Here is a 57671-nt window from a genome sequence, read left to right as displayed (position 1 = left end):
GCTGGTCGTGCTCAAGTCAACCGGCTCGGAGTTCCACGGATTCCCGCGCGACCGCTACACCACCCTGGCCGAGACGTCTGATCGGATCCTCGCCACCGAGGTCACGGCGCGCTGGCGTTACCTGGACGCCGAGGGCATGTCCGGTGTCGACTTCGCCCGCCTGGCCACCGGGATACCGCGCGCACTCGTCGAGACCTTCGCGGCCGAGCACAGCCTCGCACTGCAACAGACTCTGCACCAGATGGGCGGGGCGGCCCTCACCGCTTTCCCGGAAGTCGCCGAGATTCGCATGTCGATGCCGAACAAGCATCATTTCCTGGTCGACCTCGAACCGTTCGGCCTGGACAACCCGAACACCGTCTACCTGGCCGCGGACCGTCCCTACGGCCGGATCGAGGGCACGGTGCGACGGGACGACGTCCCGGAGGCGCCGGCCGCCTGGTACGGCACGCCCGGCTTCTGCTGAGCGTCGGCCCCGCGCCGGCCTGTTCCCGCGCCGGGCCGGGCCAACGGTTTCAGGCCGGGGTGATGATCACCCGGTCCCCGGGCGCCAGCCACAGACCGCGCGCCGCGTCGCCGTCCCGGCGGGCCACCGCGACCAGACCACCCGAATCCAGGTAGAGCACCAGCTCGCCGGGCGCGACGGCCCGTGGCCAGCGCGGCCGCCGCCGGCGCGAAGACGTCCCGGCCGTGGAAGGTCGCCGGGATGTCCGCGGGCACGGTCAGGTCCACCGCCGCCAGCAGCCCGCCCAGGGCCTTCGCCTGACGCAGCTCATGCCGCCCGAGCGTGCCAGAAAGCGGTGCGGCCGGCGCCCAGTGCCGGCGGCTGGCGGCTGGTGCCGGATGGCCGGTGGCGGGTCGGGGCCGGGCCGCTCCGGCGGGGTGTCAGATCTCGCCGGCGGCTCGCAGGTCGGTGATCTCGGCCGCGTCGAGGCCGAGCTCGCCGAGGATGCGGTCGGTGTGTTCGCCCAGGGCGGGCACCGGGTCGAGGCGGGCGTCCTCCCCGGGGAACTCGACCACCGGCCTGGTCTGGCGCACCGGGCCGACCGGGGAGCCGACCTCGATCCAGCGTCCACGGGCGGCGAGCTGGGGGTGGGCGAGCAGGCCCGCGACGGTGTTCACCCGGGCGTACGCCACCCCGGCCGCGGCCAGGCCCGCCTCCAGCCGGGCCGTGCCCAGCGTGGCGACGGCGGCGGCGACCACGGCGTCGGTGCGCTGCCGGTTGCGCACGCGGGCCTGGTTCGTCGCGAACGCGGGGTCGTCCGCCAGGTCGGGCCGGCCCAGCGGGCCCCGGGCGAGCCTCGCCCACTCCCCGTCGTTCTGGACGCCGATGAGCACGTCGTCGCCGTCAGCCGTCCGGAACGCCTCGTAGGGCGCGATCGACTGGTGGCCGATCCCGGACCGGGCCAGCTCGACCCCGGTGTGCTCGACCGTCTGGACCGGGAAGCCCATCCACTCGGTGAGGGCGTCGAGCATGGCGATCTCCAGGGCCGCGCCGGCGCCCGACCGCCCCCGGCGCAGCAGCGCGGAGAGCACGGCCTGGATCACGTAGCTGCCCGCGGCGACGTCACCGGCGGCGAATCCGGCCTTGGCGGGGTGGTCCGGGCTCCCGGTGACGGCGATCAGGCCGGCCTCGGCCTGGACGAGCATGTCGTAGGCCTTCCGCCCGCGGTAGGGGCCGGTCGGGCCGTAGCCGGACAGGTCCACCGCGACGAGTTCGGGACGGCGGGCGACGAGGGTGGCCGCGTCGAGGCCCAGACGCGCCGCCGCTCCCGGCCCGAGGTTCTGCGCGACCACGTCGGCCCGGCCGACGAGGCGGTCGAGCACGGCCCGGGCCCGGGGGGCCTTCAGGTCGAGGGTCAGCGACTCCTTGGAGCGGTTCAGCCAGGAGAAGTGGGCCGACATCCCACCGCGCACCGCGCGGTCGTAGTCACGCGCGAAGTCCCCCCGCCCCGGACGCTCGACCTTGATCACCCGTGCGCCCAGCTCGGCCAGGTGCCGGGTCGCGAACGGCAGCGCCACGGCATGCTCCAGGCTGACGACGGTCACACCTTCAAGCGGAAGCACACCGGCCAGGCTAGTGGCCCGGCCGGCCCTCACCATCGGCGATCCGACCGTCAACGACCCTGCCGTCGACCACCCGGTCGTCGACGACCTCGCCGTCCACGATGCCTGCGTCAACGACGTCACCGTCCGGGACGGCGACGTCCGGAACATCGCCATCCTGGACAGCGCCGTCCTGGACGTCGCCGTCCAGCACGTCGGCGTCGACGATCCGGTGGCCGCCCGGCGCCAGGGTGCGGGGCTCGTCGCCGGTCGTGGTCTTCGGGACGAAGCCGGCCTGCCGGCGGTCCGAGTGCGCCGGGCCGCCGTTGGCGACGACGACCGCGATCCACGGGAGGATGACGGCGAGGCCCACCGCGACGATCCGCAGCCATCCGGTGAACACGACGACGGCCAGCACGAAGCAGACCACCCGGACCAGCATCGTCAGGATGTAGCGCTGCTCCCGGCGCCGGATCTCCTCCGGCCGGGCCTCCTCCGCCGAGGTGATCAGCACGGGCTCGGCCCGCCGCCACCTCACGCCGATCGCCCGCTCACAGTTCCCGCCGCCTGCCCACAGTCAGTTCCCACTGCCCGCTCAACGCCCATCACCGAGGATCCGGAGCGGACGGTCGTCCCCTCCTGGCGACATCCTGCCCACCTGGGCGCGGGCGAGACAACGATCCCCGTCGCGAGATCCGACACCTGGAAGAGTTCCCACCGCACCAATCTGTGTCCGAATGTTTACGCGGTGGACGGATGGTGGTCCTCGCCTGGGCGTTGGTCGCTGCCACCGTGCTCGTGTGCGAGTCGCCGTGGTCAGTGAGTCGTTTCTACCCCAGGTCGACGGCGTGACGAACTCGGTGTGCCGGGTGCTGGAGCATCTGCGCGACACCGGTCACGAGGCGCTCGTCGTCGCCCCGGCGCCGGCTCCGGCCGCCCGCCGCACCGCGCCGCGCAGCTACGCGGGAGCGCCGGTGCTGTGGAGCCCGTCCGCGCCGATGCCCGGCTACCCCGAGTTCCGTTTCGCGACGCCGTGGCCGGGGCTGGCCGCCGCGCTGCGCGAGTTCCGCCCGGACATCGTCCACCTCGCCGCCCCGGCCGGCCTGGGCGCCCAGGCCGCCTACGCGGCGCGCCGGCTGGGCGTGCCGAGCATCGCCGTCTACCAGACCGACATCGCGGCCTTCGCGACCCGCTACGGGCTCTCGGCGGCCGAGCGCACGATCTGGCGCTGGCTGGCCGGCGTGCACCGCCTGGCCACCCGCACGCTGGCCCCGTCCTGGGACGCGGTGGACACCCTGCTCGCCGAGGGCGTGCAACGGGTCGCCCGCTGGAGTCGGGGCGTCGACCTCGAACGGTTCCACCCCGACCACCGCGACGAGCGGCTGCGGGCCGTCCTGGCCCCGCACGGCGAGGTTCTCGTCGGGTATGTGGGACGGCTCGCCCGGGAGAAGCGCGTCGAGCTGCTCGCCGGCATCGCCGACCTGCCCGGGGCGCGGCTCGTCATCGTCGGCGACGGGCCCTGCCGGCCGGCGCTGACCAGGGCGCTGCCGGGCGCGGCGTTCCTGGGTTTCCACACCGGCGCCGATCTGTCGGCCGCCGTCGCGAGCCTGGACGTCTTCGTCCACACCGGCACGCACGAGACGTTCTGCCAGGCGGCGCAGGAGGCGAAGGCGAGCGGGGTCGCGGTCGTGGGGCCGGCGGCCGGGGGGCTGCTCGACGTCATCGAGCACGAGCGGACCGGCCTGCACTACACCCCCGGCGACCCGCACGCGCTGCGCCGCGAGGTCACCCGGCTGGTCGAGGACGGCGAGCTGCGGGCCCGGCTGGCCAGCGCGGCACGCGCCTCGGTGGCCGGCTGCGACTGGCACGCCATCGGCGACGAGCTGCTCGGGCACTACCGGGACGTGCTCGGCACCGCGCGGCCGGTGGCCGGGCGGCGCCACCGCCTGCCCGCCCGGCTCACCCGGGCCCACCGCGGGTCCTACGGCCCGCGGAGCGCCGGGACCGCCTGGGCGGCCGGGACCGCCGGGCCGGCGCTGACCGCGACGACCGCGACTGTGACCGCGACGACCGACGGGTGGCCAGGATGAGGATCGTGCAGGCGGCGAGTTTCGTCGCGCCGGCGTCGGGCGGCATCCGGACGACGCTGCGGCACCTCGCCGCGGGGTACGCGGGGGCCGGCCACGAGGTGGTGCAGATCGTCCCGGGCGCCGCCGACGGGGAGGAGCGCACCGCGCACGCGCGGATCATCACCCTGCGGGCACCGCTGCTGCCCGGCACCGGCTACCGGGTGCTGGCCGAGCCGTGGCGGGTGGCCGCGGTGATGGAGCGCGAGCACGCCGACCGGATCGAGATCCACGACCGGGCCACGCTGCGCCCGCTGGGCCGGTGGGCCCGCCGTCAGGGCGTCCGCTCGCTCGTGGTCAGCCACGAGCGGCTCGACCGCCTGCTGGGCCTGTGGACGCCCGCTCCGCTGCGCGGGGTGCTGCCGGTCCGGGCCGCGGCGGACCGGTCGAACCGGGCGCTCGCCGCGGGCTTCGACACGGTGGTCGCGACGACGGGGTGGGCGGCCACCGAGTTCGTCCGGATCGGCGCGCGGAACCTGCGCCAGGTTCCGCTCGGCGTCGAACTGGACCGTTTCCAGCCGGCCAACCACGACCGCACCCTGCGCCGCGCGTTCGCCCGGGACCGGGAGATCCTGATCGTCGCCGCCACCCGGCTCTCCCCCGAGAAGCGGGTCGACATCGCGCTCGCCGCGGTTGCCGAGCTGGTGCGCCGCCGGGTGCCGGTGCGTCTGGTCATCGCCGGTGACGGGGCCAGCCGCACCCGCCTGGAACGCCTCGCCGCGGGCCTGCCGGTGGCGTTCCTCGGGTTCGTCGCCGACCCGCGGCGGCTCGCCGGCCTGCTCGCGACCGCCGACCTGGCCTTCGCCCCGGGCCCGATCGAGACGTTCGGCCTGGCCGCCCTGGAGGCGATGGCCAGCGGGACGGCGCCGGTCGTCCACCACGCCAGCGCGCTCGCGGAGCTCGTCGCCGACCCGGCCGGTGACGGGGCCGCCGGGACGAGTGCCGCGGGCACCGGGTTCACGTTCGCCGACGCGGCCCTCGACCTGCTGTCGATCGATGCCGACCGGCGGCGGGACGCCGCGCGGGCCCGCGCCGAGCTGTTCCCGTGGAGCGCCACCATCGACGGCTTCCTGCGCTGCCACGACCTGCCCGCCGCGGCCCCCGCGACCGCCGTCCCGGCCCCCGTCCCCGCCACGCCGACGGCTGCCACCGCCACCACCGGCGCCGGGGCGGCCGGGGGAGCTCCGGCGGCCGGTCCGGTCTCCGGCCCTCTCGCGGCCTGACACCGCGGCACCACCGTGACCACCGCCGTGACCGCCGCCACGACCATCGTCGTGGGCGACGACCCGCGTGCCGGGTCGCCCCCCCTGGTCCGGGCGGACGGCGTCCTCGGTTTCGTGGCGCTCGGCGACAGTCTCACCGCCGGCCTGGGCGACGGGGTCAGCATGGGCCGCGACCGCCGGCCGGGGGCACTGGCCGGCCGCGGCTTCGCGGCGCTGCTCGCGGCGGCACTGGCCCCGCCGGGACACGTCCACTACGAGAACCTGGCGCGCACGGGCGCGACCGCCCGGGACGTCCGCGTCCGCCAGCTCCCCGTGGCCCTGGCGCTGCGGCCCGCCCTGGCCTGCGTGGTCGCCGGCATGAACGACGTCTTCAAGCCGGCCTTCGACCCGCTGCGGCTGCGCCAGGACCTGGTGTGGAGCATCGGCCGGCTGCGCGCCGAGGGCATTGTCGTCCTGACCGCGCGGCTGCCCGATCCGGGTGGTCTGCTGCCGCTGCCCGGCCCGATCGAGCGGCTGCTCGCCGAGCGGGTCGGACAGCTCAACGCGGCGGTCGACGCCGCCGCCGCGCGCGACGGCGGAGTGCTCGTCGTCGACCTCGGCCGGCACCCGGCCGTCCGGCGGCGCTGCGCCTTCGACGTCGACCTGGTGCACCCCGGCCCGCACGGGCATCGCCTGATCGCACGGGCCTTCGCCGAGCGGCTGCGGGAGACCGGGATGGCCGTCGGTGACCTGCCGGACCCCCGGCACGTGCCCCCGCCGCCGGGAACCGCGGACCATCTGCGCTGGGTCGCCACGACCGGAATTCCCTGGCTGCTGAGCCGCGCGTACCCCCCGTGGCGGGATTTGCGGCCACGAAACCACGGTTTCCGGCGACTCGGTACCGCGTCCGGCCGGTGAATTCCCTACGGTAGGCATGTGCTTGCCGACCTGCCCGCTTCCCCGCGCTCCGGCGTCCTCGCCGGCTGGGGCAACGCCTGGCTGGCCGGACTCGTCGGCCTCGACGACGTCATCACCCAGGTGCACGAGGCGCTGGGCGGCAGTGCGCCGCACACCGTCGGTGACGAGCCCCTGGTGCTCGGCCTCGGAGCGTTGCGCCGCGCCGGAGCCGAACGGATGCGCCTGGTCCTCCCGGTGCCCGGTGACGTGAGCGGCCTGCCGGGTCCGCCCGACGTGAACAGGGACGCGCTCACCGCCGGCGAGGCGCTGGTGGTGATCGGGCCCGCGCCCCCGCTCGTCCTCGTCCCGACCGTGATCGTGCACGGCCCGGCCGTCGAGGGCGGCCTGGAGTCCGTGCACTGGCGGGTGCTGCGGGCCGGCCGGGTTCCGCCGCCACCCGCCGGGCTGCGCACCGCCGACCACGAGCTGTCGGTCGCGATCAGGCAGACCACGGCGGCGCTGGTGGACCTCGACATCGCCAGCGCCCGACCGGAGGTGCTGGCCCTGCTGCGCGACCGCGGCGAGCCCGAGCCCGGCCCCGGGCTGGGGCCGGGCTACCCCCCGAACGCGCACGCCCTGCTGGCCCGCGCCGAGCGGCTCGCCGAGCTGCTGGAGCTCGCCGCCCGCGACGACGGCGCCGCGGTCACCGCGACCGAGGTGAGCCGCCGTTCGGCGGCGCTGCGCGGACTGTCCGCCGCCGTCCGGCGGGCCTACGAGGCCGCCTACGACGCCTTCGACCCGGCCTACGCCAGCCACTGATCATCCGCGCGCGGGTCACCCGACGCGCAGGCCGCCGGGCCGCATGAGCCGGCCCAGCGCCGGGAGGCTGGCCGCCGTCGTGCCGAGAACAACGCCGAACGCCGTCGCGCAGACCACCGCGATGTTCGTCCAGGGCACGGTCGGCGCCGCGCCGGCCACCCGGAGCAGGGCGGCCCCCAGGCCCAGGCCGGTCCCGACCGCACCGAACAACGCGACGATCGCGAGGTCCATGGCGGTCCGGATCGACTCGTACCCCGGATCATCGCCAGACAGCGCCCCGGACGGCGACCGCAACGGGGTGACGCCCGCGATCGCGTTGCCCACGTTGTCCGCGGCGTCCGGGTCAGCCAGGTCGATCCGGACGATGCCGGTCACCGTCGACGCGGGCCGGAGGTCGCCCGCCAGGGCCCCCGGGGTGACGAGCAGGCTGTCCGCGGTCCCGAGAAGCGCCCCGGAACGGACGGGTCGCCACCCTCATGGTGGCGGGAACGGTCCAGCGTGGATCTCCGGGGGCGGCGATGGTCACAATCACCCCGGGCCCGGGAATCAGCGGACCGCGCCCGTGCGGGCCATGAGATCCGGCTCGGTGAGCTGGTCGACACCGACGACGGACCTCGTCGTGGCGGGCGCCGCGAAGACGTCCCCGTCCGCGCAGTCCGTGACGACGAGCAGCTCTTTCAGCGTCGGGCAGTCACCGACGATCAGCGATGTGAACGCCCCCAGTCAAACGCCTGATCCCCACCGACCGACTGCCCCCAGGACACGCTGGACGTCGAGTACGCATGGACGGAGCGGACCCCGTGGGCGGCGGACAACACCCGCGTGAGCCCGTCCGCGGTCGCGGCGGTGGCGGGTACCTCGACCGCCAGCGGATCACGGTCGCGGGCCGGGTCGACGCCGGCCAGGTACTCCCGATCCGCGGCCGAGAAGAGCATCAGCAGCGCGACCACGCCGGCGATGGTGGACGACACCGCGGCCACGGTCCGCACCGTGACGCCGCCACCGAGCTGGAGCCGGCGAACGGCGAACGGCGAACGTCCAGCCGAGCGGTCCGCCGGGCAGCCGTCGAACCACCTTCTCCACCAGCCACGGCGTCAGGGCCGCGACACCCAGCAGCGTCAGCACGGCGCCCGCGACGAGCTGGACGTCGTCGCGCGATCCACCGGACCAGCCGAGCCCCTCCGGAAGCGTGCGCAGCGAAGCGACCCCGGCGGCGAGGACCGGGAGGCGCCACCACAACCTCCGGCGGCCGGCACCGACCCGCCGCGCCACGCCCGGCGGCTCGGCGACGGCCCGGCGCAGCGCCGGGCAGCGCGCCGGGCCGCCGGCTTCGAGCTCGGCGTCGAGCTCGACGCCCGTGTAGAAGTACAGCTCGCGCGGACCCTGGAGACCCGCCTCGCTGATCGTCCCCACCTGGCGGTAGGGCAGCCGGGGCGCGAACCGCGGCCCGTCCCGGCCGGCGAGGAACCCGGCCAGCGCGGGTGAGACGATCATCTCCCCCGGCTGCGGGAGAGCGGTGCCCCCGGGTGGCAGCGGCGGGCGTGTCCCGTCGGGTCCAGCAGGACTCCCTGCACCGTTCTGCCTCGGCACCAGGTCCCGAAGGTCTGCTCGATCATGGTTGTGTCGGCCGCGGCGAGGCTGCCATCCGACCCGGGCAGCTCACGGGCGATCCGTGGGCCGGCGACCGCTCCCACGACACCGTCGTCAACCGCCAGGCGGACCGTTGATGCCGGGCGACAACCCGCCGGACGCCCGCCGGACGCCCAGCGAACGGCCGCAGGCCGCCCGCCGAACGACCGCGGGACTCAGCGGGCGGCCAGCTCGCCGTTTGGTTTCTTCCTCGCCGTTTCGGGGGTCGATGTCCGTGGATTCTTGTCCGAAAGGGCGAGAAGGAAAGCAAAGGACGAGCAGGCCGCCTGCCACGACAGGAATTTTGTCCGGTAGATGGCGGTCTGGGGCTGGCCTGACGATCGACGACCGAGGCGGCCCTCCGTGGTGGGGACCGCCGTCATCCCTCGAAGGCCCGGCAGCCCGACGGTCTGGAGGCCCGGCAGCCCGACGGGCCGGTAGCCCGGCAGGCCGCCGGCGCCGGCTCAGTTCAGGCGCGGGCAGAAGTGGCCGGACGGGCCGTCGGGCCGGCCGCAGAGCACGCACGGGGGGCGACCGGCGGCCACGATGCTGCGGGCCCGTTCGATGAAGGCCTTGGTCTGCTCGATCGAGAGGCCGACGCGCAGCGAGTCGACGTCGCTCTCGCTCTCGGAGACCCGCGGCTCGCCCGAGGAGAGGCCGGCGGCCTCGACGAACACCCGCTGGCCGTCCCAGGACACCGTCAGCTGGCCGAGGTGGAAGTCCTCCTCGAACGGGGCGTCCAGGGGGGCGAGGTCGACCTCGACGTCGGTGGCGGCCGGCAGGGTGATCCCCTGGGTCTGGCCCACCTGGCCGAGCAGGGCCGTCAGGCCTTCGGCGAGCGCCGTCACCTCGGTCTTCTCCAGACCCACCGTGACGAGTTGACCACGAGCCGCCGCCTGGAGGAAGAACACACGGTCACCGGGCTGCCCGACGGTTCCGACCACGAACCGCTCCGGCGGGTCGAACACAAATCGCTGCATGTCTCGGATCGCTCCGTCTTATTCGCCTGCGGGGTGAGAGTCGGACCGCGACGTACCTGCCCGCTCATCCACCAGTATCGTCGCTTCGTTGCGCGGTTCACCATCCCGGCGGCGCTCCGCGTTCACGGGCCGGCCCGGCGGTGACGCCGGCACGCCGGAACGTGCCGGGCCGTGCGCGCACAGATCCGCCGGGACACCGGCGGCGGCCGGGCGCCGAGCGCCCGGATCACAGCAGTGCAGCGGGCAGACGTCGTGCGACGGCCCCTCGCCGCTCAGCGCGGGCCGCTCCCACTCGGGGGAACGCCGCTCGGCGACCAGATCGGCCACCATGGCGACGAAGCGTGGATCCGTGCCGACGGTACCCGCCCGGGCGACCGCCAGGCCGCGTTCCGAGGCGGTGCGCACCGCCTCGACGTCGAGATCGTAGACGACCTCCATGTGGTCGCTGACGAAACCGACCGGCACGATCACCGCGGCGCGCGCGCCGTCGTCCGCGAGCGCCGCCAGGGCGTCGTTGACGTCCGGTTCGAGCCAGGGCACGCTCGGCGGGCCGCTGCGGCTGCAGTAGGCGACCTGCCACTCGTGCCGGGTGCCGGCGCGCGCGGCGACGCGCTCCGCGATCACGCCGGCGACCGCGCGGAGCTGACGCTCGTAGGCGCCGCCGTCCGGCCCGCTCGCCGCCGCCTGGGAGCGGGGCAGCGCGTGGGCGGTGAACACCAGCCGGGCCTCGTCGCGCACCGCTGCCGGCAGCGACGCGAGCGCCCGCGCGCAGTGGTCGACCATCGGCTCGACGAATCCCGGGTGGTCGAAGAACAGTCGCAGCTTCACCAGGTCGGGGGCGCCCGGACCCACCTGTTCCAGGGCCGCCGCCAGGTCCTCCCGGTACTGCCGGCACCCCGAGTAGGAGGCGAACGCGGACGTCACGAAGCACGCCGCGCGGCGCACGCCGTCGGCCCGCATGCGCGCGACGGCGTCGGCGAGGTACGGCTGCCAGTTCCGGTTGCCCCAGTACACGGGCATCGGGGCCAGCCGTTCCCGCAGCGCGGCGAGCAGCGCCCGGTTCTGGTCGTTGATCGGGCTGCGACCACCGAAGCGGTCGTAGTGCGCCGCGACCTCGGCGAGGCGCGCCTCGGGCACGCGGCGGCCCCGGGTCACGTTGCGCAGGAACGGCAGGACGTCCTGCGGCCCCTCCGGACCGCCGAAGGAGACGAGCAGCAGCGCGTCCACATCGATTCCGCGGCTGTGGGCCGCGGCGTCCGTATGCACGGTCTCGTCCCCTTCCATACGTTCCGGGGCGTGGCGCCCTTCCCCGGCCGCGGAGTCCGTGGCCGTGGAGTCCGTGGCGTCAGCGCGGCACCCGGGCGCGGATCCCGTCCAGATAGGTCGGGAAGTAGCGGGAGATCGTCGAGAGGTCGAACGACCGCAGGATCTCGCCCGCCGGCTCACGGGTGAGCAGGAAGGCGAACGACTCGCGGACCAGGGCCGCCAGCGCCGCGTCGTCGTCGGGATCCAGCTCCAGCGCGCTCACGACCTCGTCGTCCACCCGGACGAGGTAGGAGAACGTCAGGCCGTGCGCCCCGGGGGCGGTCTCCTCGGCCACCTCGACCTCGTAGCCACGGCCTCCGCGCGGCTCAACCCTGATCATGCTCACGGCGCCACCTCCACCCGGCCCTCGCGGCGCCCCGGCGCGCCGCGCTGGGAGACGGGCGCCGGGGCGGCGACCCGTCCGCTCCCACCGTGGCCCATCGGCACCCGCCCCGTCGACCCGTGGGCCGCCCGGGCGCGTCGCCACCGCGGACGCGGGCGCGCGGGGCGGACGGGGGCGGCGGGTGCGATGGGTGGCACCACCGGTCATTGTCATCTCACGGCTGCAACGCCGCACGCCGAGCGCCTCATTCCACGGATCGCCGGGTCGGGGCCCTGGCCCCCACCCGACGGGCCGGGCCCGCGGGTAGCCCGTCGCGGCCCGGATCGGCCCTCAGTGGCCCATGCCGGCGCCGCCGTCGACCGGGATGACCGCGCCGTTGACGTAGGCGGCGCCCGGCGATGCGAGGAAGACCACGGCCGCGGCGACCTCCGCGGGGTCGCCCATCCGTCCGGCGGGGGTGGCAGCGACGAGGAACTCACGCTGGGCGTCGGTGAGGGCGTCCGTCATGTCGGTGCGGATCGGCCCCGGGGCGATCACGTTCGAGGTGATCCCCCGGCCGCCGAGCTCACGTGCCAGCGACCGGGCGAAACCGACCAGGCCCGCCTTGGACGCGGCGTAGTTCGACTGCCCCGGACCGCCGGAGAGCCCCACCACCGACGAGATGAAGATCAGCCGACCGTTGCGGCGCCGGATCATCGAGCGCGACGCGCGCTTCGCCACCCGGTACGCCCCGAGCAGGTTGGTGTCGACGACGTCGCGGAACGAGTCCTCCGACATCATGAGCATCAGCGTGTCGCGCACGATGCCGGCGTTGGACACGACGATCTCGACCGGGCCGAGCGCGGCCTCGACCTCGCCGAACGCCTTGTCGACGCTGTCCGCGCTGGTGACGTCCATCCGCACCCCGAGCATCCCGTCGGGCGCCTCGCCACCGCGGCTGGCCACGGCCACCCGGTCGCCCGACGCCGCGAGGGCCGCCGCGCACGCGGCGCCGATCCCACGGTTGCCACCGGTCACCAGTGCGACTCGACCTTCGTTCTCGACCATGGCCGGGATCGTAGCGGCCCGCCGGGTGGCACGAGCCCAGGCCACCCGGGACACTCCCCGCCCCGCGCCGCCGGCCCGTCGGGGACGATGGACGGGTGCGCGTAGCGATCCGGGTGCGTCCCGCCGCCGACCGGACGGCCGTGGGGCCGGCGACGTCCGACCCGACCCACGGCCGGCTGCTGGTCGTGCGCGTACGGGAGCCGGCCGTCGAGGGCCGGGCGAACGAGGCGGCGCTGCGCGCCCTCGCGCAGGCCCTGGGTGTCCGCCGGTCCGACGTGACCCTGATCCGCTCGATCGGGAGGGTCAAGTTCATCGAGGTGGACGCTCCGGATGACGTGATCATGCGGCGAGTCGAGGAACTGGCACAACATTCCGACCCGGCCGCACGTCTGGACTCCAGGTAGGTCGTCGAGGCGATGGGACGGAGGCGGGGGTTGCGCAGGACGGACATCCGGGCCGGGGAGTACACGCACGGCCACGCCCACGGTCACGGCCGCCGGGACGACCTGACGATCGATCCCGCCAGGCCACCCGAGGCGTCGCCGGACGACGGCGCGCCGGGCCACGACCGTCCCGCCGACGGCGACGAGCGTGCCCCCGGCCGCGCCGACACCGGCCGCGACACAACCGCCGGCGGGTCGGGTCCCGGCGACACGGGCGACACGGGCGACACGGGCGGCCACGGTGGTGGGGGCGAGGCGGGGGGTGCCGGCGTGGAACGGGTCGGCGGCGATTCGCAGGTCGCGGGACGGCCCGCCGAGATTGTTCCCGGGCCGCCCGGTGGCGTGCTCGACCTCGGGGCGCTGGCCGCCGTGGAGACCCGGCTGCGCGAGCTCGCGGCGGCGGGGGTCGACCACGCCGTCGCGACCGGCGCCCGTGGCCCGCGCGGGGCGGCCGCCGACCTGGCCATGAGCGAGGCCGCGTCCACGATCGCCGCGGCGCTGTGGTTCGACACGCTGCGGGCCGAGGACCGGGTCTCCGCCACCCCGCACGCCGGCCCGCTGCTGGGAGCCGTCCACCAGGTCCTGCGGTCCGCGCTCGACGACGACCGGCCGCGGGACCTCGACCGGGTGGACGGCGCCGTCGCGGCGGGGCCGGCCACCCGGCGGCCGCCGCGCGCGACCGGGGCCGGCAACGTCGGACCGAACGGGACCATCTGGTCGGCGCTGGCCAGCCGATTCGCGGGCGAGCGGTTCGACCGCGCCCCGACCGGCCGCCAGATCTGCCTGATCGACTTCGCGGAGCTGCGGGACTCCGCGGTCTGGGAGGCCGTGACCGACGAGCGGGTCTCCCACCTGGGCGAACTGTTCTGGGTGGTCCTGGTGACCGGCGGCGCGCCGGCCGACTCCGGCGCGCCGGGGACTCCGACGGCTCCCGGCCCGGGCGGTCCGCCCGGCGGCATCGGCGGCCCGGCCCGGGCGGCGCGGATGTTCGAGGCCGCCGGCTGGCAGGTGCTGACCCTCCGCTACGGCCGCCGGCTCGCCGCCCTGTTCCGGGCCCCGGGTGGCGCCGCGCTGCGGGCCCGGCTGGACGCGATGTCACCCGCCGAGTACCTCGCCCTGCTCCGGCTGGACGGGACCGAGCTCCGGCGCCGGCTCGCCGGCCCGGGCGCTTCCGGGGCCGGGGTCGACCGGCTGCTCGACGGGCTGAGCGACGAGCAGCTCCACGACGCGCTGCGCGATCTGGGCGGCCACGACCTCGCACTGATCATCGACGCGTTCGACGAGGTCGAGGCCGGGCGCCCGACCGTCCTGTTCGCCTACACCGGCCCGCTGCCCACCCCCGCCCGGCCGGGCTCGCCGGAGCCGCCGGAGCCGCCGGAGCCGCACGAGCCGCCGGCCGCCGCGCCGGCGTTACCGCCCTCGACCGCGGTGGTCGGCGCGACGACGCTGGTGCCGGCGGTGCCCGGGCGGCCGACCGGGGCCCTGTCCGTGGCGTCGCCGGCGGGCCGGCTCTCCCGGCACGTGGCGGCCTATCTGGACCGCGCCCCGCAGTCGCTCGGCGCGGTCCCGGCGGTGCCGGTCGACGCCGGGCGCCCGCCGACCGGCTGGCGGTCGACGCAGGAGATCTTCGGCGCCACCCTGCGGGACCTGCCCGTACTCGCCCCGGAGGCCGCGGCGGCCGTCGTGACGATCTCGACCCGCGAGGCCGACCGGGTGCTCACCGGGTGGATCGAGGCGGCCCGCGGCGGTGCCCGCTCACCCGAGCTGGCGGCTTCACCAGAAGCAGCGGCTCCGCCAGGAGCCGCCGGTCCGGCCGGTCCGGCGGAACAGGCAGGGCGGCCTGGGCCGGCGGGACAGCCGGAGCCGGAGCCGGAACCCGGTGGCGGGCGGCACGTGGCCGGCGGCCTGTCCGCCGGCGCGTTCGCTGGGGTGCTGGCCTCGCTCGGCGTCGCCTGGAGCCGGCTGGGTCTTCCGTTGCTGCCGATCGGGGTCAGCGACGAGATGTCGGTCACCCGGGTGCTGCCCGGCTGGGCCGCCGGCGGGGCGGCCGACGGACGCTCCCTGCTGGCCGTGGCGGACACCAGAGTCGACCCGGCCCGGCCGGGCGGGTGGCGCCACGGCGCGATCGGCGTCCCGGGCATCGCCTGCTGGGAGCCCGCCTTCACGCAGGACCTGATCTGGTGCGTGCTCGAGGCGCTGCGCCGGCTCGGGCGCGCCGACGGCGCGTCGAGCGTGATCCGGCTGAGCGCGCGGCCCGTCGACCAGCGGCTGGCCGGCCTGCCCGGCGACGCCGCCGGCTGGTGGCGGCGGCGCGCGGCGGTGCTGGCCGGCGGGTACCGGCTGCGCCCGGGCGAGCCGTCCGCGCCGCTCACCCTGGTCGGGATGGGCGCCGTCATGCCGGAGGTGCTGCGGGCCGCCGACGAGCTGAGTGCCGGGCTGCGCCGGGAGATCGGCGTGGTCTGCGTGACCTCCCCGGACCTGCTCTTCGACGCGCTGCAGGCCCGGCGCGGAGTCGCCGACGGCGACGACACCGTCCTCGGGGAGCTGTTCCCGCCCAACCGCCGCGGCCCGCTGCTGACCGTGGTGGACGGGGACCCGCGGGCGCTGGGCTTCCTCGCCGGTGTGCACGGCGGGCACGTGACGACGCTCGGCTCGGCCACACCGGTCCCGACCGGGCAGGACCCGAACGCGGCGGCCGATCCCCGTTCCCCCGGTGGTCCGGCCGCCGCGAACGCCGGTGCCCCGGTGGACACCGCGACCATCGTCGGAGCCGCGCTCGACCTGATCGACGAGGCCGCGGCGTACTGAGCCGGGGCGGGACCGAGCCGGGGCGGGTCAGCCGTCGGTGGAGACACCCGGATCGACTGGCTCGACCCGGCCAGCCCGTCCCGACAGCATCCGGAACCCCTTGGGAACGCTCGGCGTTGAGGGTGGGACGTCCGAAGATCCGGCGCCGGGATCGGTGCCGGGGAACGGGGTCGCGCACCACCGAACCCACCGACCCCACCCACCGAAAGCCGAGGGGATGCCGCATGCCGAGCCGCACCGCGACGTTGAGCACCGCCGTGCGAACCGACGGGGTCGACCCGATCACGGAAGGGACCGGTGGCTGGGCCGATCCACTCGACCAGGCGTTCAACAGGCAGGTAGCCGGCCTGGTGCGGTTGGGGTACCCCGCGCTGGCGGGCATGTCCCCCGCCGAGTTCGAGGCGCTCTGCGAGCCGCTGCGGGCGGTCGCCCACACCGCCGGGCCCGCCCCGTTCCGACCCGCGACCCGGTCGTGGATGCCCTTCGTCCTGGTCGTGTCGGGGGAGCTCGTCCGGGCGGAGGAGATCGTGCCACTGCTCACGCTCGCCGGGCGCCCCGACACCGGGACCGTCGACCGCAACCACGGCGAGGACGGCCTCGCGCCCTACCGGCCGCTGCCGGAGCTGAACGTGCCGCACACGGGTGTGTACCTGCTCACCGACGTCGAACGCGGGGAGGAGTTCCGCGGCATCCGTCCCGCGGACGCGCTGCCCCCCATCCTCGAGCGCGGGCGCTCGCCGCTGACGATCCACGAGGGGATCGCGGTGGTCACCCACTTCCCCGAGGCACTGGAGAAGAACAACTGCTTCATGCTGTCCGGATCACGCCGGGGCGACCGCCGCGTGCCGGCGATGTGGATCTCGGGCCGGGCGCCGAAGCTGGGCTGGTGCTGGGAGGGCAACCCGCACACCTGGCTGGGCACCGCCTCCGCCGCCGCCCGCCACACCGCCCCCTGAGACGACGCTGCCCCCTGACGCGCCCGACCCCCGCACCCCCGCTCGCCCTTTCCTGGCCTCCTCGCCCTTTCCGGAGCCCAGACCCCGAAATCCACCCCGGAAACGGCGAGACCCCCGAGAAAGGGCGGGCGGGTCAGGCGCCGACCGCGTGGAAGCCGCCGTCCACGTGCACGATCTCGCCTGTCGTCGCGGGGAACCAGTCCGAGAGGAGGGCGACGCACGCGCGGGCCGCGGGGGTGGTGTCCGCGATGTCCCAGCCGAGCGGTGCCCGGGTGCCCCAGACCTCCTCGAACTTGCTGAAGCCGGGGATGCTCTTGGCCGCCATCGTGCGCAGCGGGCCGGCCGCGACCAGGTTCACCCGCACCCCGTTCGGGCCGAGGTCCCGGGCCAGGTAGCGGGCGGCGGAGGCGAGCCCGGCCTTGGCGACCCCCATCCAGTCGTAGGACGGCCAGGCGACCGAGGCGTCGAAGTCCAGGCCGACGATGCTGGCCCGCTCGCCGAACAGCGGCATGGTCGCGCGGGTCAGGGACGCGAGCGACCAGGTGGAGACCTGGAGCGCGGTGCCGACCTCCGACCAGGCCGCCTCCACGAACGGCTTGCCGCCGAGCACCGACTCCGGCGCGAACCCGATCGCGTGCATCACCCCGTCGAGGCCGTCGACATGCTCGAGGACCTTCCCGGAGAGCTCGGCGAGATGCTCCTCGTCGGTCACGTCGAGCTCGACGACCGGCGGCTCGGTGGGCAGGCGGCGCGCGATCCGACGGGTGAGGGACAGACCGCGGCCGAACCCGGTGAGCACCACGGAGGCACCCTGCTCCTGGGCGATGCGGGCAACACTGAACGCGATGGACGCCTCGGTCAGGACGCCGGTGACGAGAACGCGCTTGCCTTCGAGAAGTCCGGTCATGGAGCGTCATCCTGCCAAACATCGCCGGGTGAATCCCGGCAGCCCGGCCGGGATTCGCGCGCCGCCGCCCGGCCGCGGGTCACCCGGCCCCGCGCCAGGGCGGTCACGCGCCGCGCGCGGGGGCGTGGTCCGGTGACCTGCGGGCCTGTGACCAGCGGCGGACCGTGCGCACCACCGGCTCGACGAACCGCGCCGCCAGCGGGCCGAGCACCGCCATCAGCAGGACGTAGCACGCGGCCAGCGGGCCGAGCTGGGGGTTCACCCCGGCGGCGACCGCCAGCCCGGCGATGACGATCGAGAACTCACCGCGGGCGACGAGCGCGGCGCCGGCGCGGTAGCGGCCCATCGTCGCGATACCGGCGCGGCGCGCGGCCCACCATCCGGTCGCGACCTTCGTCGCCACCCCGGCGAGTGCGAGCAGGGACGCGGCGAGCAGCACGGGCGGGATCTCGACCGGGTCGGTCTGCAGGCCGAAGAACACGAAGAACACGGCGGCGAACAGGTCGCGCAGCGGCATGAGCACCTCGTGCGCGCCCTCCGCGACCGGCCCGGACAGCGCGATACCGACCAGGAACGCGCCGACCGCGGCGGAGACCTGCATCCGCTGGGCGACGCCGGCGACGAGCAGCGTCAGCCCCAGCGACCGCAGCAGCAGGACCTCGTCGTTGCGGTCCGAGTTCGGGCTGAAGACCAGCAGGGTGACCTTGTCGCTGTGCCGCAGCGCGACGTACAGGACGGCGACCAGGGCGCCCAGCGCCACCGCGACGGTCAGCGAGCCCCGGGCGACGGTGTGATGGGCCAGCAGCGCGGTGACCACCGGCAGGTAGACGGCCATCGCGAGGTCCTCGAGCACCAGCACCGACAGCACGACCGGGGTCTCCCGGTTACCGATGCGGCCCAGATCCCCCAGGACCTTGGCGATGATCCCGGACGAGGAGATCGCGGTGACGCCACCCATGACCACGGCGGCCAGCGGCCCCCAGCCGAGCACGAACGCGGCCACCACACCGGGCGCGGCGTTCAGGGTCAGGTCGAGCACCCCGGCAGGCGCCTGTTTTCGCAGGCCGTGCAGGAGTTCCTCGGCGGTGTACTCCAGGCCGAGCGTCAGCAGCAGGAGGATGACACCGATCTCGGCGCCGATCTCGATGAAGTCCTCGCTGGCACCCAGCGGCAGGATGCCGCCATGCCCGAAGGCGAGACCACCGATGAGGTACAGCGGGATCGGTGAGATACCGACCCGCAACGCGAAGTGGCCGAGCACCCCCAGGACGAACAGGACGGCACCAAGCTCGAGGAACGTCGTCGCCGTGTCGTGCACGTGTCGTCGGTCGCCCGTTCCCCGTCAGCCCGCGCGCAGCAGCTGGGCGACGGCGGCGGTGTTCTCCGGGGTGCCGACGACGACCACGACGTCCCCGGGGTGGAACTGGAAGTCCGGACGCGGCGAGGCGAGGACCTGATGGTCCCGGACGACGGCGACGATCGACGCGCCGGTGCGGGTACGCGCCTGGGTGTCGCCGAGCGTGCGGTCCGCGTACGGGGAACCCGCGGTCAACTCGATCTGCTCACCGACCAGCCCGGCGAACGCACGCGAGATGTCGGCGAGCTTCTCCACGATGTGCGGAGCGCCGAGCAGCTCGGAGAGCACGTCCCCCTCCTCCGGCGTGAGTGTGATCGACTCGCGGGATGCGTCCGGATCCTCCGCGTCGTAGATGACCAGGTCACGACGTCCGTCGTGGCGGCTCACCACTCCGAGCCGGCGGCCCGAGCGGGTGCTGAAGTCGTGCCGCAGCCCGATCCCGGGCAGCGGGGTCTCCTCGACATCCACTTCTTCCTGAGCCTCCGTCAGCGCTGACGCGTCGTTCCGGGAGGACGCCGGCCGGGCCTGGGACACCCGGTCGGGCACTGACGCGCCCCCGCCGCCCGCCGGGCCCGCCGCCGGTCCCGCTTCTGATCGCCACAGTAGCCCGCCAGGGACCGATCGGCCCTGGTCCGTCCGATCCGGGCATCCGCCCAACCGGCGGGACCGGCACCGCCGGCCCACGTCCCCGACCGGCCGGTGACGTGATGTCGACAGCCCGGAGACCACCCGCGAGGCCACGAGGTGACGCAGACTGCAGATGGGCGGCGGATTCACGCGGCGGCTGGTGGGAACGTCGTTCGAACTGGGAACGACGTTCGCGCGGCGAGCCGTTGCACGTGCGGAGGCCGCGGTCCGAGACCGGCCCCGCCCCGCGGGCCCACGACGCAGGCCCGATCGCGGGCCGGGAAGACGGCATCGTGCTCAATCGAAGCGCACGGCTGGCCCGGCGGGTCGCCCTCACGATCCTGGGAGTGGCGGTGCTCGGCCTCGGCGTGGCGATGCTCGCGCTGCCCGGCCCCGGTTTCCTGGTGGTCGCGCTCGGGTTCTTCATCCTGAGCCTGGAGTACGAGTGGGCCCGGCACCGGTTCGAGCAGGCCCGGCAGAAGGCCGCCGACCTGGCCGACCAGGCCGCCGCCAACGCGTTCTCGACGGCGTTCACCATCGTGTTCGGCATCGGCATGATCGCCGCCGGCATCGCCTGGATCGTCGTCGACACATTGCCCGCGTCGTCGCCGTGGTCGGGCGGCAGCCTGATCTTCTCCGGGCTGGTGGTGCTCTCGACCATGTTCGTGAGCCTCTGGCAGGCCCGGCAGGCCCGCGAGGCCGGGCTACCGACCCCGGCCGAGCTCATCGAGCAGCGCGAGCGCGACGAGGCACGTGAGCACGCCGAGGCACGTGAGCACGCCGAGCGGACTACTGGCCCTGCGTGAACTCGCTGATGCCGATCACCTTCGGCCGGCCCTGCACGCACCGGTAGATCGCCGCCTTGTCGGCCGAGGAGGCCTGCGAGATGTCGTAGCGCAGCGGGTAGGCCCGGCTGGTCGCGAGGTTGTTCGTGTCACGCGGCTCCTGAAGCGCTCCCCCGACGGTGGGGCAGGCCGCGCGGACCGCCTCCTTCTCCGCCGTCGTCGCGGCCGGATCGAAGTACACCACCGCCTCGACCTTGGGCGGCGGGCCGTCGATCACCGCGTAGACGCCGAACACGACCAGCCCGACGGTCGCCAGCCCGGCCAGGACCACCGCCGTCCGGCGCCGCGGATCGGTCAGGTACCCGATCGTCTGGCGGATCCAGTGCGGGGGCGCGGACGTCGTCATCAGGCGATTCCTGTCACAGCGGGGCACGAAATCTGGTCCGGCGGGCGCCACGGAGCGGCGTACACCGGGACCCTCAACGTATTCCGCCGGACGGGTCCGTAAGGTGAACGACCTTGTGCGGCACAGCACGGTAGCCGGCCCTGGTAACTAGGAGAGAACGTGCCATCCCTCATCGAGGATTACGCGCTGATCGGAGACACCCACTCGGCGGCACTGGTCTCCCGTGACGGCTCGATCGACTGGCTGTGCCTGCCTCGGTTCGACTCCCCGGCCTGCTTCGCCGCGCTGCTCGGGGACAACGAGTCCGGGCACTGGAAGATCGCGCCGGTCGAGCCGGTGATCGGGGTGAGCCGCCGCTACCGCGGCGACACCCTGGTGCTCGAGACCGACATGACCACTGCGTCGGGCACCGTTCGGATCGTGGACGCGATGTTCCCCCGGGCGGGGGCGCACGTCGTGCTGCGGCTGGTGGAGTGCCTGCAGGGCACCGTCCGGCTCCGGTCGGAGACCCGCTTCCGGTTCGACTACGGCTCGATCGTGCCGTGGGTGCGCCGGCTCGACGAGCACTCGGTCGCCGCCATCGCCGGCCCCGACTCGGTGACGCTGTGGACCACCGCCCCGATGGAGGGGCACGACATGGCCACCTACGCCGAGTTCAGCGTCTCGGCCGGGCAGTCCGTCCCGTTCTCGCTCACCTGGCGGCCCTCGCACGAGCCCGCGCCGGCCGCGCAGGACGTCCGGCGGATGATCTCGCAGACCGAGGCGTGGTGGTCGGACTGGATGGCCGGCTGCACCTACGACGGCCAGTGGCAACCGGCGGTCCGCCGGTCGCTGATCACCCTGAAGGCGCTCACCTACGCCCCGACGGGCGGCATCGTCGCCGCGGTCACCACCTCGCTGCCCGAGCACATCGGCGGCGTCCGCAACTGGGACTACCGCTACTGCTGGCTGCGCGACGCCACGATCACCCTGCTGGCGCTGCTCGACGCCGGCTTCACCAGCGAGGCGACGGCCTGGCGGGAGTGGCTGCTGCGCGCCGTGGCCGGCGACCCGTCCCGGGTGCAGATCATGTACGGAGTGGCCGGCGAGCGGCGGCTGCCCGAGTACGAGGTCCCGTGGCTGCCGGGCTACGAGAACTCCTCCCCCGTCCGGGTGGGCAACGCCGCCGTCGACCAGTTCCAGCTCGACGTCTACGGGGAGGTCCTCGACGCCCTGCACGTGGCCCGGGTCGCGGTGGCGAACCGGCGTCCCGGCCCGTCCCGCGACCCGTTCCTCACCGGGATCCACTCCGAGGACGACGGCCGGGACGGCTCCTGGCAGCTGCAGACCAAGCTCATGGACTTCCTCGAGACCGGGTGGCGCAAGGCCGACGAGGGCATCTGGGAGGTCCGCGGGCCGCGCCGGCACTTCGTCCACTCGAAGGTGATGGCCTGGGTGGCCGCCGACCGGGCCGTCCGGGGGATCGTCGAGTCCGGGCTGCCCGGCCCGGTCGAGCGGTGGTCGGCGCTGCGCGACGAGATCCACCGCGAGGTGTGCGCCCGCGGGTTCGACTCCGACCGCAACACCTTCACCCAGTTCTACGGCTCGAAGGAGCTGGACGCGGCCCTGCTCTACATGTCGCTCGTCGGCTTCCTGCCGGCGACCGACCCGCGGGTCGTCGGCACCGTCGCCGCCATCGAGCGCGAGCTGATGGAGGACGGCTTCGTCATGCGCTACCCGACGGCCGAGGACGGCGCCGTCGACGGCCTGCCGGCCGGGGAGGGCGCGTTCCTGGCCTGCACCTTCTGGTTGGCGGACAACTACGCGCTGTCCGGGCGGGTGCACGAGGCGCAGGAGCTGTTCGAGCGGCTGCTGGCGCTGCGCAACGACGTCGGGCTGCTGGCCGAGGAGTACGACCCGCGGCTGGGCCGGATGACCGGCAACTTCCCGCAGGCGTTCAGCCACGTCCCGCTGGTCAACACCGCGCGCACGCTCACCGACGCGCTGCGCGGCCGGCCGCGCTCGCGCACCGACCGCGCGCATCCGCCGGGCCACTTCTTCGGCTGATCGGGGCACCCGCCGCCGGGCCGGGCCCACACCGGTCGGTGCGGCCGCCGGCCGGGCGGGCACCGGTCACGGACGGTGTACCGGGATACTGAGACGCAGGTCGACGAGTGAAGGCGGGGCACGGGTGGCGGAGCGGATCGCGGTCATCGGCGGCGGGATCCTCGGGCTCGCGGTGGCCCGCAGGCTCGGGCAGGTCGTGCCCGGATCGACGGTCACCGTGTTCGAGAAGGAAGATGACGTCGCCCAGCACCAGACCGGGCGCAACAGCGGTGTCGTCCACGCGGGCCTGTACTACAAGCCGGGCTCGCTGAAGGCGACGCTGTGCCGCCGCGGCGTCGGCCTGCTGCGCGAGTACTGCGAGGCCCGCGGCATCCGCTACGAGGAGTGCGGCAAGGTCGTCGTGGCCGTCGACGACAGCGAGCTGGGCCGGCTCGACGACATCGCGCGACGGGCCACCGCGAACGGCGTGCCCGGCACCCGCATGCTCGACGCCGCCGAGCTGCGCGCGATCGAGCCGCACGCCCGCGGGGTCGCCGCGCTGCACTCCCCGACCACGGCGATCGTGGACTACCCGGCCGTCGCCCGGGCGCTGCGCGCGGACATCGTGGACGCCGGTGGCGCGGTGCGCACCGGCGCCGAGGTGATCGGCGTGGATGACGGCCCGGCGGGCGTCCGGCTGCGGCTGCGGGTGCGCGGCACGGCGCCGGTGGCGCCGAACGGGAACCACCACACCGCGGCGGTCGACAACGGGACGGTCCGGGTCGTGTCGGAGTCGGTCGGCCCGTTCGACCGGCTGGTCTCGTGCGCCGGCCTGCACTCCGACGAGGTCGCCGCGCTCACCGGGGAGGACAGCTCGCCGCGGATCATCCCGTTCCGCGGCGACTACTGGCTGCTGCGCCCCGAGCGGCGCGGCCTCGTCCGTGGCCTGATCTACCCGGTGCCCGATCCGCGCTACCCGTTCCTGGGCATTCACCTGACCAAGCGGGTGGACGGCGAGGTCCTCGTCGGCCCCAACGCCGTGCTGGCCACTGCCCGCGAGGGCTACACGGTGGGCACCCTCGACCGGGGCGACCTGCGGCAGACCCTGTCCTGGCCGGGCTTCCAGAAGATGGCGAAGGCACACTGGCGCACCGGCGCCAAGGAGATCCTGCGCACCGCCAGCAAGCGCGCGTTCGTGGCCGAGGCCCGGCGCTACGTCCCCGAGCTGCGCACCGGCGACGTCGTGCGCGGCCCGGCGGGAGTGCGGGCCCAGGCGGTCGCCCGGGACGGCAGCCTGGTCGACGACTTCGTCCTGGCCGTGCGCGGGCGGGTCGTCCACGTGCGCAACGCCCCGTCCCCGGGTGCGACCGCGTCGCTGGCGATCGCGGAGCACATCGTCGCCGACGCGGTCCCCGAACGCGCGTCCTGACCCGTCCCGGCGCCGTCGTCGGTCCCGCGGCCGGCGCCGGCGCCGGCGCCGCTCCCGCGGCGGGCTACGGGCCGGTCCCGAGGGCGGCGAGCACCGGGAGCAGCGCGGCGCAGGTCGGCGTGGGCACCCCGAGCCGCTCACCCGTCCGGACCACCGCCCCCAGCAGCGCGTCGTGCTCCAGCGGGCGGCCCGCCAGCCGGTCGCGCAGCATGGACGTCCCCGCGCCGGGCGGCTGGTGACGCAGCCGGGCCAGCGTGCGCTCCGGCGCGTCCACGGCGAGGCGCGCGCCTGCGGCCCGGGCCACCGCGGCGGTCTCCCGCATGACCGCCAGCGCGAGCTCACCGACGTCCGGGCGGGCGAGCACCTCGAGACCGCGGCCCGTGAGCGCCGTCAGCGAGTTCGCCGCGCTGTTGCTGAGCAGCTTCGACCAGGCGGCCGTGGCGAAGTCGGGGACGAGCCGGACGTCGCCGGACGGCAGCACCCCGGCGAAGCGCTCACCCAGCGGGCAGTCGGGCACCTGGAGGACTCCGTAGGCCACGTGTCGGACCACCCCCGGGCGCTCCAGCTCGGCGTTGAGGTACACGACCGCCGGCAGGACGGCCTCGCGCGGGACGGGTGGGCTGACCCGCTCGACGTGCTCGACCCCGTTCTGCGCGACGACCACCGCGGTTGCGTCCCCCAGGCCGGCGCGCAGCCAGCCCACCGCGGCCGGGGTCTGATGCGCCTTCGTCGCCAGCACGATCCAGTCCACCGGCCCGCAGAGATCGGCGGGGTCGAGAACCACCGGCAGCCGGAACTCGGTGCCGCCTCCGCCGGAGACGCTCCCGGTACCGGCGGGGCCGGGCCGGACGATGCGCAGGCGGTCGAAGCCACCGCCGCGCACGCAGAGCAGCACCTCGGCACCGCCCTCGGCCGCCCGCGCGGCGAAGTACCCGCCCACCGCTCCAGCACCGACGACCGCGACCCGGGGCCGCCGCACCGCGCCATCGCGCGCGCCGGACCGACCGGATGTCCCGGGTGTGCCGGACGTGCCGGGTGTGCCGGGTGGGAGCACCCGGCCCTGGAACACCGCGGCGTCCGGTGCGGGTACGGCGTCCACGCGTCGAGCCTGCCAGCATCGCCCGGGACCGCCCACCGGACGACCCCCACCGGCCAGAAAGCACCCACCAGAGACCACCCGTCCGGCGGCTACCGCCGGATCCGGCCCCGGGCCGGCGGGGCAGCTGCGACGCTGAGTCGATGGAACCGCACCGCAGGACGACTCCCGCCCTCGATGCCGACCGGACCCGCGCCAGCCGCGGGCGCACCGTCGTTCCGGAACCCGAGATCGGCCGTCGCTGGCGCGCGGCGCGGGCGCGGGCGGGCGTCGTCCACCTGGACGCCGCCGCGGCCGCCCGGCCGAGCATCGCGACCGTCACCGATCAGACCGACCACCTGCGCCGGGAGAACCTGGTGGGGGCCTACATCGCCGAGATGGAGGCCGCCGAGGTCCTCACCGGCGCGCGGGCCCGGCTCGCGACGCTGCTGGGCCCCGGGCTCACCGCCGACGACGTGGTCTTCCAGCATTCCGCCAGCACCGGCTTCGCCGCGCTGCTGGCCGCCTGGCCGCTGCCCCCCGGATCCCGCGTCGGCGTCGTGCCCGGGGAGTACGGATCGAACCTGCTGCTGCTGGCGGCCCGCGCGGCCCGCGACGGCCTGGAGCTGATCGAGCTCCCGGTGGACCCACTGGGCCGCATCGACCTCGACCGTCTCGACCGCCCCGACCGCCCCGACCGGACGGCCGGTACCGGCGGTACCGGGGGCCTCGAGGGCCTCGCCCTGGTGACGTTCCCGCACATCCCGAGCCAGCGCGGCGTCGTCCAGCCGGCGGCGGAGGTGGCGGCCCGCTGCGCCGCCGCCGGCGTCGACCTGATCCTCGACGTGGCCCAGTCGCTCGGCCAGGTCGAGGTCGCCGGCATCGGGGCGGCCGCCTACGTCGGTACCTCGCGCAAGTGGCTGTGCGGTCCCCGCGGCGCCGGCTTCAGCGCGGTGCGCCCGGACGTCGTCGACCGCCTCGGCCCCGGCGCGCCCAGTCTCCACTCGGCCCACCCCCACGACCTGGGGGCCCGTCCGGCGCCGCCCGCAAGGCCGTTGCCGGGCCCGTCCCGGATGGCGATCGGCGAGGCGGCGGTGGCGAGCCGGATCGGGCTGGCCACCGCGCTGGCCGAACTGCTCGCCGAGGACCTCGGCGCGGTCCAGGACCGGATCACCGCCCTCGCCCGGCACGCGCGCCGCGCCCTCGACGGGGTCGCCGGCTGGCGGCTCGGTGAGGAGGCCGACTCCCCCACCGGCATCGTGACCCTGCGTCCGCCGCCGGGCGTCGACGCGACGGCGGTCTGCCGGGCGCTGTACGTCGAGGCCCGGATCCTGACCAGCCCGATCCCGGCCGGGCGGGCGCCGGAGCTGACCGCACCGGTGCTGCGGGCGAGCCCCCACGTCTACAGCAGTCCCGCGGAGATCGGGCAGCTCGCCGAGGCCCTCGACAGGTGGGGCCGCCCCGCGCCATGACTCGGACGGAAGCCACCGGCGATCACCCGGCGACTACGGCCCGGCGCCGCACCACCCGGCCGGCCGTCACCCGACACCCACCGCCACCCGGTCACCGAGGGCACGCGCGGTCACCGAACCGGTCGAAATCACCCGTGACAACTGATGCGTCCGGGAACCTGTTGGTAACGCCAGGTGCCGGTCTGCTGAAATAGCTGCGTTGCAGGCAAGGTGTCCGGTGGCGTTCCGATGGGGGGACGGACACGTCACGCGTATGCCCGACGGCGGGCAGAACGGGAGCGACGTGACCCACAGCGCAACGCAGCGGGAGTCGACCACGCGGTGAGCAGGCTCATCTCGGTCGCCGCTGTCGACGACCATCCCATCGTGCTTCGCGGCCTCGCCGACGTCATCGAGGGGCTCGACGGCCTCACCCTCCTGGCAACGGCGACGTCGATCGCCGAGCTGCTGTCCGGCCCGGGCCGGACGGCGGACGTCGTCCTGCTCGACCTCGACCTCGGCGACGGCTCGGAGGCACCCGACAACATCCGCCAGCTCACCGGCATCGGAGCCTCGGTGATCGTCTTCAGCGCGCTCGGCGATCCGGAGGCCGTCCGCGGCGCGATGCGCGCGGGGGCCGGCGGCTTCGTCACCAAAACCGACGACGTCGGCGAGCTGGCCACGGCGATCCGCGCGGCCGGTGCCGGGAACGGCTGGGTCTCACCCCAGCTGGCGTTCATGCTCCTGACCGACGAGGCGCCCGACCGGCCGACGCTGTCACTGAAGGAGCTGGAGGCCCTGCGCCTCTACGCGACCGGAATGCCGCTGAAGACCGTCGCCCGCAAGATGGCCGTCTCCCCGGAGACCGCGAAGCAGTACATCGAGCGGGTGCGGGTGAAGTACCGCAAAGCCGGCCGCCACGCCGACACCAAGATCGACCTCTACAAACGCGCGAAGGAGGACGGCCTCCTCGACTGACCGGAGCCGCCGACGTACCGCGCTCCCAGAGCACCCGCGACGAATCCCTCGACCAGACGGTCTCCCTCCGGACTCCCTCCGAGCGCCGACACGGCTACGACCCCCGTCCCGGCGCGCCTGTGGAGCGGGCGCAGTGGGCACCGACCCGGGCGGCCGGTACCCACTGCCTGGCGCACGCCGGATCCCCGCGTCCGGCGCACGCCTCGCGCCGTTCCCGCCCGATGGAACGCGCGCTTCGGGCCAGCGGGTGTGATCGGACGCCGGCCCCCCGGTCCGAACGTCCCATCCCCCGTCACCCGCCTGCCATCACAGAGTCTGTCAAGACGGGGCCGTTCCGTCATGTCCCCAAAGACCTTCCCGGGCCGACCCCCGTACGGGGGTCAGGAGACTGGGGGTGAACCCGCAGGGCGGGCCAGCGGGGTGTAGCGCACGAGCACACCGACGAGGACCAGCACCAGCCCGCTGAAGATGATCACCCAGAGCCCTGGGCCGAGGTCCGTGGTGGCGTCGAAACCCGTCCCGGAGAGCAGGTCACCGCGGCGGAAGCGGGCCACGTCGACCACGGCGGTGAGGATCAGCATGAGGCCCGCGATCACGGCGAGCATGCGGCCCCAGTCGACACGCCGCCCCGCCAGCAGGAGGCCCGCCACCATCGCGAGGATCCCCAGCACCATCGTGAGCTGGCCGTGCTGGTCGGGATCCGTGCCGTGGATGGCGAACTCCACGATGCCGAACGCGCGCACCGTGGCCCACGTCATCGTCGAGCCGATGACCGCCGCGCCCCCGGCCAGGACGACCAGTGGCGGGCAGAGCATCGCCAGCAGGTACCGGGGGGAGCGTGCCGGGACAGCCCGCGGGCCAGCCGGCCCCGACCCGGATCCTCCGGGCGAGGCGGCGTCGACGACGTCAGCGGCCGGTGGGGCGGTCCGTGCGCCGTTGTCCGACGGGACGGCCGGCGATGCCTGGCCCCCGGCCCACCGGCCCTGGACCACCGCGGCCCGCCCGACCTCCCCGTCGGCCCCCGGCCTGGCCCAGCGGGGATCGGCGGTGGCCGCCGCTGCGGCCCGCCAGACCGCCAGGCCCGCGTCGACCCGTGCTCCGCCGTCCGGCGCGACGTACTCCCCGCCGGACGGCCGGGCCCACGGGCTCCGCTGCCGATCCTCGCCCACCCGGTCCTCCCGCCGTCCCCCACCGAAGCCCTGATGCCGGCCGGACCGGCGGCCGGGCGCGACCTCCCCGCGCCCCGTGACGGTGGTATCACGCGCGGACAGCGGCCGCATGCCGCCCGCCGCTACCGCCTGGGCCGCGGGCGTGCCACCGCGACCAGCCCCACGAGCCCGGCCACCAGGGTCACGACCACGCCGATCTGCGGCCGGACGGCTATCACATCGGCGGAGATGGCCCGAAAGGACGACAGGGACGGCGGGCCCAGCGCGAGATCGAACCCGGAGACGATCACGAGCAGCAGCGCCGACGCCCTCGCGACAAGGAGGTCCGACGCGGGCCCGACCCGACCTGTCCCGCCCGCCGGGCGGCCACGGCCGCGCAGCGACGCCAGGCCGACCAGCACCATCAGCAGCCCGGCGACGAGCGTCAGGCGCCCGTCTCCGACGGTGACACCGGTGAAGGTGCGGGTCTCGTCCCCGCTCGTCAACGTGCTCCACGGAAGGAAGGCCGCCACCGCGGCCACCGCCCCGCCGAGCGCGAGGAGAGCCATGTCCCGGCCGCGCGCCGCCACCGCCACCGGCGCGGCGGCGCGGTGCTCACGCTCACGGCGGGTCGCCCCGGCACGGGTTCCCAGGTCCTCCACCGGTTCCGCAGCCGGACCGGAGTCCGGGTCCGGGTCCGGGCTCGGGCTCGGGTCCGGGTCCGGGTCCGGGCTCGGGGCGGCTTCGGGTTCCACCGGACGTTGCCGCTCGGTCGTCCTGCGCTCCCCCACCACCGGCGGCTGCCCACGCCCGGTCGTGTCCGGGGCCCGATGCGGCGCGGCGTCAGGTGTCCAGGCCGGATCGGTGGACCGGCCGGGATCTACCGGTCGTCCCGGGCTGGCCAGGTCCGGGTCGGCCCGGTCCGGCACCGCCGTCCCCTGGCCCGGCTGGTCCTGGCGTCGCCAGGTCGCCGGCTCCGCCCCACGGCCGGTCGCCGGGCGCACGAACCCTGTGGTGGGTGGCGAGTCCGGCGGGGTGCCCGGGCCCATCTCGAACGTCCGCCCGCCCGTCTGCTGCTCGGGCACCGCCGGGGCGCCCGAGTCCGCGTCCGGCCCCGACGCGGGTCGTCGGCCGGGCAGGCGGCGCAGGTCCACCCGCATGGTCGGCGGATCGAGGGCCTCACGGGCGGCCGCGGAGGGTTCCGTGTGGGTGGGCTTCGCCGACCGCGCGGTCCCGGTCGACCTGGCCGACCCGGCGGCGTCGGAGGGCGCCGCGACCGACCCGGACCGTGCCGGCGTCTCCGCCCGTGCCGGCGTCTCCGCCCGCGAGGGCGTCTCGGACCGCGACGGCGTCTCGGACCGCGACGGCGTCTCGGACCGCGACGGCGTCTCGGACCGCGACGCGGCCGACCGAGCCGACGCCGCGCTCCGTGCCGCGGCCGATTCCGCCGATTCCGCCGAGGACGACGCCTTGGCTGGTGCCGTCGTGGATGTCGATGGCCGTCGGTCCCCGGGCGGCGCGGCGCGCCGGCCGGAACCGCCACCGGCCGCTTCGGGGGACTCCTTCCCGCCGGCCGCCCCCCGCTCGAACCACGTCGGACGGTCCTCACCCGACGTCCGGGCCGGTGCCGGGCTGGACCGCCATATCGGCGCCGCCGGAGACGCCGGTGGTGCCGAAGAGGTCGGCGGCGTGGGCGGCGGTGCCGGAGGAGTCGGCGGCGTGGGTGGCGTCGGCGGCGTCGGCGGCGGCGTCGATCGAAGTGATCGGGACGGCGGCGTCGTGGCGGACGGGCGCGGAGCGAACAGCGGCCGGGGCCGCTGTTCGCCGTCCGGGCCACCGGTGACCCGGTCCGCCGTCGGCGGTGGGGCGGCCTGGTCGGTCGAGGACGTGGACGTCCCCGCCGTGGCGCGGGCCGATGGTTCCCGGGCGCCCGGCGGGCTCGAGCAGTCCGCGGCCCCGCCGGCCGGCCCACCCGGCTGTGCGGGCTGGCCCGGCTGTGCCGACTGGCCCGGCGGACCCGTGCCGGTGTTCCGCGGAACCGTCGGGGACCGGCGGGCGGCCGGTGCCGACTGCCCCTGGTACGGGCGCAGGGTTTCCCGTGCCGGCGGCGATCCCGGGCCGGAGCCGGGCTGTCCCCGGCCGGTGCCCGTCGCCGGAGCGGACGGGGGACGCAACGCCTCCGGGCGGTTCGCCGATCCCGCCGTGGACGTCGGCCGCAGCGGCGAGGGCCACCCCGGCCGCTGCGTCGCGCCCGGGCCGTCCCCCGCGGCCGGTCTCGCGGAACCCCCCTGTCCGGCGGGCCTGGGGGGCCCCGGGGGCGCCAGACCGGGCGGCGCGGTGCCGGAGGACGGCGACGGTGAGCCGGGCTTCGACGCCGGGGCCGGCCTCCCCGTGCTCGGCGCCGAGGCGGGGGGCGCCGGTTCGGCGGACGCCCGCGGCTTCTCCTGGCCCCCGGGCGTGGCGGGCTGCTTCGGCGCGCCCTGCGTCGTCGCCTGCGTCGTGGGCCTGGCCGATGTCGCCGGCGTCGTGCCCGTGGGCCTGGCCGTCGTGGCCGGGCCGGACGGCTTCGTGCCAGCCGCGGGCCGCGCGGCCGGGGTCTGGCCGGCGGGCCCGGCCGACGGCGGACGCGCGGGTGACCTGGGCGGCGTCGGCGGCGTCGTGGGCCGGGCAGGATCCGCTGGCTTCACCGGCGCGGCTGGCTGCACCGGCCTGGCGGGCGACGCGGGTTCGGCGGGCCGCACCGGCGCCCCCGGCTGCACGGGCCTGGCGGGCTGCACCGGCGCCGCGGGTCCCTTGGAGCTGGCGGGCGGCGGACTACCGGGTGCCGACGGGTTCACGGGCGCGCCCGGCCGGGCCGGCGGTGCCGCCTGGGCAGGCGCCGGCTGCGTCGCGCCGCGGGCGGGCGTCCCGTCGCGAGGTGGTGGTCGCAGGCCGGGGCGGGTCGGCGCCACCGGGCGGGACGGGTTCGCCGGAGCCGGCGGAGCCGGCGGAGCCGGCGGCGGCGCGGCTCCCGGCCGTTCGCCGGGTCCCGGGCCGCGGTCGCCCGGTTGACGGTTGCCACCCGGTTGGCGGTCGGCCGGGCCGCGGTCGGGGGCTGGAGCGGAGGCGAACGCGGGCGGACCGCCGGGTCGGGGACCGCTGGATCGTCCGCGCTCAGCCGGCGGCTCCGCGGCGGGCACCGGCTTCTCGGCCGGGTCGCCCTGGTCGGCCATGCACTCACTCCTGACGCGCAGCGCTTCCATCCGATGGCCCTGACGGGCTACCGGCGAACCGGGGCGACGGTATCCGTCCGTGCTGTGACCGACGGAAGGCGGCCCGGGTGAATCGTCCTGCTTCGCCCAGACATGCGAGGGCGGGGCCGGTCGGATCGACCCGCGCGGAGCGGCACGGATGACACGCCGGAGACGTGGTTCGTGGTCGCGCCCGGACGGCGCCGTCGTGGAGCCGCTGGTCGGGCGGGCCGACGCTAACGGATGGGATCGCGCGGAACAACCCCGCGGCCGCGCGGCGGGCCACTTCCGTGCCCGCGCCCGAACCCACCCCCGGAGGCGGCCCGCCGCAGGCGACCAGGGACGGTGCGTGTGTCGCGCGGGACCGCGGGGCCACCGCGCGAGGGCCACGGAGGGAGCGCGCAGGACGGGGACGCCGTGTCACCACCGGCTCGGCCACACGGCTCGAAGCGCAGGACCTATTACACAGAGCAGTGTCACTCGGGCCTCGGCTACCATACCCGCACAGTGTGTTCCTGCCAGGCAACAGACGCGGTCGACGCGCCCCAGCTCCAAGTGCCTCAGGAGCCTGTTCTGAATCCTGCTTTCGATCCACTAACCGCGTCCCGACCGGGTATCAGGGGTAGAACACCTCGGTTGATACGGGTGCCGGGTGGTGCGCTCCGCCCAAAGCGCCGAGTCGAGCACCCCTGCCCCGCGCGAAATGAAGATCGAGGGCGTTTTCCAGAACCGGGCCCGAGCGTCCGGCCGCCGACGGAGCCACCGGCCGGACGCCGGCCGGGCGCGCTGTTCACGCTGCACGGCCCACACCCCATGATTGGGAGGATTCCCGTGTCGACGTCCGACGCCGTCTCGGCGGACCTGTCCGTGACCCGGAACTACGTTCGCGACGGCAAAGTGATGCAGATCGCGACGTTGGCAGGTGGCGGCGAGCCCGCCGTCTGCAACCTCTGGTACGCGAGCTCGTTCGAACCGGACCGCCTGTTCTTCATCTCCAGGCCCGACCGCACCCACTGTCGGAACATCAGGGCCGATCGTCGGGTGGCCGGCGCGATCGTCACCATCGAGCTCGACGGGCTGGGCCAGGAGGTCCAGGGCGTGAGCTTCGCCGGTACCGCGGAGGAGGTACCGGTGGCGGAGGCCGACGCGCTGCTGCCGATCTATCACAGGCGGTGGCCGCAGGGCAGCGAGCTGGCGAACGTGGACATGATGCTGGCGGACGGCAACGCCCACCGGCTCTACGAGATCCGGGTGGACCGCTGGATCCTCTTCGACGAGATCAACCACCCGGACGATCCCCGGCGCGTCATCGACTTCGCCCGGGCGGGCTGACCGAGCCACGACCTGGCCGCTCAGCAGTTGTCGTCGCGCCCGACACCGAAGATGCGGCGCGGGAGGCGGGGCGGCGGGCGACCGCGGGCCACCGGGTCGAAGCCCGGTGGCCCGGCGCTGTTCGCTCCGCCACGGCCGGCGCCCCCACGATCGTGCCGTTCCAGCCCGCCACGGGCCACCGATCGCGAGCGACCGGCGGCGGCACTCCCGCGGCGGGCACGGACCCGCGGGCCCGGTCAGACCGCCTCGCCGATGCGGTGCACCCGCATCGTGTTGGTCATGCCGGCGACACCCGGCGGGGTACCGGCGACGACGACCACCAGCTCGCCCGGCCGGCAGTGCCCGATCTGCTGCAGGGCCGTGTCGACCTGCCGGACCATCTCGTCGGTGCTCTCCGCGAACGGCACCAGCACGGTCTCCACGCCCCAGAACAGCGCCATCTGGCTGCGCACCCCGGGAATCGGGGTGAAGGCGAGAACGGGCACCGAGCTGCGGTACCGGATCAGCCGGCGGGCGGTGTCCCCGCTGAGGGTGTGGGCCACCAGGTAACGCGCACCGACCGCCTCGCCGACGCTCACCGCCGCCTGGGCGATCGCGCCGCCGAGGGTGCGTGGCGGGGTCCGCAACGGGGGGATGCGGCCGAGATCCGCCTCGGCGGTCTCGATGATCCGCGCCATGGTCGCGGCCGACTCGACCGGGTACGACCCGACGCTCGTCTCGGCCGAGAGCATGATCGCGTCGGCGCCGTCCAGCACGGCGTTGGCGCAGTCGCTCGCCTCGGCGCGGGTCGGCCGGGGCGCGCTCACCATCGACTCGAGCACCTGGGTGGCGACGATGACGGGTTTGGCCCGCTCACGCGCCTGGCTCACGGCCCGTTTCTGGACGAGGGGGACGTCCTCGAGCGGCAGCTCGACACCGAGGTCACCGCGGGCGATCATCAGGCCGTCGAAGGCCTCGATGATCCCGTCGAGCTCGTCGACGGCCTGCGGCTTCTCGATCTTCGCGAGGACCGGGACCCGGATCCCGACCTCGTCCATGATCGCGCGGACGGCCGCGTAGTCCTCGGCGGACCGGACGAACGACAGCGCGATCATGTCGACACCGAGTTCGAGCGCGAAGCGCAGGTCGTCGGCGTCCTTCTCGGACAGCGCGGGCACCGTCAGCGCGGCGCTGGGGATGTTCATGCCCTTGTTGTCGCTGACCTTGCCGCCGATCACGACGGTGGTGCGGACGTCGGTGTCCTCGACCCCGTCGATCCGCAGGTTCAGCCGGCCGTCGTCGACGAGGATGGTGTCCCCGGCGGCGACGTCCCGGGTCAGACCCGGGTACGTGGTGCCGACCTGTTCCTGGTCGCCCAGGACGTCACGGATGGTGACGGTGAAATGCTGCCCGGGCAGCAGGGTGACCCCGCCGTCGGCGAACCTGCCGAGGCGGATCTTCGGCCCCTGCAGGTCGGCCAGGATCCCCACGCTGCGGCCGGCGGCCGCGGCCGCCTCGCGCACCAGGGCGTACGCAGCGGCGTGCTGCTCGTGCGTTCCGTGCGAAAAGTTGAGCCGGGCAATGTCCATTCCGGCGTCGACGAGGGCCCGGACCATCTCGGGAGAGTTGGTGGCCGGGCCGAGGGTGCAAACTATCTTGGCTCTTCGTGGCACGGTCAAAGCCTAGGTAACGAACGCCCGGGATTGGACATGGGCCCTGGTGACACACTCGATGCGCCGGTTCTGGGCCGCTTAGTCCCGAGAGGTTCTGTGACCGTTTCGCACCCGGGCGTTCGGACACATGCTGCGCGCAAGGGCACAGCAGGCGTACGTTCGCATGGTCCTCCCGCAAGAGCGGGCGAAGGGACAGTTACGGGAAAGCTGGCAACGGCGCCGCACGATCCCGGACGTCCAGACCGCGGCACGTTACCGCCCTGAAACAACCTGGAGCCCGGACATGACCAACAATCCCGCAATTCACCGGCGGCCTTCCGGCGACGTGGACATCGCGCTGCCCCACGAGACCGGCGAGCCCGACACCGGACCGGCGGACACCGCGTCCCTGGACGCGGTGTCCATGACAGCCGGCCCGCCGGTCGGTGTGATCTCCGTCGCAGCGGCGGCCTGAGCGGACAGTCAGCGCGCGGCCGGCAGGGCCGCCACCCCACCGTTCGGCGGGTCGAGGGTGACGTGGGCGCCCGAGCTCCAGTCGGCCGGCGGCCCGGCCGGCGGTTCGGCCTGCCCACCGGCCGGCGGTTCGGCCTGCCCACCGGCCGGCGGTTCGGCCTGCCCACCGGCCGGCGGCTCGGCGACCGGAGCGTCGTCCTGGGTGGCGAACTGTGTGTGGTGGAGCTCGGCGTAGAGGCCACCGAGGGCCATCAGCTCGTCATGGCTGCCACTCTCGACGATCCGCCCGCCGTCGACCACGAGGATGCGGTCGGCCCGCCGGACGGTCGAGAGCCGGTGGGCGATGACCAGCGACGTGCGTCCGGCCAGCGCCGCGGTCAGCGCCCGCTGCACCGCCGCCTCCGACTCGCTGTCCAGGTGGGCGGTGGCCTCGTCCAGGACGACCACCGCGGGCTCCTTGAGCAGCAGCCGGGCGATGGCCAGCCGCTGCTTCTCGCCGCCCGAGAGCCGGTAGCCGCGCTCCCCGACGACCGTGTCCAGCCCGTCGGGCAGGTCGCGCACCGCCTGGCCGATGTGGGCCGCGTCCAGCGCCGCCCACATCCGCTCCTCGGTCGCGTCGGACCGGGCGAACAGCAGGTTGGCCCGGATGCTGTCGTGGAACAGGTGCGCGTCCTGGGTGACCACGCCGACGGCCGCCCGCAGCGAGCGACCGCTGAGCGCGCGGACGTCGAGCCCCCCGATCCGGACCGCTCCGTCCCGGGCGTCGTACATCCGGCCGACGAGTTGGCTGATGGTGGTCTTCCCCGCGCCGGACGGGCCGACGAGCGCCACAAGCTCACCGGGACCCACCCGGAAGGTGACATCGTGCAGCACCGGCTCGGGTGTCCGGCTGTCGAGCACGGCCGTGGACTCCAGCGAGGCCAGTGACACCTCCGTCGCCGCCGGATAGCGGAAGCCGACGTGGTCGAACTCGACGGCCACCGGCCCCACCGGCAGCTCGACGGCGTCCGGCGCGTCCTCGATCGCCGGTCGCAGGTCGAGGACCTCGAAGACCCGCTCGAACGAGACCAGCGCGGTCATCACGTCCACGTGCACGTTCGACAGCTGCGTCAGCGGGCCGTAGAGCCGGGTGAGGTAGGCGGTGAGCGCGACGATCGTGCCGACCTCGAGGCTGCCCCGGGCCGCGAAGGTGCCGCCGACGCCGTAGACGATCGCCGTCGCCAGCGAGGCGACCAGGGTGAGCGACATGAAGAAGATCCGCCCGTACATCGCCTGGGTGACGCCGATGTCCCGGACCCGCCCGGCGCGGCGGCGGAAGGTTCGCACCTCGCGGTCGGGCTCGCCGTAGAGCTTGGTGAGCAGCGCGCCGGCGACGTTGAACCGCTCGGTCATCATCGTGTTCATCTCGGCGTTGAGGCCGTAGCTCTCCCGCGTCAGTGCCGCCAGCCGCGGCGCCAGCAGGCGCGCCGGCACGACGAACACCGGCAGCAGCACGAGCGCGACCACGGTGATCTGCCAGGACAGGCTGATCATCGCGACCAGGACGAAGACGACCGACAGGAGGTTGGACAGCACCGCGGACAGCGTGTTCGTGAACGCGGACTGCGCGCCGAGGACGTCGTTGTTCAGCCGGGTGATGAGCGCGCCGGTCTGGGTGCGGGTGAAGAAGGCGATCGGCTGGCGCTGCACGTGGTCGAACACCTGGGAGCGCATCTCGTAGATCAGGCCCTCGCCGATGCGGGCGCTGAACCAGCGCTGGCCCAGCCCGAGCAGCGCCTCGCCGACCGCGAGCGCGGCGACCACCGCGGCGAGCCCCTGGACGACCCCGGCCCGGCCGGGCACGATCCCGTCGTCGATGATCGCCTTGAACAGCAGCGGGGTGACGGCGCCGGTCGCCGCGCCGAGCACGATGAGGACGCCGAAACCGGCGAGCTGCCGACGGTAGGGGCGGGCGAAGCCGACGATGCGGTGGACGGTCCCCGGGCGCAGGCTGGCCCGGGTCACCGAGCGGTCCCGTTGGAACGAGCGCATGGTGGACCAGTTGTCGACCGCAGTTCTCATGGAGCCTCCGACGCGCCGCTACGTGTTACTACGCAACGGTGTAAGCAAAGGCTTGCTAGCCCGCATTCCCGGCGGTCGTCGCGAGGACCCGCGCGAGCGCGTCCTCCTCCGCGGCGCGGCGCTGGACGTCCGACCGCTCGCGGGCGCCTCCCAGCAGCGCCTTCGTCTCCGCACTGACCTCCCGTGGCACCGCGAGCAGGCTGGCCACCAGACGGCCGACCTCGGCGTCGAGGTCCCGACGGGGGACGACGAGCGCGGCGAGGCCCAGTCGCAGCGCGTCCGGTGCGCTGACCGGCCGGCCGGTCAGGCACAGCGCGAGCGCACGGGCGTAACCGACGGTGTCGACGAGCGTGCCGGCCACGCCCAGACCCGGCACGCGACCGGCCGTGGCCTCGGTGAGGCCCAGCGACGCGTCCTCGGTCAGCACCCGCAGATCACAGGCGAGGGCCAGCGCCAGCCCCGGGCCGGTCGTCGGGCCGGCGCAGACGGCGATGCTGAGCAGGTCCGCCCGCTCGGACAGCCGGCGGGCGACCCGGGACCAGGTGGCGAGATCCCGCCCGGCCGCGATCCCGCCGGCGGGCGGACCAGCCGCGTGGCCGGCCGGGCCGGACAGGCGGTGTACAGCGTTCACGACCACGACACGAACGTCGCCGCGCAGGTCACGCAGGACGCCGTCCAGTGCCGTGGCGATGCTCGGGAGGGTGGGCGTGTGACCCACCCAACCCGACACATCGTCACACACAGTGAGCGAAACGCAAGGGCCAGCTGCGAGTACGCCCAGCCCGGCCGCCGCCGGGTCGGCGGCGGCCGGCATGCTCATGGTCAGGAGCTTTTCTTCTTGGTACCCCGGGTCGCGCCCCCACGTCCGCGCAGCGTCGTGCCCGACTCGGACAGGATCCGGTGGACGAACCCGTACGAACGACCCGACGACTCGGCAAGCAGGCGAATGCTCTGTCCGGACTCGTACTTCTTCCGAAGTTCGGCAGCGAGCTTGTCCCGCTCCGCCCCGGTGATCCGGGTTCCTTTCCTAAGCTCGGCCAATGTGGCCCCCTCCGTGTTCGATGATCTGCGAACCGATCTTCACCCAGCTTCGGTGTCCGCGCCACTCGAAGCCCGTGTGATCCATCACACGCGGTGGTGCGGTCACCGGGACAACCTCGCACGCGCCCGGAACACACACCGACGAGCTGACTCCAAGCAGTCACATAGCCCCTGACCTGCTACAGCGCGCCCGAAGCCCGAGTCCGACGGCACAGCGGCCAGTCTTGCGGCCGGCCGGGATCCGATCGGACAGGGGCTCCCACGCGGCGCGTCGAACATCGTTACCGACCGTACATCCGTCTCGGCCCCCCCGCGGGGATCCGCGGGCCGCCGGGACTGGTTACGGTGCATGCATGGTCAACGGCCGGCCGACGCGGGCGGCGCCCGCACCGGCGCGGCTCGCACCCGGCACCGGGCCAGGATCCACCCGACGCCCCCGACTACGGAGGGTGACCGGAACGCTGCCTCGGCGCCACCCGGCCCGATCCGCGCTATGGGCCGAGGGGGTCGATGTCGGGCTCTGGTGCGCGGCGGCCGGATTCGGTCTGCTGCTCAGCACGCTCATCGCCGCCACCGATGTGGATCTCGGCTCCGTCGGGCCGTTCCCGGTCGGCTGGCGCACCCCCCACCTGGCGCCGGCGACGCTGCTCCCGGTGCTCGTGGCGGTCGGCACCCTGGCGCTCGCCCGCCGGGCGATCCGCGCCCGCTGGCCGCTCCTGCTCCTGTTCGGCTTCGCCGGATCACTGTGCTGGAGCCTCGCCCTGGCCGCGGCGGCCGGCCCGGGCCTCACCGACGGCCTGCGCCCACCGCCGGTCTACCTGACCGCCGCCGACGCCGTCGGCGACGACCCGTTCGGCTACCTCGCCGGCTGGGTCGCCCAGTCGGTCGACGGGCCGGTGTCCGCGGCGCAGGCCGGCGCGGCGGACCTGCCCCGGGCGCCGTCGAGCCTGCTCACCAGCCATCCGCCCGGCCCCGTGCTGCTCGTGTGGGGGTTGGACCGGCTCGGCCTCGGTGACCTCGCCGAGGCCGCCGACGGGGCTGGCGGGGCCGGCGGCGCGGTGCCGCTCGGGCTGGCCCTGACGGCGCTGACGGCGCTGGGTGTCCCGCTGGTGGCTGTCGCGGTGCGCTCGCTGTGCCACGAGACGGCGGCGCGCCGCGCCGTCCCGGTGCTCGTGCTGACGCCGTGGGCGCTGTGGGCCGCCGCCTCGCCGCGGGCCGTCGCCATCCTGCCGGCGGCGGCGGCGGTCACCGTCGGGGTGCTCGGGTGCGAGCCGGGCCGGCGCTGGCGCCTGTCGTGGGCGCTGCTGTCGGGCCTGCTGCTGGGGGTCGGCGGCCTGTTCGACTACGCCGTGGTGTGGCTGGGTGTGGCCGTCGCGGCGGCGTACTTCGTCCGCCGACAGCCGCTGATGAACGTGTTCACCGGGCTCGGCGCGCTGCTCCCGCTCTGGCTGTTCTCCGCCTGGGGCTTCTCCTGGCCGGACGGCCTCACCAGGGCCCGGGTCGACGCCGGGCCGGCCACGGTGCTGGCCTGGCTCGCCCTGGACGCCGTCGTGGTGCTGCTGGCCGGTGGGCCGGTGCTGGTCCGCGCGCTGCGCCGGCTCCGGCTGACCCCCGGCTGGCCGTTCCTGGTCGGGGCCGGCGCCGCGGCGCTGTTCAGCGTGTGCGCGGGGCTGGCCTGGGGTGGGGTGGAGCTGGCCTGGCTACCGCTGGCGCCCTGGCTGGCGGTGGCGGCGCTGGCCCCCCGCCCCCGCCCGGACGGACCGGGTGACACGGTGCGCGCGGGTGAGCTGCCCGGCCTGTTGATCGGGACGGGCGCCCTCGCCGCCATCGTCCTGCGGGTCTGCCTCGGGAACGGCTGAGCGGCGCGGACCCGGCGCGGTTCCGACCGGCAGGCCCCGCGCCCGGATGTCCCGTCCCGTGGCTCAGGCCGGCTCGGCGGCGGCCGGCGGCACCGGCTGCGCCGCCTCGCCCCGCGGCATGTCGGGTTCCAGGTAGACCCGGTGCGCGGTGGGCACGGCGGCGCGCAGCAGCGCCTCGGCCTCGTTGATGGCGGCGGCGACCTGGGCCGTGGTCAGCTCCGGGTCGAGTCCGATCTTGGCCGCGACCAGCAGCTCGTCCGGACCGAGGTGCAGGGTCCGCATGTGGATCACGGTGGTGACCGCCGGGGCCGAGCTCAGCGCCCGCCTGATCGCCTCGACGGTCCGCGGGGTGGCGGCCTCCCCGACCAGCATCCCGTACGTCTCCATCGCCACGATCACGGCGACGGCCAGCAGCAGGATGCCGATCGCGAGGGTGCCGGCGCCGTCCCAGATCGGATCGTCGAGCAGCAGCGTCAGGCCGACCCCGGCGAGGGCGAACACCAGGCCGCACAGCGCGGCCAGGTCCTCCAGCAGGACGACCGGCAGCTCCGGGGAGCGGGTCTCCCGGATGAACCGCCACCACGACCCCGCGCCCTTGGAATGCCTCGACTCCTTGATCGCCGTCCGGAAGGAGAAGCCCTCGAGCACGATCGCGACGCCGAGGACCACGATCGCCACCAGGCCGCTCTCCAGCTCGTGCGGGTGGCGCAGCTTCTCGACACCCTCGTAGACGGAGAACAGCCCACCGACGCTGAACAGCACGATGCCGACCAGGAAGCCCGCGATGTACCGGGAGCGCCCGTAGCCGAAGGGGTGCTCTTCATCCGCCGGCTGGCTGGCGTTGCGCTGCCCGAGCAGGAGCAGCGCCTGGTTGCTCGAGTCCGCGACGGAGTGGATCGACTCGGCGAGCATCGACGACGAGCGGGTGAACAGGAACGCCACGAACTTCGCCACCGCGATGCCCAGGTTCGCGAGCAGTGCCGCCACGACCGCCTTGGTGCCGCCTTCTGTGCTCACGCGCTCCCGCTCTCGTCCCCGTGGGTGATCCCCCGCGCGCCCCTGTCACCGGAAGTACTGGTTACCGGAAGTACTGGGCACGCGGACCGAGCGCCCAGTCTGTCAAGGCGGCGACCTCCGGACGCCGCCGGGTGCTCGGTGTGGTCTCAGGCCAGTGTGACGAGATCGGCGAGGTCGGGCGACCAGGTGTCCTCGACGCCGTCCGGCAGCATCAGGACCTTGTCGGGGCTCAGCGCCTCGACCGCGCCCGGGTCGTGCGTGACGAGCACCACCGAGCCCCGGTAGGTGCGCAGCGCGCTCAGGACCTCGCCGCGCGACGCCGGGTCGAGGTTGTTCGTCGGCTCGTCGAGCAGCAGCACGTTCGCCGAGCTGCAGACCAGGCCGGCCAGGGCCAGCCGGGTCTTCTCACCACCGGAGAGCGTCTCCGCGAGCTGCTCGACCGCGTCACCGCTGAACAGGAAGGCGCCCAGGATGCGGCGCAGGTCGACGTCGGAGGCGGTGGGCGCCGCGGCGCGCATGTTGTCGAGCACCGTGCGGGACGTGTCGAGCGTCTCGTGCTCCTGCGCGTAGTACCCCAGGCGCAGGCCGTGCCCCGGGTGCACCTCACCGGCGTCCGGCGTCTCCTGGCCGGCGAGCATGCGCAGCAGCGTCGTCTTGCCGGCGCCGTTGAGGCCCAGGACCACGACCCGGGTGCCGCGGTCGATCGCCAGGTCGACGCCGGTGAAGACCTCCAGCGAGCCGTAGGACTTCGACAGGCCGGTGGCGGTCAGCGGCGTGCGCCCGCACGGAGCCGGATCGGGGAAGCGCAGCTTGGCGACCCGGTCGGCGACCCGGACGTCGGCGAGACCGGAGGCGAGGCGCTCCGCGCGGCGGTCCATCTGGTGGGCCGCGCGCGCCTTGGTGGCCTTCGCCCGCATCTTGTCGGCCTGGGCCCGCAGCGAGTCGATCTTCTTCTCCGCGTTGGCCCGCTCCCGCCGCCGACGCCGCTCGTCCTGATCGCGCTGGGTGAGGTACGTCTTCCAGTTGACGTTGTAGACGTCGAGCGCGGCGCGGTTGGCGTCGAGGTGGAAGACCTTGTTCACGCTCTTGTCCAGCAGGTCGACGTCGTGACTGATGACGATCAGGCCGCCGGAGTGGGCGCGCAGGAAATCCCGCAGCCAGGTGATCGAGTCGGCGTCGAGATGGTTGGTCGGCTCGTCGAGCAGCAGTGTCGCGTCGGAGTTCCCCGAACCGGCGAACAGGATGCGGGCCAGCTCGACGCGGCGGCGCTGGCCGCCGGAGAGCGTTCCGATCCGCTGGCCGAGCACCCGGTCGGGCAGGCCGAGCGAGGAGCAGATCCGCGCCGCCTCCGCCTCGGCGGCGTAGCCGCCGAGCACCCCGAACCGCTCTTCCAACCGGCCGTAACGCCGCACCGCGGTGTCGCGGGCCGCCTCGTCGACGAGCTCGGCCATCTCGACCTGGAGCTTCTCCATATCGCGCAGGATCACGTCGAGGCCGCGGGCCGCGAGCACGCGGTCGCGGGCGGTGTCGGCGAGGTCTCCGGTACGCGGATCCTGTGGCAGGTAGCCGATCTCGCCGCGGATGTCCACCTTGCCGGCGAACGGCAGGGTCTCCCCCGCGAGCGTCTTCAGCATCGTCGTCTTGCCTGCGCCGTTGCGACCGACCAGGCCGATACGGTCACCCGGCTGCACCCGGAAGGAGACCGGCTCGATCAGTGTGCGGGCTCCGGCACGGAGCTCGAGCTCGGACACGATGATCATGAGGGTCGGCCTCTTTCGTACATCGGATTCGTGCGTTTATTCGGTGTCAGCGGTTGGCCACCACGACACCGGGGTGCCGAGGAAACGCCCGCCTCACGACGCGGCAGAGGTCATGTCCTCCAGGGTACGGGCCGCGGCACCGAGCCCGGCGGGCGTCCCGGGCCGGACGGCCGGTGACTCCCGCCGCGCGGGTGCGCCCGCCGGTCATCGCGGGTACGCCTTTCCCAGGTCCCGGGCACGAGCTCCAGGTCACGGGCACGAGCCCCGACACACGGACGCCTCCGGGCCGGACACGGGGAGGTCACATGACGACGACGTATCGACAGAACCGGGAGACACAGCGACCGAGCTCGCTGTGGTCGGCCCTGGTCATCCTCGGAGTCGCGGTCACGGTCCTGGGACTGCTGCTCATCACCAATCCCTTCACCACCGCCGGCGCGCTGGCCGTCATCGCCGGGGTGGCTCTTCTCGTCTCCGGCATCGCCGAGATCGTCTCCGCCGTGCGCGCCGATAACAGCAGCTCCGCCGTCCTCTTCGGGGCGCTCACCGCCGCCGCCGGCGTGGTGATCCTGCTGTGGCCGGGGGTGACGCTGCACGCCATCGCGCTGGTGGTCGGCGCGACCCTGATCGTCGCGGGGGTGGTCCGGGCCCTGCTGGTACTGGCGAGCCGCACCGGTCAGGCGGGCCACGCCGGCGGCGTCACCCGGGGCCTGCTCATCGCGGCGCTCGCCGTCGTCCTCGGGGTGCTGGCCCTGGCCTGGCCGTCCTCCACCGTGGTGGTGCTCGCGGTGCTGTTCGGCATCCAGCTCGTCGTCACCGGCGTGACCGAGGTGGCACTCGGCCTGGCCCTGCGCCCCTGAGACCGGAGGGACCGAGCGGGACCCCTGATCGGCTACCGGGCACCTCGAACCCGCCGTCGGCCGGAACCGCGACGCTCCCGGCCGACGGCGGCGTCGGCCCCGGGCTCAGCCCAGGATGCGCTTGCGCCAGAGTTCGACGGCCTCGGGCCGGGCGCCGCGGTCGAGGAACCAGCCCTCCGGGCCCTGCGGATGCCCGTCGATGATGGTCAGCACCTGCTCGACGGCGGCCATCGAGACCTTGGTGACCTCCCTGTCGACGACCCGGCCGTCGGGGAGGATCGCGTGCCCCCGCAGGCGGCGCAGCACGCCCGGCATGTTCTCGCCGGTGAGCAGGTAGTCGGCGACCACCTGGTCCGGGACGACACCGGCCAGGCGCAGGAGGAGGGTGACGACCACGCCCGTGCGGTCCTTGCCGGCCGCGCAGTGCACCAGGAGCGGACCGGGGGCCTCCGCCGCCAGGTCGAGGATCTCCACCAGCCGGGGCGTCGCGATGTCGAGCATCGCGGCGTACAGCGTGCGCAGGCCGCCGGCGAGCGCGTCCGGCGGCAGCGAGTCACTGACCCGGCCGGTCTCCTCCCCGAGCAGGGGCATCACGTGGATCTCCGAGCCGAGCAGCGACAGCGGGTGCGGGGAGCTCCCCCGCTCCACCGCCGAGCGCAGGTCGACCACGGTCGGCGGCGGCCAGGTGAACTCCCCGGCCGGCCGGGCGTCCCCGACCCGGGGCATCTCGCTGCGGTACAGCACACCCGGGTTGGTGACGCGGCCGTCCGTGGTGGTCATCCCACCGATGTCGCGCAGGTTGGCCAGCTGTTCCGCGGCGAGATCTTCCGTTGCCATTCGATGTCCTCCCGAGAGCGCGGTGCACGCAGGGCCGCGGCCGACCTCCGTCGGGTGGGTGGCCCGGGTGTCATCGCCGCGCGTGCGGACCCACGCCATCCTCGTCGAAGAGACCGGCCTCATGCGGGGCGTTTCCCTCCGCATCGGGCGTGGGCCCGACGACCGGCCCCGATCCGGCGCCCGGGGGACCCGCCGCGGCGGCGGCCTCCTCCGGGTCGACCTCGACGCGGTCGACGAGATGACGGCCGGAGTTGCGGACGTTTCCGACCTCGAGCGAGACCGGATGCGCGGCGAACACCCCGGCCGGCGCGGGCCGCAGGATCCCGGCGAGCGCCGCCGGGTCCAGCGGCGTCGGGTCGATCCACCGTGACCAGGCCGAACGCGGCACCACGACGGGTGACCGGTCATGGATGAACTCGATGCCCGCGGCCGCGTCGGTGGTCAGGATCGTGAACGTGGTCAGCGGCTGCTCGCCCTTCGACCAGACCTCGTAGAGCCCGGCGAAGGCGAACAGGCCGTCGGCCCCCGGGTGGCCGGCCGGATGGATGTAGTACGGCTGGCCGCGGCGCGAGCCACCGCGCCGCCGCCACTCGTAGAAGCCGGTGGCGGGGACGAGGCACCGCCGGGCGGCGAACGCCGCGCGGAACGCCGGCTTGGACGCCACCGACTCGGCCCGGGCGTTGATCAGGCGACTGCCGATCGCCCGGTCCTTCGCCCAGAACGGGACCAGGCCCCAGGTGGCCAGCCGCAGAACCCGCCCGCCGCCCGCGGCCTCCGGATCACCGGCCCCGCCAGCGTCACCGGCCCCGCCAGCCCCGTTCACCTCGCCGGTGTCTCCACCCGTGCCAGCCGCACCAGCCGGGCGAGCGACCACGATCGGCATCACCGTGGTCGGGGCGACGTTGTAGCTCTCCGCCACGTGGCCGCCCGTCTCGTCCACCGCGGACATCGCCGCGGCGAGATCGTCGGCGCTCAGAGTCTGGGTATACCTGCCGCACATGCCTGAGCAGTCTTCCAGCCTCCACCGACACTTCCAGCGGATCAGACGACCAGCGCGGCCGCCGCGGTCGCCAGGCAGCCCAGGGAGAGCAGTCCGAACGTGCCGACCCAGAAGGCACCCGGCAGTCCGGTGAGGCGGGCGAGCTGGTCCGGGTCGGAGTCCCGGGCGCGCCGCTGCCGCCGCTGCCGCTGGACCTCGATGATCGGCCGCACCGCGCCGAGCAGCAGGAACCAGGTGGCGTAGGCGGCGAAGCCGGCCTGGACGTCATCCGCCGCGAACCACGAGATCCCGAGCACGACAACCGTGCTGACCAGCACCGACACGACCCCGAAGGCGTTACGGACGACCACCAGCATGACCAGCAGCAGCGCGACGAGGATCTGCAGCAGCAGGCTGATCCGCCCGGTGGCGAGCAGGCCGGAGGCGCCCAGCCCGAGCAGCGACGGCGTCGTGTAGCCGGCGGCGACGGTCAGGATCACCCCGGGCCCGGTCGGCCGGCCCGAGGACACGGTGACGCCGGAGGTGTCGGAGTGCAGACGCACCCCGGCGAGGCGGCGGCCGGTGGCGACCGCGGCGAGGGCATGCCCGCCCTCGTGCGCGATCGTCACGACATGCCGGGCGGTCGGCCAGGTGCGGTCACTCGCCACAGTGAGCAGCGCGACGACCCCGGTGAGGACGAGGATCCAGTGCGCGGGGGCCGGCTGCGCGTCGAGGCTCCGGCTCAGCAGATCGGACGTGGCTGCCCCTCTCCTCGTCGCCGGTGGATCGTCGCCGGCGGACGGACCGTATGCCGCCACGATCGTCCCGCATGAGCCGCCTGGGCCCAACGCCCCGGTAGGACGTCGTCCGTCGGCTCACCGACAGCTCGGAGACCGACAGCCTGTGGCCGTCCGGACGGCCGTCCGTCCGGACGGCCGTGACCGAGCGGAACGGGGCGTCCGGTATCGAATGCACGACTCGCGCCGCCCCGTGGCGCACGATGGGTCCGCGCCCGGCGCCCGGCAGGCGGCGGGCGGCGGCCGGCGGGCGGCGGACCGCGAGGCACCGACGCGAGGCACCGATCTGACGGCATACCGACCTGGGGAGGATTCGCGGCATGGCGGAGTACGTGTACCGGCCGGTCATCCATACGGCGATGGGGCTCTTCCGCGCGTTGCGCCTGCGGCTGGACGTACGCGGTGAGGAGAACATCCCGGCCGGTGGCGGGGCCATCGTGCTGATCAACCACGTCTCCTACCTGGACTTCGCGCTCGCCGGGGTTCCCTTCTGGCGCACCCGGCGGCGCATGGTCCGGTTCATGGCCAAGAAGCAGGTGTTCGACCACCGCGCCAGTGGGCCGCTGATGCGGGGGATGCACCACATCCCGGTCGACCGGGCGGCCGGGGCCGGCTCCCTGCTCACGGCGGTGCGCGCGCTGCGCGCGGGCGAACTCGTCGGGGTGTTCCCCGAGGCGACGATCAGCCCGAGCTACTGCCTGGCGCCGTTCAAGTCGGGCGCGGCCCGGATGGCCGTCGAGGCCGAGGTGCCCGTGATCCCCCTGGTGCTCTGGGGCAGCCAGCGGATCCTGACCAAGGACCGGCCCCGGAACCTGCGCGCGGCGGTCGGCACGCCGGTCTCGATCACGGTCGGCAAGCCCGTCCCGTACTCGGAGCTGCCGGACGCCCAGACCGGCACCGCGCTGCTGGAGCTGCGGATGGGTGAGCTGCTCGACGACGCGCAGCGCCGCTACCCGGCGCCCCCGCCGGGTGAGTCCCCCTGGTGGCTGCCCGCCCATCTCGGCGGATCGGCGCCCGAGCCTCCCGCCCGTCCCACCGGCTGACCCGCGGCCGGCTGCGGAACAATCGTGCCACGGCGGCCCGACAGCCCCGCGTGGACGGACCCGCGGCACGGAGCGGCACGGAGCGGAGGACAGACGTGAGCGACCCCGTGACCCGGCAGGTCACCGACGAGGTCAGTGACGAGCGGTTCGTGGACGGGCTGCCGAAGGTGGAGCTGCACGTCCACCTGGAGGGCTCGATGCTGCCGACGACCCTGCTGCGGCTCGCCCGCCGCCACGACGTCGACCACCTACCGACCGACCTGGACGCCCTGCGGGCCTACTACGCGTTCCGCGACTTCGACCACTTCATCGAGGTCTACCTGGCCGCCGTCCAGGTCCTGCGGGACGAGGAGGACTTCCGGCTGCTCGCCCGGGAGACCGCGCTCGGGCTGGCCGCGCAGCGGGTGCGCTACGCGGAGATCACCTTCACGCCGTTCCTGCACGTCCAGCGAGGGATCGACCCCGCGGTCGTGTTCGCCGGCGTGGAGGCGGGCCGGCTCGACGCCGAGCGCGAGGCCGGCATCCAGGTCCGCTGGATCACCGACATCCCCGGCCTGCCGGGGACGGACAACGTCGCCTCCGGCGAGCGCACCCTGGAGCTGGCCCTGGCCCATGGCGGCGAGGGTGTGATCGCGCTGGGCCTGGGCGGGCCCGAGGTCGGGGTGCCGCGGCCCCAGTTCGGCCCGGTCTTCACCGCGGCGCGGGACGCCGGCCTGCACCGCGTCCCGCACGCGGGCGAGACGACCGGGCCGCGGACCATCTGGGACTCGCTCGAACACCTGCACGCGGAGCGGATCGGGCACGGGACGAGCGCGCTGGCCGACCCGGCTCTGGTCGAGCATCTGCGCCGGCACCGCATCCCGTTGGAGGTCTCCCCCACCTCGAACCTGCGTACCGGGGCCGTGGCCAGCTACGCGGCGCACCCGCTGCCCGAGATGATCGCGCAGGGCCTCGAGGTGAACCTGAACAGCGACGACCCGCCCATGTTCAACACGACGCTGCGCGCGGAGTACCTGCACGCGCTGCGCTCGCTCGGGCTCTCCCGGCAGCAGGTGTTCGACGTGGCCGCCGCCGCGGTGGAGCACTCCTTCCTCCCGGCGGACGGCAAGCAGCGGCTGCGGGACGAGTTCACCGCGGCCGCGCCGGATCTCGGCGTCCGCCCCGCGGCCCCCGCCGGGAGCTGAGGCCCCCGGCCGGGCACCCGGCGATCCGGACAGGCGTTGCGGGAACGGGTGTCCCGCGTTTATGGGGTGGTCCCACGGGTACCGCAGCCGACGTCATTGGTGATCAGCCGATTCGTACGGAGGTCACGCCGTGTCGGCGCTGGGATGGATCCTGCTGGTCCTCGTCCTTGTAATCCTGGGCGTGGTCCTCTTCATGGCCCTCGGGGGTGCCCGGCTCGCCCCGGGTGGATCCGGGCGGGCGCTGCGCAGTCGCTTCGGGCCGGAGTACGACCGGGCGGTGGAACACAGCGGCGGGGATCGCCGGGCGGCCGAGCGCCGGCTCGCCGAGGTGGCCCGGCGGCGCGACGAGCTCGAGGTCCGGCCGCTCGACGAACCCGCCCGCACCGGGTACCTCACCCGTTGGGACGCCGTCCAGGCGCGGTTCGTCGCCGACCCCGCCGACTCCGCCCGCCAGGCGGACCTGCTCGTCACCGAGGTGATGCGGGCCCGGGGCTACCCGGAGGCGACCTTCGACGAGCGGGCCGATCTGATCGCCGCCGACCGCCCCGAGCTGGTCGCCCCCTACCGGGACGCGCACGCCCGCGCCGAGGCCATGGCCGGCGCGCCCGACACCGAGGAGCTGCGAACCGCCCTGGTGCAGCTGCGCGCGCTCTTCGGCTGGCTGGTGACCGGCGACACGGAGCCGCGTGACCAGGACACCCAGAGCTCCCCGGCCCTGGCCGGGCCCCCGCGGCAGCGCACCTGACAGCCCGGGTCGGCAAGGCAGGCGAGACTCCAAGGCAGGGAAGGACCCGCGATGAACACATCCGACGCGAACACATCCGACGCACGCGAGCCCGACAGCGGGTCGCCATCCGGCGGCCGAGCCATTGACGGCGGCCCGTCCGCCCGCTCCACGACGGACCTGACGGCCCAGCCGAACCGGGTGGACAGGACGGACGACCACGCGGTCCCGGTGGCTCCAGCACCGCTGGGCGCGACGCCGCCGCCCGACACGGCGGCGGAACCGGCGGACACCTCGGAGTACGCCCTCGTCGGCGACGAGCCGGGGTTCAGCACCACGGCGCGTGGTTCCGCGGAACCGCCGGTCGACTCCACAGTGCCACCGGGCGACTCCACGGTGCCGCCGGGCGCCGTTCCCGGGGAGCCGGCCGCGGACCGATCGACTTCGAGCGGCCCGACCGCCGCGGGCGCGGCCTCGTCCGACGAGCCGGAAGGCGACTGGCGGCAGGTCCTGATCGACTTCGTCGACCATCCCCGGCAGGCGGTCGAGAAGGCCGACCGGCTGGTGGACGAGGCGGTCCGGTCGCTGACCGACCGGATCAGCCGGGAACACTCGGGGCTGCGCTCCGCCTGGCACGACCATGGCGAGCCGTCGACCGAGGACCTGCGCAAGGCGCTGCGCGGTTACCGGGAGTTCTTCGAGAAGGTCCTGAGCACCCACTGACCCGCGGGCATCAGGGCGGAAACCGGGGGCGACCGGTCCCCGCACTGGTGCTCAGCCGGCAGGGGCGTTCGGCTCGCGGGGGCGTTCGGCGTCGATGCCGCGGGGCGCCCCGCGGGAGCGGCCGGCCAGGTCGAGCTCGCGCAGTCGCTCCTGCGCGGTCTGCTCCACCCGGCGCATGGTCGCCCGCAGGATCGGCGGCGTCATGATCGACGTCACGACCGCCACCAGGACGATCACGGTGTACGTCGCGGTGGACAGGACACCGAGGCGCAGGCCCGTGCCGGCCACGACGATCTCGATGACGCCGCGGGCGTTCAGGCCCGCGCCCAGCGAGAGTGCCTCCCAGTGGCCCAACCGGCTCGCGCGGGCACCGATGTAGGCACCGACGAACTTGCCCAGGATCGCCAGTCCGAGGATCACGACGGCGGCGAGCGCAACCTCCGGCCGGGTCAGCGCGGTCAGGTCGACGCGCAGCCCGGCGGACGCGAAGAAGATCGGCGCGAGCACACCCATGACCATGAGGCGCAGCGGCTCGAGCCGTGAGATGTCCAGGGTCGGCGTGGACCCGAGCAGGATGCCGGCGACGAACGCGCCGAGGATCGCCTCCAGTTTGAGGGCGTGCGTTCCGGCCGCCGCGGCGAGGACGAAGACGACCACCACCGCGATACCGGAACTACCGGTACCACCGGCGCCGGCCGGGTCAGCCGCTCCGGCCGAATCAGCGGACGGCCGGCCGAGGCCGCCGACGGCGACCGCCAGCCGGGCGAGCGGGCGGCCGACGACGAACGCCGCGGTCACGACACCGATCACACTGAGCACCGGCCACGCGATGTCGCCGCCGCGTACCCCCGTAGTCGCCATCGCGGAAACCACCGACAGTAACGACCAGCCGACCACGTCGTCGACCGTCGCGGCGGCGAGGATGAGCTGGCCGACGTTGCGGTGCAGCAGCCGCATGTCGTGCAGGATCTTGGCAGCGACGGGGATCGCGCTGACCCCCATCGACACCCCGAGGAACAGCGCGAACTCCCCACGGTCGGCGCCGTCCGCCAGCAGTGACTCCGGCAGGAGCAGGCCCGCGCCGATCCCGAGCCCGACCGGGAGGACGAGGCCGGCGATGCTGATCCGCGCGGCGGTGGCTCCCCGCCGGCGGACCATCCGCATGTCCATCTCGACGCCGGTGAGGCCGACCAGGAGGATCACCCCGATCTGCCCCAGCGCGTCGAGCAGGTGCATCTGGTCCGGATCGGCGGGCAGCAGCCAGCCCGAGAAGTCGGACGCGACCGCCCCCAGCAGCGACGGGCCGACCAACACGCCCGCGAGCAGCTCGCCGACCACGGAGGGCAGCCCGAGCCGGAGGGCGAGCCGGCCGAGCCCCAACGCGAGGCACAACAGGACCGTCACCTGAAGCAGAAAGACGAGCAGTGAATGATGGGACAACGAGGCTACCGGGGCCGCCGTCACGAATGACGTCTCCGTCGCGTTCACTGCGCCCGCCCCCACCGCCACGTAGTCGTTTCAGCTCGCCGCCCACCCGGTGATTCAGGTGCGATGAGATTAGCGCCCGGCCGAAGATCGCGGGCCCGACCGACAGGAATCGGGACCTCTGGAAAGGCCGCGGTGGCTTCTGGTTCGGGCCGACCGCCTCAGCCCGCCGGAACCCGATCGGGCGACGCGTCGACCTCCGGCCCGGCGGGCCCACCGGCCCGCGGCGAAGCGGCCGCTGGTGCGACAGCCACGGCGGCTACGGCGGCACTCCCGCCGTAGCGGGCGATGAGCCGCGCGCGGTGCGCGGGGGCGAGATTGGCCCGGGTCACGTCACCGCCGTAGTGCGCGGCGACCCGCGGATCCATCACGCGGAACCAGAACCGGGGGAACAGCGACGCGACGATCATCGAGCCGTAGCCGGCGGGAAGCTGCGGAGCGGCGGCGAAGGAACGCAGCGACTGGTAGCGCATGGTGGGATACGCGTGATGGTCGCTGTGTCGCGGCAGGTGGTAAAGCGCGAGATTGCTGATGACGTCGTCGCTGTTCCAGCTGTGCCGCGGGTCGACCTTCTCGTACCGGCCGGCCGCGGTCCGCTCCCGCGCCAGCCCGTAGTGCTCGATGTAGTTGACCGACTCCAGCAGCGAGAAACCCACGACCGCCTGCAACGCGAGGAAGGCGAGCACCGCCGGGCCGAACACCGCCGCGAGAATGCCGAAGAGCACCACCGTGTAACACCAGGAGGACAGCACCTCGTTACGCGGTGACCAGGGCGAACGACCGCGCAGCCGCAGCCGGGCCGCCTCGAGCGCCCAGGCCGACCGCAGGCTGCCAACGACCGTGCGCGGCCAGAACCGCCAGAAGCTCTCCCCCATCCGGGCGCTGGCCGGATCCCGCGGCGTCGCGACGTGGACGTGATGGCCCCGGTTGTGCTCCACGTAGAAGTGCCCGTAGGCGGCGGGCGCCAGCATCGCCTTCGAGAGCCGGCGCTCGACCCGGGCCCGTTTGTGGCCCAGCTCGTGCGCGGTGTTGATGCCGATCCCGGTGACGGTGCCGAGCGCGAGGACGACCGCGACCCGCTCGACCACCGACAGGTCGCCGCGCGTCCACGCCCAGCAGCCCATGACCAGCGCGACCCCGGCGAGCGGCAGGTAGAGGTAGGTGCACCAGCGGTAGTAGCGGTCGGCGTCCAGCGCCGCGCGGGTTCCCTCCGGGGCGCCGACCGGGTCCTTCGGTGTCGTCGCGTCGAGCACGGGCAGCAGCAGGAAGACGAAGGCGGGGGTGAGCCACCAGGGCAGACCTGACCCGGTGCGGTGCCAGAGCCCGAACGAGACGATCGGCAGCAACGGCGGCAGCAGCGCCGTCAGCCACATGTAACGCTTGCCGTCGCGCCAGGCCACCCCGCCCGGGCCGACGAGCACCGGCGCCGTCATCTGCCACCCTCCCAGCCCGCCGGGCCCACCCGCCCGGAACCCGGTCTCATCCGCCCGAGCAGTGTCACATCCACCACCGACAGGAACAATCGCCCCAGGTGGGGGCGCTCGGTGGCAACCGGCGGCGCACCGACCGGTCCCGCCGGGACGCCCCGGCGATGCACACTGGCACCGTGAGGCCGCAGAGCGAACCGCCGTCCAGCCCGATGACCGGACCGCCGGCCGCGCCGGCCGTGGCAGCCGCGCCGGCCGTGGCGCGGCACGGGTCGATGACCGACGCCCCGCCGTGGATCGGTGGTGTCACCATCGGCACGCTGTTCCTCTCGGCGGCCGTCCTCATCACCTACACGCTCCTCCCACTGCCCGGGCAGGAGTCCCTCGGTGATCTGAACTACCTCGTCGCCGGGCTGCTGTTCGCCGGCCACATCACCTTCACCCGCCTCTACCGCACCCGACTGGCCCGCCCGGCCACCGCGAGCTCGCCACGACGGCCGGGGCACGACCCGGACGGAGCGGACCCACCGGCCAAGCCAAGCCGACCGGAGCCCTCCGACGCCCCGGCCGAGTGACGCAGGCGACGCGGGCGAGGCGATTCGGCCGGTCTCCGGGCTGAGACGATGCGTCGGTGTCCGCCCTGGTCGTCGTACTTGTCGGCCTTGCCGCCGGGGTGGTGGCGCAGCGCTCGTTCCAGCTCCCCGACGATGCCCCGCGGGCGCTCAACATCTGGCTGCTCGACGTCGCCCTGCCCGCGCTGACCCTGCGCACGCTGCACGGCGTGGAGATCCCGTCGAACGTCGCGGTCGTCGTGGCCGCCCCGTACCTCCTGTTCGCCGTCACCGTGCTGATCTACCTGGCGGCGGCCCGGCTGATGCGGCTGCCGCGGGAGGTCGTGGTCGCGCTGATCGCCGTGACCGCGGTGGCGAACACCTCGTTCGTCGGCATCCCGATGGTCACGGCGTTCTTCGGCGAGCGGTGGGTCCCCGTCGCGCTGCTCGTCGACCAGCTCGGATCCGCCCTGCTGCTGAACACCGTCGTGCTGGTGCTGGTGACAGCCACCGCGGGTGCCGCGTCGACGCCGCTGGCGGTGGCCCGCACGGCGTTGGCGCGCCCCGCGCTCATCGCCCTGGTGCTGGCGCTGGCACTGCGCCCGGTGGGCTTCCCCGCCTGGCTGGACGAGGCCCTCGCCGCCCTCGGGGCCACGCTGACCCCGCTGGCCCTGTTCTCGGTGGGCCTGCAGCTGCGGCTGCCGGCCGTCCGGCGGTGGCGGGGTGAGCTGACCCTGGGACTGGTGGTGAAGCTGGTCGTCGCGCCGGCGGTGGTCCTCGGCTGCTACGCGCTCGCGGGCGCGCTCACCGGCTCGGGTGTCCGCACCGATCCGAACGTCGGGGTGGCCCTGTTCGAGGCCGCCATGCCGCCGATGGTCGCCGGGGCGATCATCGCCAACCGGCACGGCCTGGCCTCACCGCTGCCGAGCCTGCTCGTCGGGGTGGGCGCTCCACTGTCGGTACTCACCCTCGCGGTCTGGTCCCTTCCGCTGCACCAGTGACCGCCGGATCGTCGCGGGCAACTACAAGGGCGTCCTATAGTTGGATTGGAAGAATAATCCAGAGGTCGCAGCCGCCGCGCGGGCCGACGAGACTCGTCCACGGACGGTGGTCCGCCGGGTGGGCGCGCCGCGCGCGACGTCCGGCCCGAGCAGCACGAGAACGGAGGCGGCCACGTGGCCGAGACCCAGGCGGAGCAGGTACAGACCGCGAGCAAGATCCCGACGGCCGGCGAGATCCGGCGGATCGGCGTCGTCGGCTGCGGTCTGATGGGCTCCGGCATCGCCGAGGCGTGCGCCCGGGCCGGGCTGGACGTCCTGGTCCGGGAGGTCGACGCCGGCGCGGTCGAGGCCGGCCGCCGCCGGATCACCGCCTCGCTGGACCGCGGCGCCCGCAGCGGCAAGATCCAGGAGGCCGACCGGGACGCCGCGCTGGGCCGGCTGTCGTTCACCACCGACCTCGGCGACTTCGGTGACCGCCAGTTCACCGTCGAGGCCATCGCCGAGAACGAGCAGCTCAAGACCGAGATCTTCGCCGCGCTCGACAAGGTCGTCGCCGACGACTCCGCGATCTTCGCCTCGAACACGTCGTCCATTCCGATCATGAAGCTGGGGATGGCCACCAACCGGCCGGACCAGGTGCTCGGCGTGCACTTCTTCAACCCGGTGCCGGTGATGCGGCTGGTGGAGCTCGTCCCGTCGCTGCTCACCGCGGAGGGGACCCTCGCCCGCGCCCAGGAGTTCGTGACCACCGCGCTGCACAAGGAGGTCATCCGCTCGCAGGACCGCGCCGGCTTCGTGGTGAACGCGCTGCTGGTGCCCTACCTGCTCTCGGCCATCCGGATGCAGGAGTCCGGCTTCGCCTCCGCGGAGGACATCGACCTCGGCATGGTGCTCGGCTGCGCCCACCCGATGGGGCCGCTGCGGCTGATCGACCTGATCGGGCTCGACACCGTGAAGGCCGTCGCCGAGTCGATGTACGAGGAGTTCAAGGAGCCGCTGTACTCGCCGCCGCCGCTGCTGATGCGCATGGTGGACGCCGGCCTGCTCGGGAAGAAGAGCGGACGCGGCTTCCACAGCTACGCCTGACCCACCCTGACCATCGCCAGGACCAGCTAGGACGAGGACGGCACGGACGTGGACCCGAACTTCGACACCTACCGGCTCACCGACACCCACGTCGCCGTGCGCGAGGCGGTACGCGATCTCGCCGACAAGGAGATCGCCCCGTTCGCCGCCGACGCCGACGAGAACGAGCGCTATCCCGTCGAGGCCCACAACGCGTTGGTCCGCTCCGGGTTCAGCGCCGTGCACATTCCGGAGAGCTACGGCGGCCAGGGCGCCGACTCGGTGACGACCTGCATCGTCATCGAGGAGGTCGCCCGGGCCTGTGCCTCCTCGTCTCTCATTCCGGCGGTCAACAAGCTCGGCACCATGCCGATCCTGCTGTCCGGCTCGGAGGACCTGAAGAAGCTCGTCCTGCCCTCGATCGCCAGCGGGGAGGCCACCGCCTCCTACGCGCTCTCGGAGCGGGAGGCCGGCTCGGACACCGCCTCCATGCGCACCCGGGCGCAGCTCGACGGCGACCACTGGGTCCTCAACGGCACCAAGACCTGGATCACCAACGCCGGCGAGTCCCTCTGGTACACCGTCATGGCGGTGACCGACCCGAACGCCGCGAAGCCGGCCAACGGCATCTCGGCGTTCGTCGTCCGGGCCGACGACCCGGGCTTCGAGGTCGGCTCCAAGGAGCGCAAGCTCGGGATCAAGGGCTCCCCCACCCGGGAGATCCACTTCGTCAACTGCACGATCCCGGCCGACCGGATCATCGGCGAGCCCGGCACCGGCCTGCGCACCGCGCTGGCCACCCTCGACCACACCCGGCCCACGATCGGCGCCCAGGCCGTCGGCATCGCCCAGGGCGCGCTGGACGCGGCGATCGACTACGTCCGCGAGCGGCGCCAGTTCGGCCGGGCGATCGCCGACAACCAGGCCGTCCAGTTCATGCTCGCCGACATGGCGATGAAGATCGAGGCCGCCCGGCACATGGTGTACGTGGCGGCGGCCCGCGCCGAGCGCGGCGAGCCGAACCTCGGCTTCATCACCGCCGCCGCGAAGTGCTTCGCCTCGGACGTCGCCATGGAGGTGACCACCGACGCCGTCCAGCTCTTCGGCGGCGCCGGCTACACCCGCGACTTCCCGGTCGAGCGGATGATGCGCGACGCCAAAATCACGCAGATCTACGAAGGCACCAATCAGATCCAGCGCGTCGTCATGTCCCGCGCCCTGCTCAAGGGCTAGCGAACTCGCGTTTCCCCTGGCAACAGTCATGATCCGAGCGATCTGTCGATCGACGAGGCGCCACCGGCCGGCCGGTGGCGCCTCGTCGCTCTTCCGCTGGATCCAGACAGCTTCCATCCCGCCGAAATTCGGCAGGTCTTCCTAACCCGCTATACAACCGGAACGGGTGCGGGAGTCACCGGTGCCGGAGGCGTGACCGACAGCGGGGTGGTGACCACGGGGGGCTGCTCCGACTCCTGAGTCCCCACCCACGGGTACTTGTGATCGTGGTGCTTCGAGTTGAACCAGAGCACCCTCTCGAGAGTAATCCTGATCTTCTTCTTCACCAGATCCTTGTAGTGGCGGTCGTAGCCACCGACCGGCCGGTAGGCGACGGAGGCCGCGTCTGCCGCGTCGTCCTCGCCATCCACGTAACCATCTGACTCGTCGCCGTAGGACTCGTCGCCGTAGGACTCGTCGCCATAGGACTCGTCGCCGGAGTAGGGCTTCTCCTTCTCCTTGTGGTGCTTCTTGTCCTTGCCGTCGTACCAGACGACCCGCTCGTAGCTGACGGCGTCCTTACGCTTCG

56 protein-coding genes (1 of these 56 running past the window's edge) are annotated in these 57671 nt (G+C 74.4%); 27 read left to right on the top strand and 29 right to left on the bottom strand.

What is annotated here, in order from left to right; translation table 11 throughout:
• Positions 1-466: the 3' portion of a factor-independent urate hydroxylase gene (gene pucL / locus B056_RS0114890; RefSeq protein WP_018502661.1), read on the top strand. The gene continues 440 nt to the left of window position 1, outside the view; the window shows 466 of its 906 coding nt (coding positions 441-906); its start codon lies beyond the left edge, outside the window; the stop codon is at positions 464-466.
• Between the two features lie 49 nt (positions 467-515).
• Here the strand turns inward: pucL and B056_RS45765 are convergent, their stop codons facing one another.
• From B056_RS45765 to B056_RS0114870, 3 genes are all read right to left on the bottom strand, one after another.
• A complete protein-coding gene (locus tag B056_RS45765; RefSeq protein WP_018502660.1) occupies positions 516-626 on the bottom strand; it encodes an SAM hydroxide adenosyltransferase in 111 nt (36 codons plus the stop codon).
• 259 nt (positions 627-885) lie between these two features.
• On the bottom strand, positions 886-2103 hold the full coding sequence (locus tag B056_RS0114875) for a CaiB/BaiF CoA transferase family protein (RefSeq protein WP_063826633.1): 1218 nt from the start codon (positions 2101-2103) through the stop codon (positions 886-888).
• The gene (locus B056_RS0114870) at positions 2078-2584 is read right to left on the bottom strand and encodes a DUF3099 domain-containing protein (protein ID WP_026239723.1); all 507 of its coding nucleotides are present in this window, start codon (positions 2582-2584) and stop codon (positions 2078-2080) included. The genes B056_RS0114875 and B056_RS0114870 overlap by 26 nt, the downstream gene beginning before the upstream one ends.
• A 262-nt stretch (positions 2585-2846) precedes the next feature.
• Between B056_RS0114870 and B056_RS0114865 the strand changes: the two genes are divergently transcribed.
• Genes B056_RS0114865 through B056_RS0114850 form a run of 4 tightly spaced genes read left to right on the top strand, consistent with a single transcriptional unit; the run spans position 2847 to position 7090 of the window.
• Entirely contained in the window at positions 2847-4136 is a 1290-nt protein-coding gene (locus B056_RS0114865) for a glycosyltransferase family 4 protein (RefSeq protein WP_230202999.1), read from the top strand.
• A complete protein-coding gene (locus B056_RS0114860; RefSeq protein WP_018502655.1) occupies positions 4133-5395 on the top strand; it encodes a glycosyltransferase in 1263 nt (420 codons plus the stop codon). The genes B056_RS0114865 and B056_RS0114860 overlap by 4 nt, the downstream gene beginning before the upstream one ends.
• Positions 5396-5446: 51 nt before the next feature.
• Positions 5447-6292 carry an SGNH/GDSL hydrolase family protein gene (locus tag B056_RS0114855; RefSeq protein WP_051105633.1) on the top strand — a complete coding sequence of 282 codons (846 nt, stop codon included), beginning with the start codon at positions 5447-5449 and terminating at the stop codon, positions 6290-6292.
• Positions 6293-6310: 18 nt separating this feature from the next.
• Positions 6311-7090, top strand: a complete 780-nt coding sequence (locus tag B056_RS0114850; RefSeq protein ID WP_018502653.1) for a hypothetical protein — start codon at positions 6311-6313, stop codon at positions 7088-7090.
• Between the two features lie 15 nt (positions 7091-7105).
• On the opposite strand, the gene B056_RS0114845 is transcribed toward B056_RS0114850, so the two are convergent.
• Both B056_RS0114845 and B056_RS0114840 read right to left on the bottom strand, forming a co-directional pair.
• Entirely contained in the window at positions 7106-7465 is a 360-nt protein-coding gene (locus tag B056_RS0114845) for a hypothetical protein (RefSeq protein ID WP_018502652.1), read from the bottom strand.
• 326 nt (positions 7466-7791) lie between these two features.
• Positions 7792-8061 (bottom strand): hypothetical protein, encoded by a 270-nt coding sequence (locus tag B056_RS0114840; protein WP_230202998.1) that lies wholly within the window; start codon positions 8059-8061, stop codon positions 7792-7794.
• On the opposite strand from B056_RS0114840, the gene B056_RS0114835 reads away from it, so the two are divergent.
• Positions 8048-8575 carry a hypothetical protein gene (locus tag B056_RS0114835; RefSeq protein WP_018502650.1) on the top strand — a complete coding sequence of 176 codons (528 nt, stop codon included), beginning with the start codon at positions 8048-8050 and terminating at the stop codon, positions 8573-8575. The genes B056_RS0114840 and B056_RS0114835 overlap by 14 nt on opposite strands.
• Positions 8576-8580: 5 nt before the next feature.
• Here the strand turns inward: B056_RS0114835 and B056_RS44400 are convergent, their stop codons facing one another.
• The 5 genes from B056_RS44400 to fabG all read right to left on the bottom strand — a co-directional run bounded on the left by B056_RS44400 (position 8581) and on the right by fabG (position 12394).
• The gene (locus B056_RS44400) at positions 8581-8784 is read right to left on the bottom strand and encodes a hypothetical protein (RefSeq protein ID WP_154677040.1); all 204 of its coding nucleotides are present in this window, start codon (positions 8782-8784) and stop codon (positions 8581-8583) included.
• A 399-nt stretch (positions 8785-9183) separates the two neighbouring features.
• On the bottom strand, positions 9184-9699 hold the full coding sequence (locus tag B056_RS0114830; protein WP_026239721.1) for a DUF3090 family protein: 516 nt from the start codon (positions 9697-9699) through the stop codon (positions 9184-9186).
• An 18-nt stretch (positions 9700-9717) separates the two neighbouring features.
• Positions 9718-10983 (bottom strand): ferrochelatase, encoded by a 1266-nt coding sequence (locus tag B056_RS0114825; protein WP_018502648.1) that lies wholly within the window; start codon positions 10981-10983, stop codon positions 9718-9720.
• Between the two features lie 61 nt (positions 10984-11044).
• Entirely contained in the window at positions 11045-11350 is a 306-nt protein-coding gene (locus tag B056_RS0114820) for a hypothetical protein (RefSeq protein WP_018502647.1), read from the bottom strand.
• A gap of 327 nt (positions 11351-11677) precedes the next feature.
• Positions 11678-12394 (bottom strand): 3-oxoacyl-ACP reductase FabG, encoded by a 717-nt coding sequence (gene fabG / locus B056_RS0114815; RefSeq protein WP_026239720.1) that lies wholly within the window; start codon positions 12392-12394, stop codon positions 11678-11680.
• Positions 12395-12489: 95 nt separating this feature from the next.
• Between fabG and B056_RS0114810 the strand changes: the two genes are divergently transcribed.
• The 3 genes from B056_RS0114810 (at position 12490) to B056_RS0114800 (ending at position 16601) form a co-directional block, all read left to right on the top strand.
• Entirely contained in the window at positions 12490-12798 is a 309-nt protein-coding gene (locus tag B056_RS0114810; protein ID WP_020572502.1) for a DUF167 domain-containing protein, read from the top strand.
• A 12-nt stretch (positions 12799-12810) separates the two neighbouring features.
• On the top strand, positions 12811-15645 hold the full coding sequence (locus B056_RS36555; RefSeq protein ID WP_026239719.1) for a thiamine pyrophosphate-dependent enzyme: 2835 nt from the start codon (positions 12811-12813) through the stop codon (positions 15643-15645).
• Positions 15646-15869: 224 nt separating this feature from the next.
• The gene (locus B056_RS0114800) at positions 15870-16601 is read left to right on the top strand and encodes a DUF5701 family protein (RefSeq protein WP_018502643.1); all 732 of its coding nucleotides are present in this window, start codon (positions 15870-15872) and stop codon (positions 16599-16601) included.
• A 133-nt stretch (positions 16602-16734) separates the two neighbouring features.
• Here B056_RS0114800 and fabI read toward each other — a convergent pair whose 3' ends face one another.
• The 3 genes from fabI to B056_RS0114785 all read right to left on the bottom strand — a co-directional run bounded on the left by fabI (position 16735) and on the right by B056_RS0114785 (position 19333).
• Entirely contained in the window at positions 16735-17508 is a 774-nt protein-coding gene (fabI, locus tag B056_RS0114795; protein ID WP_018502642.1) for an enoyl-ACP reductase FabI, read from the bottom strand.
• A gap of 103 nt (positions 17509-17611) precedes the next feature.
• Complete coding sequence (locus B056_RS0114790) at positions 17612-18826, bottom strand: cation:proton antiporter (RefSeq protein WP_018502641.1); 1215 nt, start codon at positions 18824-18826, stop codon at positions 17612-17614.
• Positions 18827-18850: 24 nt separating this feature from the next.
• A complete protein-coding gene (locus B056_RS0114785; protein ID WP_018502640.1) occupies positions 18851-19333 on the bottom strand; it encodes a cation:proton antiporter regulatory subunit in 483 nt (160 codons plus the stop codon).
• 452 nt (positions 19334-19785) lie between these two features.
• Here B056_RS0114785 and B056_RS0114780 point away from each other — a divergent pair, with 452 nt between their 5' ends.
• Positions 19786-20298 carry a PGPGW domain-containing protein gene (locus tag B056_RS0114780; RefSeq protein WP_035751546.1) on the top strand — a complete coding sequence of 171 codons (513 nt, stop codon included), beginning with the start codon at positions 19786-19788 and terminating at the stop codon, positions 20296-20298.
• Here B056_RS0114780 and B056_RS0114775 read toward each other — a convergent pair.
• Positions 20282-20683, bottom strand: a complete 402-nt coding sequence (locus B056_RS0114775; protein WP_018502638.1) for a hypothetical protein — start codon at positions 20681-20683, stop codon at positions 20282-20284. The genes B056_RS0114780 and B056_RS0114775 overlap by 17 nt on opposite strands.
• Before the next feature lie 159 nt (positions 20684-20842).
• On the opposite strand from B056_RS0114775, the gene B056_RS0114770 reads away from it, so the two are divergent.
• Entirely contained in the window at positions 20843-22729 is a 1887-nt protein-coding gene (locus B056_RS0114770) for a glycoside hydrolase family 15 protein (protein ID WP_018502637.1), read from the top strand.
• A 124-nt stretch (positions 22730-22853) separates the two neighbouring features.
• A complete protein-coding gene (locus B056_RS0114765; RefSeq protein WP_018502636.1) occupies positions 22854-24137 on the top strand; it encodes an L-2-hydroxyglutarate oxidase in 1284 nt (427 codons plus the stop codon).
• A 64-nt stretch (positions 24138-24201) separates the two neighbouring features.
• Here the strand turns inward: B056_RS0114765 and B056_RS0114760 are convergent, their stop codons facing one another.
• Positions 24202-25236: a 2-dehydropantoate 2-reductase gene (locus tag B056_RS0114760; protein ID WP_018502635.1), complete on the bottom strand. Its 1035-nt coding sequence runs from the start codon at positions 25234-25236 to the stop codon at positions 24202-24204.
• 140 nt (positions 25237-25376) lie between these two features.
• On the opposite strand from B056_RS0114760, the gene B056_RS0114755 reads away from it, so the two are divergent.
• Both B056_RS0114755 and B056_RS0114750 read left to right on the top strand, forming a co-directional pair.
• Positions 25377-26684 carry an aminotransferase class V-fold PLP-dependent enzyme gene (locus B056_RS0114755; RefSeq protein ID WP_018502634.1) on the top strand — a complete coding sequence of 436 codons (1308 nt, stop codon included), beginning with the start codon at positions 25377-25379 and terminating at the stop codon, positions 26682-26684.
• Between the two features lie 321 nt (positions 26685-27005).
• Positions 27006-27641, top strand: coding sequence for a response regulator transcription factor (locus B056_RS0114750; RefSeq protein ID WP_018502633.1), 636 nt, complete (start codon positions 27006-27008; stop codon positions 27639-27641).
• A 380-nt stretch (positions 27642-28021) separates the two neighbouring features.
• Here B056_RS0114750 and B056_RS0114745 read toward each other — a convergent pair whose 3' ends face one another.
• The gene (locus B056_RS0114745) at positions 28022-28810 is read right to left on the bottom strand and encodes a hypothetical protein (protein ID WP_195905911.1); all 789 of its coding nucleotides are present in this window, start codon (positions 28808-28810) and stop codon (positions 28022-28024) included.
• Positions 28811-28932: 122 nt separating this feature from the next.
• Positions 28933-29943: a hypothetical protein gene (locus B056_RS42770; protein ID WP_154677039.1), complete on the bottom strand. Its 1011-nt coding sequence runs from the start codon at positions 29941-29943 to the stop codon at positions 28933-28935.
• Positions 29944-29998: 55 nt separating this feature from the next.
• Here B056_RS42770 and B056_RS0114735 point away from each other — a divergent pair, with 55 nt between their 5' ends.
• Both B056_RS0114735 and B056_RS0114725 read left to right on the top strand, forming a co-directional pair.
• Positions 29999-31840, top strand: a complete 1842-nt coding sequence (locus tag B056_RS0114735; RefSeq protein WP_154677038.1) for a hypothetical protein — start codon at positions 29999-30001, stop codon at positions 31838-31840.
• Between the two features lie 1010 nt (positions 31841-32850).
• Complete coding sequence (locus B056_RS0114725; RefSeq protein WP_018502630.1) at positions 32851-33351, top strand: pyridoxamine 5'-phosphate oxidase family protein; 501 nt, start codon at positions 32851-32853, stop codon at positions 33349-33351.
• A 236-nt stretch (positions 33352-33587) separates the two neighbouring features.
• Here the strand turns inward: B056_RS0114725 and pyk are convergent, their stop codons facing one another.
• A complete protein-coding gene (pyk, locus tag B056_RS0114720) occupies positions 33588-35003 on the bottom strand; it encodes a pyruvate kinase (protein WP_026239717.1) in 1416 nt (471 codons plus the stop codon).
• Between the two features lie 283 nt (positions 35004-35286).
• Here pyk and B056_RS44395 point away from each other — a divergent pair, with 283 nt between their 5' ends.
• Positions 35287-35457, top strand: a complete 171-nt coding sequence (locus B056_RS44395; protein WP_230202997.1) for a hypothetical protein — start codon at positions 35287-35289, stop codon at positions 35455-35457.
• An 8-nt stretch (positions 35458-35465) separates the two neighbouring features.
• Here the strand turns inward: B056_RS44395 and B056_RS0114710 are convergent, their stop codons facing one another.
• The 3 genes from B056_RS0114710 to B056_RS40650 form a co-directional block, all read right to left on the bottom strand.
• Positions 35466-37517, bottom strand: coding sequence for an ABC transporter ATP-binding protein (locus B056_RS0114710; protein WP_026239716.1), 2052 nt, complete (start codon positions 37515-37517; stop codon positions 35466-35468).
• Positions 37518-37572: 55 nt separating this feature from the next.
• Positions 37573-38235, bottom strand: a complete 663-nt coding sequence (locus B056_RS0114705; protein ID WP_018502625.1) for an enoyl-CoA hydratase/isomerase family protein — start codon at positions 38233-38235, stop codon at positions 37573-37575.
• Between the two features lie 104 nt (positions 38236-38339).
• Entirely contained in the window at positions 38340-38558 is a 219-nt protein-coding gene (locus tag B056_RS40650) for a helix-turn-helix domain-containing protein (protein ID WP_006545344.1), read from the bottom strand.
• A 353-nt stretch (positions 38559-38911) separates the two neighbouring features.
• Between B056_RS40650 and B056_RS0114695 the strand changes: the two genes are divergently transcribed.
• Complete coding sequence (locus B056_RS0114695; RefSeq protein WP_026239714.1) at positions 38912-40417, top strand: hypothetical protein; 1506 nt, start codon at positions 38912-38914, stop codon at positions 40415-40417.
• Between the two features lie 63 nt (positions 40418-40480).
• Here the strand turns inward: B056_RS0114695 and B056_RS0114690 are convergent, their stop codons facing one another.
• Both B056_RS0114690 and B056_RS0114685 read right to left on the bottom strand, forming a co-directional pair.
• The gene (locus tag B056_RS0114690) at positions 40481-41434 is read right to left on the bottom strand and encodes a cation diffusion facilitator family transporter (RefSeq protein WP_018502623.1); all 954 of its coding nucleotides are present in this window, start codon (positions 41432-41434) and stop codon (positions 40481-40483) included.
• A gap of 146 nt (positions 41435-41580) precedes the next feature.
• On the bottom strand, positions 41581-43194 hold the full coding sequence (locus B056_RS0114685) for an ABC-F family ATP-binding cassette domain-containing protein (RefSeq protein ID WP_018502622.1): 1614 nt from the start codon (positions 43192-43194) through the stop codon (positions 41581-41583).
• A 305-nt stretch (positions 43195-43499) separates the two neighbouring features.
• On the opposite strand from B056_RS0114685, the gene B056_RS0114680 reads away from it, so the two are divergent.
• Positions 43500-44054, top strand: coding sequence for an HdeD family acid-resistance protein (locus B056_RS0114680; protein ID WP_018502621.1), 555 nt, complete (start codon positions 43500-43502; stop codon positions 44052-44054).
• Between the two features lie 105 nt (positions 44055-44159).
• On the opposite strand, the gene B056_RS0114675 is transcribed toward B056_RS0114680, so the two are convergent.
• The 3 genes from B056_RS0114675 to B056_RS0114665 form a co-directional block, all read right to left on the bottom strand.
• Positions 44160-44891 (bottom strand): tyrosine-protein phosphatase, encoded by a 732-nt coding sequence (locus B056_RS0114675; RefSeq protein ID WP_026239713.1) that lies wholly within the window; start codon positions 44889-44891, stop codon positions 44160-44162.
• A gap of 70 nt (positions 44892-44961) precedes the next feature.
• Positions 44962-45891 (bottom strand): SOS response-associated peptidase, encoded by a 930-nt coding sequence (locus B056_RS36540; RefSeq protein WP_018502619.1) that lies wholly within the window; start codon positions 45889-45891, stop codon positions 44962-44964.
• Positions 45892-45932: 41 nt separating this feature from the next.
• Positions 45933-46688, bottom strand: a complete 756-nt coding sequence (locus B056_RS0114665) for a M50 family metallopeptidase (RefSeq protein ID WP_018502618.1) — start codon at positions 46686-46688, stop codon at positions 45933-45935.
• A 299-nt stretch (positions 46689-46987) separates the two neighbouring features.
• Between B056_RS0114665 and B056_RS0114660 the strand changes: the two genes are divergently transcribed.
• From B056_RS0114660 to B056_RS0114645, 4 genes are all read left to right on the top strand, one after another.
• Positions 46988-47710 (top strand): lysophospholipid acyltransferase family protein, encoded by a 723-nt coding sequence (locus tag B056_RS0114660; protein WP_018502617.1) that lies wholly within the window; start codon positions 46988-46990, stop codon positions 47708-47710.
• A gap of 95 nt (positions 47711-47805) precedes the next feature.
• A complete protein-coding gene (gene add / locus B056_RS0114655) occupies positions 47806-48894 on the top strand; it encodes an adenosine deaminase (RefSeq protein WP_020572500.1) in 1089 nt (362 codons plus the stop codon).
• Positions 48895-49024: 130 nt separating this feature from the next.
• Entirely contained in the window at positions 49025-49639 is a 615-nt protein-coding gene (locus B056_RS0114650) for a hypothetical protein (RefSeq protein WP_018502615.1), read from the top strand.
• Positions 49640-49690: 51 nt separating this feature from the next.
• Positions 49691-50341, top strand: a complete 651-nt coding sequence (locus tag B056_RS0114645) for a flagellar biosynthesis protein FlhF (RefSeq protein ID WP_018502614.1) — start codon at positions 49691-49693, stop codon at positions 50339-50341.
• Between the two features lie 51 nt (positions 50342-50392).
• On the opposite strand, the gene B056_RS0114640 is transcribed toward B056_RS0114645, so the two are convergent.
• Complete coding sequence (locus B056_RS0114640; RefSeq protein WP_020572499.1) at positions 50393-51829, bottom strand: cation:proton antiporter; 1437 nt, start codon at positions 51827-51829, stop codon at positions 50393-50395.
• Between the two features lie 158 nt (positions 51830-51987).
• A complete protein-coding gene (locus B056_RS0114635) occupies positions 51988-53259 on the bottom strand; it encodes an alkane 1-monooxygenase (protein ID WP_018502612.1) in 1272 nt (423 codons plus the stop codon).
• Between the two features lie 173 nt (positions 53260-53432).
• Between B056_RS0114635 and B056_RS40015 the strand changes: the two genes are divergently transcribed.
• The 4 genes from B056_RS40015 (at position 53433) to B056_RS0114615 (ending at position 57103) form a co-directional block, all read left to right on the top strand.
• A complete protein-coding gene (locus B056_RS40015; protein ID WP_230202995.1) occupies positions 53433-53828 on the top strand; it encodes a hypothetical protein in 396 nt (131 codons plus the stop codon).
• Positions 53829-53884: 56 nt separating this feature from the next.
• Positions 53885-54805, top strand: a complete 921-nt coding sequence (locus B056_RS0114625) for an AEC family transporter (protein ID WP_018502610.1) — start codon at positions 53885-53887, stop codon at positions 54803-54805.
• A 174-nt stretch (positions 54806-54979) separates the two neighbouring features.
• The gene (locus B056_RS0114620) at positions 54980-55891 is read left to right on the top strand and encodes a 3-hydroxybutyryl-CoA dehydrogenase (protein ID WP_018502609.1); all 912 of its coding nucleotides are present in this window, start codon (positions 54980-54982) and stop codon (positions 55889-55891) included.
• Between the two features lie 48 nt (positions 55892-55939).
• Entirely contained in the window at positions 55940-57103 is a 1164-nt protein-coding gene (locus B056_RS0114615; protein WP_018502608.1) for an acyl-CoA dehydrogenase family protein, read from the top strand.
• Positions 57104-57252: 149 nt separating this feature from the next.
• On the opposite strand, the gene B056_RS43625 is transcribed toward B056_RS0114615, so the two are convergent.
• Positions 57253-57671, bottom strand: a 419-nt coding sequence (locus B056_RS43625) for a hypothetical protein (RefSeq protein ID WP_035751530.1), incomplete at its 5' end; no start/stop codon positions are given.

The organism is Parafrankia discariae, from assembly GCF_000373365.1.
Taxonomy (GTDB): domain Bacteria; phylum Actinomycetota; class Actinomycetes; order Frankiales; family Frankiaceae; genus Parafrankia; species Parafrankia discariae.
Note: the sequence above shows the minus strand (reverse complement) of the source record. Positions and strands in the feature narration are given on the sequence as shown.

Coding starts and splice junctions, on each gene's coding strand:
- B056_RS0114710 (WP_026239716.1), bottom strand. CDS start 37,517: ATGAGAACTGCGGTCGACAACTGGTCCACCATGCGCTCGTTCCAACGG.
- B056_RS0114825 (WP_018502648.1), bottom strand. CDS start 10,983: ATGGAAGGGGACGAGACCGTGCATACGGACGCCGCGGCCCACAGCCGC.
- B056_RS0114835 (WP_018502650.1), top strand. CDS start 8,048: ATGGTGGACGACACCGCGGCCACGGTCCGCACCGTGACGCCGCCACCG.
- B056_RS0114680 (WP_018502621.1), top strand. CDS start 43,500: ATGACGACGACGTATCGACAGAACCGGGAGACACAGCGACCGAGCTCG.
- B056_RS0114800 (WP_018502643.1), top strand. CDS start 15,870: ATGCCGAGCCGCACCGCGACGTTGAGCACCGCCGTGCGAACCGACGGG.
- B056_RS0114875 (WP_063826633.1), bottom strand. CDS start 2,103: ATGGTGAGGGCCGGCCGGGCCACTAGCCTGGCCGGTGTGCTTCCGCTT.
- B056_RS0114695 (WP_026239714.1), top strand. CDS start 38,912: ATGGTCAACGGCCGGCCGACGCGGGCGGCGCCCGCACCGGCGCGGCTC.
- B056_RS0114675 (WP_026239713.1), bottom strand. CDS start 44,891: ATGGCAACGGAAGATCTCGCCGCGGAACAGCTGGCCAACCTGCGCGAC.
- B056_RS0114755 (WP_018502634.1), top strand. CDS start 25,377: ATGGAACCGCACCGCAGGACGACTCCCGCCCTCGATGCCGACCGGACC.
- B056_RS0114645 (WP_018502614.1), top strand. CDS start 49,691: ATGAACACATCCGACGCGAACACATCCGACGCACGCGAGCCCGACAGC.
- B056_RS44395 (WP_230202997.1), top strand. CDS start 35,287: ATGACCAACAATCCCGCAATTCACCGGCGGCCTTCCGGCGACGTGGAC.
- B056_RS0114660 (WP_018502617.1), top strand. CDS start 46,988: ATGGCGGAGTACGTGTACCGGCCGGTCATCCATACGGCGATGGGGCTC.
- fabI (WP_018502642.1), bottom strand. CDS start 17,508: ATGACCGGACTTCTCGAAGGCAAGCGCGTTCTCGTCACCGGCGTCCTG.
- B056_RS36540 (WP_018502619.1), bottom strand. CDS start 45,891: ATGTGCGGCAGGTATACCCAGACTCTGAGCGCCGACGATCTCGCCGCG.
- B056_RS0114775 (WP_018502638.1), bottom strand. CDS start 20,683: ATGACGACGTCCGCGCCCCCGCACTGGATCCGCCAGACGATCGGGTAC.
- B056_RS36555 (WP_026239719.1), top strand. CDS start 12,811: ATGGGACGGAGGCGGGGGTTGCGCAGGACGGACATCCGGGCCGGGGAG.
- B056_RS0114860 (WP_018502655.1), top strand. CDS start 4,133: ATGAGGATCGTGCAGGCGGCGAGTTTCGTCGCGCCGGCGTCGGGCGGC.
- B056_RS0114685 (WP_018502622.1), bottom strand. CDS start 43,194: ATGATCATCGTGTCCGAGCTCGAGCTCCGTGCCGGAGCCCGCACACTG.
- B056_RS0114635 (WP_018502612.1), bottom strand. CDS start 53,259: ATGACGGCGCCGGTGCTCGTCGGCCCGGGCGGGGTGGCCTGGCGCGAC.
- fabG (WP_026239720.1), bottom strand. CDS start 12,394: ATGGTCGAGAACGAAGGTCGAGTCGCACTGGTGACCGGTGGCAACCGT.
- B056_RS0114830 (WP_026239721.1), bottom strand. CDS start 9,699: ATGCAGCGATTTGTGTTCGACCCGCCGGAGCGGTTCGTGGTCGGAACC.